General features: G+C 38.0%; 62 protein-coding genes, 5 tRNA genes, 1 other RNA gene and 1 pseudogene (2 of these 69 only partly in view). 33 read left to right on the top strand and 36 right to left on the bottom strand.

All coding sequences use genetic code 11. The features are described from left to right. Both KKW16_RS01415 and KKW16_RS01410 read right to left on the bottom strand, forming a co-directional pair. On the bottom strand, positions 1 to 267 hold the 5' portion of the coding sequence (locus tag KKW16_RS01415; RefSeq protein ID WP_048954017.1) for a YraN family protein. It extends 93 nt beyond the left edge of the window; 267 of the gene's 360 nt are visible here — the first part of the coding sequence; it begins with the start codon at positions 265 to 267; its stop codon lies off the left edge, out of view. Next, positions 267 to 1,994 carry a penicillin-binding protein activator gene (locus tag KKW16_RS01410; RefSeq protein ID WP_215767824.1) on the bottom strand — a complete coding sequence of 576 codons (1,728 nt, stop codon included), beginning with the start codon at positions 1,992 to 1,994 and terminating at the stop codon, positions 267 to 269. The genes KKW16_RS01415 and KKW16_RS01410 overlap by 1 nt, the downstream gene beginning before the upstream one ends. 71 nt (positions 1,995 to 2,065) lie before the next feature. On the opposite strand from KKW16_RS01410, the gene rsmI reads away from it, so the two are divergent. From rsmI to KKW16_RS01395, 3 genes are all read left to right on the top strand, one after another. Continuing rightward, on the top strand, positions 2,066 to 2,917 hold the full coding sequence (gene rsmI / locus KKW16_RS01405; protein WP_140527564.1) for a 16S rRNA (cytidine(1402)-2'-O)-methyltransferase: 852 nt from the start codon (positions 2,066 to 2,068) through the stop codon (positions 2,915 to 2,917). A 102-nt stretch (positions 2,918 to 3,019) separates the two neighbouring features. After that, positions 3,020 to 4,468, top strand: a complete 1,449-nt coding sequence (gene tldD, locus KKW16_RS01400; RefSeq protein WP_215767823.1) for a metalloprotease TldD — start codon at positions 3,020 to 3,022, stop codon at positions 4,466 to 4,468. Positions 4,469 to 4,589: 121 nt separating this feature from the next. After that, positions 4,590 to 5,141 (top strand): NlpC/P60 family protein, encoded by a 552-nt coding sequence (locus tag KKW16_RS01395; RefSeq protein ID WP_215767822.1) that lies wholly within the window; start codon positions 4,590 to 4,592, stop codon positions 5,139 to 5,141. Between the two features lie 105 nt (positions 5,142 to 5,246). Here KKW16_RS01395 and purA read toward each other — a convergent pair whose 3' ends face one another. Beyond that, positions 5,247 to 6,545 (bottom strand): adenylosuccinate synthase, encoded by a 1,299-nt coding sequence (gene purA / locus KKW16_RS01390; RefSeq protein ID WP_215767821.1) that lies wholly within the window; start codon positions 6,543 to 6,545, stop codon positions 5,247 to 5,249. 128 nt (positions 6,546 to 6,673) lie between these two features. Then, a complete protein-coding gene (lysC, locus tag KKW16_RS01385; protein WP_215767820.1) occupies positions 6,674 to 8,026 on the bottom strand; it encodes a lysine-sensitive aspartokinase 3 in 1,353 nt (450 codons plus the stop codon). Between the two features lie 346 nt (positions 8,027 to 8,372). On the opposite strand from lysC, the gene KKW16_RS01380 reads away from it, so the two are divergent. The 4 genes from KKW16_RS01380 to KKW16_RS01365 all read left to right on the top strand — a co-directional run bounded on the left by KKW16_RS01380 (position 8,373) and on the right by KKW16_RS01365 (position 8,763). Continuing rightward, a tRNA-Met gene (locus tag KKW16_RS01380) sits at positions 8,373 to 8,449 on the top strand. 5 nt (positions 8,450 to 8,454) lie between these two features. Continuing rightward, positions 8,455 to 8,539 (top strand) — tRNA-Leu (locus tag KKW16_RS01375). Positions 8,540 to 8,567: 28 nt separating this feature from the next. Then, positions 8,568 to 8,642 (top strand) — tRNA-Gln (locus tag KKW16_RS01370). A 46-nt stretch (positions 8,643 to 8,688) separates the two neighbouring features. Beyond that, positions 8,689 to 8,763, top strand: a tRNA-Gln gene (locus KKW16_RS01365). 215 nt (positions 8,764 to 8,978) lie between these two features. Here KKW16_RS01365 and fbp read toward each other — a convergent pair. Beyond that, positions 8,979 to 9,983 (bottom strand): class 1 fructose-bisphosphatase, encoded by a 1,005-nt coding sequence (gene fbp / locus KKW16_RS01360; protein ID WP_048954010.1) that lies wholly within the window; start codon positions 9,981 to 9,983, stop codon positions 8,979 to 8,981. Between the two features lie 310 nt (positions 9,984 to 10,293). Between fbp and KKW16_RS01355 the strand changes: the two genes are divergently transcribed. Then, positions 10,294 to 12,141, top strand: a complete 1,848-nt coding sequence (locus KKW16_RS01355; protein ID WP_048954009.1) for a UDP-glucose:protein N-beta-glucosyltransferase — start codon at positions 10,294 to 10,296, stop codon at positions 12,139 to 12,141. Between the two features lie 72 nt (positions 12,142 to 12,213). Here KKW16_RS01355 and pgi read toward each other — a convergent pair whose 3' ends face one another. The 4 genes from pgi to pyk form a co-directional block, all read right to left on the bottom strand. Further along, positions 12,214 to 13,863, bottom strand: a complete 1,650-nt coding sequence (pgi, locus tag KKW16_RS01350; RefSeq protein ID WP_048954008.1) for a glucose-6-phosphate isomerase — start codon at positions 13,861 to 13,863, stop codon at positions 12,214 to 12,216. 106 nt (positions 13,864 to 13,969) lie between these two features. Next, the gene (alr, locus tag KKW16_RS01345; protein WP_048954007.1) at positions 13,970 to 15,052 is read right to left on the bottom strand and encodes an alanine racemase; all 1,083 of its coding nucleotides are present in this window, start codon (positions 15,050 to 15,052) and stop codon (positions 13,970 to 13,972) included. A gap of 9 nt (positions 15,053 to 15,061) precedes the next feature. Then, positions 15,062 to 16,477 carry a replicative DNA helicase gene (locus KKW16_RS01340; protein ID WP_258182921.1) on the bottom strand — a complete coding sequence of 472 codons (1,416 nt, stop codon included), beginning with the start codon at positions 16,475 to 16,477 and terminating at the stop codon, positions 15,062 to 15,064. A gap of 132 nt (positions 16,478 to 16,609) precedes the next feature. Then, on the bottom strand, positions 16,610 to 18,046 hold the full coding sequence (gene pyk / locus KKW16_RS01335; protein WP_048954005.1) for a pyruvate kinase: 1,437 nt from the start codon (positions 18,044 to 18,046) through the stop codon (positions 16,610 to 16,612). A gap of 229 nt (positions 18,047 to 18,275) precedes the next feature. Between pyk and KKW16_RS01330 the strand changes: the two genes are divergently transcribed. Together KKW16_RS01330 and KKW16_RS01325 are read left to right on the top strand one after the other, a co-directional pair. Beyond that, positions 18,276 to 18,352, top strand: a tRNA-Val gene (locus KKW16_RS01330). A 190-nt stretch (positions 18,353 to 18,542) separates the two neighbouring features. Further along, entirely contained in the window at positions 18,543 to 19,763 is a 1,221-nt protein-coding gene (locus tag KKW16_RS01325; protein ID WP_005633820.1) for an integrase arm-type DNA-binding domain-containing protein, read from the top strand. A 171-nt stretch (positions 19,764 to 19,934) separates the two neighbouring features. On the opposite strand, the gene KKW16_RS01320 is transcribed toward KKW16_RS01325, so the two are convergent. The 24 genes from KKW16_RS01320 to KKW16_RS01205 form a co-directional block, all read right to left on the bottom strand. Beyond that, on the bottom strand, positions 19,935 to 21,704 hold the full coding sequence (locus tag KKW16_RS01320) for a DNA primase family protein (protein ID WP_048954004.1): 1,770 nt from the start codon (positions 21,702 to 21,704) through the stop codon (positions 19,935 to 19,937). Continuing rightward, positions 21,688 to 22,131: a hypothetical protein gene (locus KKW16_RS01315; RefSeq protein ID WP_048954003.1), complete on the bottom strand. Its 444-nt coding sequence runs from the start codon at positions 22,129 to 22,131 to the stop codon at positions 21,688 to 21,690. Before KKW16_RS01315 ends, KKW16_RS01320 begins: the two co-directional genes overlap by 17 nt. Position 22,132: 1 nt before the next feature. Beyond that, positions 22,133 to 22,636 carry a hypothetical protein gene (locus KKW16_RS01310; protein ID WP_048954002.1) on the bottom strand — a complete coding sequence of 168 codons (504 nt, stop codon included), beginning with the start codon at positions 22,634 to 22,636 and terminating at the stop codon, positions 22,133 to 22,135. Continuing rightward, positions 22,623 to 22,829 (bottom strand): hypothetical protein, encoded by a 207-nt coding sequence (locus KKW16_RS01305; protein WP_048954001.1) that lies wholly within the window; start codon positions 22,827 to 22,829, stop codon positions 22,623 to 22,625. The genes KKW16_RS01310 and KKW16_RS01305 overlap by 14 nt, the downstream gene beginning before the upstream one ends. Next, positions 22,819 to 23,073: a hypothetical protein gene (locus KKW16_RS01300; RefSeq protein ID WP_048954000.1), complete on the bottom strand. Its 255-nt coding sequence runs from the start codon at positions 23,071 to 23,073 to the stop codon at positions 22,819 to 22,821. The genes KKW16_RS01305 and KKW16_RS01300 overlap by 11 nt, the downstream gene beginning before the upstream one ends. Next, on the bottom strand, positions 23,066 to 23,749 hold the full coding sequence (locus KKW16_RS01295) for a host cell division inhibitor Icd-like protein (protein ID WP_226385853.1): 684 nt from the start codon (positions 23,747 to 23,749) through the stop codon (positions 23,066 to 23,068). The genes KKW16_RS01300 and KKW16_RS01295 overlap by 8 nt, the downstream gene beginning before the upstream one ends. Before the next feature lie 27 nt (positions 23,750 to 23,776). Continuing rightward, positions 23,777 to 24,088, bottom strand: coding sequence for a PM1773 family protein (locus KKW16_RS01290; RefSeq protein WP_048953998.1), 312 nt, complete (start codon positions 24,086 to 24,088; stop codon positions 23,777 to 23,779). 11 nt (positions 24,089 to 24,099) lie between these two features. Then, positions 24,100 to 24,303 carry a helix-turn-helix transcriptional regulator gene (locus tag KKW16_RS01285; protein WP_048953997.1) on the bottom strand — a complete coding sequence of 68 codons (204 nt, stop codon included), beginning with the start codon at positions 24,301 to 24,303 and terminating at the stop codon, positions 24,100 to 24,102. 173 nt (positions 24,304 to 24,476) lie between these two features. Beyond that, a complete protein-coding gene (locus tag KKW16_RS01280; RefSeq protein ID WP_048953996.1) occupies positions 24,477 to 25,439 on the bottom strand; it encodes a hypothetical protein in 963 nt (320 codons plus the stop codon). Between the two features lie 95 nt (positions 25,440 to 25,534). Continuing rightward, on the bottom strand, positions 25,535 to 25,720 hold the full coding sequence (locus tag KKW16_RS01275) for a hypothetical protein (protein WP_048953995.1): 186 nt from the start codon (positions 25,718 to 25,720) through the stop codon (positions 25,535 to 25,537). Between the two features lies 1 nt (position 25,721). Beyond that, complete coding sequence (locus KKW16_RS01270; RefSeq protein ID WP_048953994.1) at positions 25,722 to 26,111, bottom strand: hypothetical protein; 390 nt, start codon at positions 26,109 to 26,111, stop codon at positions 25,722 to 25,724. A 477-nt stretch (positions 26,112 to 26,588) separates the two neighbouring features. Beyond that, positions 26,589 to 28,256 (bottom strand): terminase large subunit, encoded by a 1,668-nt coding sequence (locus KKW16_RS01265; protein WP_048953993.1) that lies wholly within the window; start codon positions 28,254 to 28,256, stop codon positions 26,589 to 26,591. A gap of 7 nt (positions 28,257 to 28,263) precedes the next feature. Then, a complete protein-coding gene (locus tag KKW16_RS01260; RefSeq protein WP_048953992.1) occupies positions 28,264 to 28,641 on the bottom strand; it encodes a phage terminase small subunit P27 family in 378 nt (125 codons plus the stop codon). Positions 28,642 to 28,778: 137 nt separating this feature from the next. Next, the gene (locus tag KKW16_RS01255) at positions 28,779 to 29,135 is read right to left on the bottom strand and encodes an HNH endonuclease signature motif containing protein (protein WP_080351583.1); all 357 of its coding nucleotides are present in this window, start codon (positions 29,133 to 29,135) and stop codon (positions 28,779 to 28,781) included. A 14-nt stretch (positions 29,136 to 29,149) separates the two neighbouring features. Then, positions 29,150 to 29,464 (bottom strand): head-tail connector protein, encoded by a 315-nt coding sequence (locus tag KKW16_RS01250; RefSeq protein ID WP_048953991.1) that lies wholly within the window; start codon positions 29,462 to 29,464, stop codon positions 29,150 to 29,152. Further along, complete coding sequence (locus tag KKW16_RS01245) at positions 29,451 to 29,795, bottom strand: phage head closure protein (protein WP_041175043.1); 345 nt, start codon at positions 29,793 to 29,795, stop codon at positions 29,451 to 29,453. Before KKW16_RS01245 ends, KKW16_RS01250 begins: the two co-directional genes overlap by 14 nt. Then, a complete protein-coding gene (locus KKW16_RS01240) occupies positions 29,779 to 31,011 on the bottom strand; it encodes a phage portal protein (RefSeq protein ID WP_215767819.1) in 1,233 nt (410 codons plus the stop codon). Before KKW16_RS01240 ends, KKW16_RS01245 begins: the two co-directional genes overlap by 17 nt. 1 nt (position 31,012) lies before the next feature. After that, entirely contained in the window at positions 31,013 to 31,579 is a 567-nt protein-coding gene (locus tag KKW16_RS01235; protein WP_048953989.1) for an HK97 family phage prohead protease, read from the bottom strand. Positions 31,580 to 31,623: 44 nt separating this feature from the next. After that, positions 31,624 to 32,814, bottom strand: a complete 1,191-nt coding sequence (locus tag KKW16_RS01230; protein ID WP_048953988.1) for a phage major capsid protein — start codon at positions 32,812 to 32,814, stop codon at positions 31,624 to 31,626. An 828-nt stretch (positions 32,815 to 33,642) separates the two neighbouring features. Then, the gene (locus KKW16_RS01225; RefSeq protein WP_048953987.1) at positions 33,643 to 34,725 is read right to left on the bottom strand and encodes a HigA family addiction module antitoxin; all 1,083 of its coding nucleotides are present in this window, start codon (positions 34,723 to 34,725) and stop codon (positions 33,643 to 33,645) included. A gap of 12 nt (positions 34,726 to 34,737) precedes the next feature. Continuing rightward, complete coding sequence (locus KKW16_RS01220; protein WP_252347857.1) at positions 34,738 to 35,094, bottom strand: type II toxin-antitoxin system RelE/ParE family toxin; 357 nt, start codon at positions 35,092 to 35,094, stop codon at positions 34,738 to 34,740. Between the two features lie 166 nt (positions 35,095 to 35,260). Next, a complete protein-coding gene (locus tag KKW16_RS01215) occupies positions 35,261 to 35,701 on the bottom strand; it encodes a S24 family peptidase (protein ID WP_239660849.1) in 441 nt (146 codons plus the stop codon). 644 nt (positions 35,702 to 36,345) lie between these two features. Next, positions 36,346 to 36,750 carry a Z-ring associated ZapG family protein gene (locus tag KKW16_RS01210; protein WP_215767818.1) on the bottom strand — a complete coding sequence of 135 codons (405 nt, stop codon included), beginning with the start codon at positions 36,748 to 36,750 and terminating at the stop codon, positions 36,346 to 36,348. Positions 36,751 to 36,779: 29 nt separating this feature from the next. Continuing rightward, positions 36,780 to 37,130, bottom strand: coding sequence for a RidA family protein (locus tag KKW16_RS01205; RefSeq protein ID WP_012055475.1), 351 nt, complete (start codon positions 37,128 to 37,130; stop codon positions 36,780 to 36,782). Between the two features lie 111 nt (positions 37,131 to 37,241). Here KKW16_RS01205 and KKW16_RS01200 point away from each other — a divergent pair, with 111 nt between their 5' ends. Both KKW16_RS01200 and KKW16_RS01195 read left to right on the top strand, forming a co-directional pair. Continuing rightward, complete coding sequence (locus KKW16_RS01200; protein WP_215767817.1) at positions 37,242 to 37,958, top strand: YwiC-like family protein; 717 nt, start codon at positions 37,242 to 37,244, stop codon at positions 37,956 to 37,958. Next, complete coding sequence (locus KKW16_RS01195) at positions 37,959 to 38,501, top strand: tetratricopeptide repeat protein (protein ID WP_215767816.1); 543 nt, start codon at positions 37,959 to 37,961, stop codon at positions 38,499 to 38,501. A 13-nt stretch (positions 38,502 to 38,514) separates the two neighbouring features. Here KKW16_RS01195 and KKW16_RS01190 read toward each other — a convergent pair whose 3' ends face one another. Continuing rightward, complete coding sequence (locus KKW16_RS01190; RefSeq protein ID WP_005633867.1) at positions 38,515 to 38,922, bottom strand: Cd(II)/Pb(II)-responsive transcriptional regulator; 408 nt, start codon at positions 38,920 to 38,922, stop codon at positions 38,515 to 38,517. Between the two features lie 89 nt (positions 38,923 to 39,011). Between KKW16_RS01190 and KKW16_RS01185 the strand changes: the two genes are divergently transcribed. The 8 genes from KKW16_RS01185 (at position 39,012) to hypE (ending at position 45,152) form a co-directional block, all read left to right on the top strand. Beyond that, positions 39,012 to 39,695 carry a DUF4198 domain-containing protein gene (locus KKW16_RS01185; RefSeq protein ID WP_215767815.1) on the top strand — a complete coding sequence of 228 codons (684 nt, stop codon included), beginning with the start codon at positions 39,012 to 39,014 and terminating at the stop codon, positions 39,693 to 39,695. Positions 39,696 to 39,707: 12 nt separating this feature from the next. Continuing rightward, positions 39,708 to 40,193, top strand: a complete 486-nt coding sequence (locus KKW16_RS01180; RefSeq protein WP_005632431.1) for an HI_1622 family ECF transport-associated protein — start codon at positions 39,708 to 39,710, stop codon at positions 40,191 to 40,193. Further along, positions 40,193 to 40,813, top strand: coding sequence for a cobalt transporter CbiM (cbiM, locus tag KKW16_RS01175; protein ID WP_118808492.1), 621 nt, complete (start codon positions 40,193 to 40,195; stop codon positions 40,811 to 40,813). The genes KKW16_RS01180 and cbiM overlap by 1 nt, the downstream gene beginning before the upstream one ends. Beyond that, positions 40,813 to 41,445 (top strand): energy-coupling factor transporter transmembrane component T family protein, encoded by a 633-nt coding sequence (locus KKW16_RS01170; protein WP_215767814.1) that lies wholly within the window; start codon positions 40,813 to 40,815, stop codon positions 41,443 to 41,445. The genes cbiM and KKW16_RS01170 overlap by 1 nt, the downstream gene beginning before the upstream one ends. A 1-nt stretch (position 41,446) precedes the next feature. Continuing rightward, positions 41,447 to 42,064 carry an energy-coupling factor ABC transporter ATP-binding protein gene (locus KKW16_RS01165; RefSeq protein ID WP_215767813.1) on the top strand — a complete coding sequence of 206 codons (618 nt, stop codon included), beginning with the start codon at positions 41,447 to 41,449 and terminating at the stop codon, positions 42,062 to 42,064. 147 nt (positions 42,065 to 42,211) lie between these two features. Then, entirely contained in the window at positions 42,212 to 43,021 is an 810-nt protein-coding gene (gene hypB / locus KKW16_RS01160; protein WP_215767812.1) for a hydrogenase nickel incorporation protein HypB, read from the top strand. 3 nt (positions 43,022 to 43,024) lie between these two features. Next, positions 43,025 to 44,137 carry a hydrogenase formation protein HypD gene (hypD, locus tag KKW16_RS01155; RefSeq protein WP_215767811.1) on the top strand — a complete coding sequence of 371 codons (1,113 nt, stop codon included), beginning with the start codon at positions 43,025 to 43,027 and terminating at the stop codon, positions 44,135 to 44,137. A gap of 1 nt (position 44,138) precedes the next feature. Beyond that, positions 44,139 to 45,152: a hydrogenase expression/formation protein HypE gene (gene hypE, locus KKW16_RS01150; protein WP_215767810.1), complete on the top strand. Its 1,014-nt coding sequence runs from the start codon at positions 44,139 to 44,141 to the stop codon at positions 45,150 to 45,152. Between the two features lie 202 nt (positions 45,153 to 45,354). Here hypE and KKW16_RS01145 read toward each other — a convergent pair whose 3' ends face one another. Beyond that, positions 45,355 to 45,735: a pyrimidine dimer DNA glycosylase/endonuclease V gene (locus tag KKW16_RS01145; RefSeq protein WP_215767809.1), complete on the bottom strand. Its 381-nt coding sequence runs from the start codon at positions 45,733 to 45,735 to the stop codon at positions 45,355 to 45,357. Positions 45,736 to 45,899: 164 nt separating this feature from the next. Beyond that, positions 45,900 to 46,265: a transfer-messenger RNA gene (ssrA, locus tag KKW16_RS01140) on the bottom strand. Between the two features lie 105 nt (positions 46,266 to 46,370). On the opposite strand from ssrA, the gene KKW16_RS01135 reads away from it, so the two are divergent. The 13 genes and pseudogenes from KKW16_RS01135 to KKW16_RS01075 form a co-directional block, all read left to right on the top strand. Beyond that, on the top strand, positions 46,371 to 46,874 hold the full coding sequence (locus tag KKW16_RS01135) for a hypothetical protein (protein WP_215767808.1): 504 nt from the start codon (positions 46,371 to 46,373) through the stop codon (positions 46,872 to 46,874). A 65-nt stretch (positions 46,875 to 46,939) separates the two neighbouring features. Beyond that, complete coding sequence (dinB, locus tag KKW16_RS01130) at positions 46,940 to 48,007, top strand: DNA polymerase IV (RefSeq protein WP_215767807.1); 1,068 nt, start codon at positions 46,940 to 46,942, stop codon at positions 48,005 to 48,007. A 32-nt stretch (positions 48,008 to 48,039) separates the two neighbouring features. After that, positions 48,040 to 48,576: an elongation factor P hydroxylase gene (locus tag KKW16_RS01125; protein WP_215767806.1), complete on the top strand. Its 537-nt coding sequence runs from the start codon at positions 48,040 to 48,042 to the stop codon at positions 48,574 to 48,576. A gap of 93 nt (positions 48,577 to 48,669) precedes the next feature. Next, entirely contained in the window at positions 48,670 to 49,752 is a 1,083-nt protein-coding gene (prfA, locus tag KKW16_RS01120; protein WP_032803489.1) for a peptide chain release factor 1, read from the top strand. A gap of 52 nt (positions 49,753 to 49,804) precedes the next feature. Then, positions 49,805 to 50,245, top strand: a complete 441-nt coding sequence (locus KKW16_RS01115) for an RDD family protein (protein WP_215767805.1) — start codon at positions 49,805 to 49,807, stop codon at positions 50,243 to 50,245. Then, complete coding sequence (prmC, locus tag KKW16_RS01110) at positions 50,245 to 51,123, top strand: peptide chain release factor N(5)-glutamine methyltransferase (RefSeq protein ID WP_215767804.1); 879 nt, start codon at positions 50,245 to 50,247, stop codon at positions 51,121 to 51,123. The genes KKW16_RS01115 and prmC overlap by 1 nt, the downstream gene beginning before the upstream one ends. Next, positions 51,123 to 51,926, top strand: a complete 804-nt coding sequence (locus KKW16_RS01105; RefSeq protein WP_215767803.1) for a SirB1 family protein — start codon at positions 51,123 to 51,125, stop codon at positions 51,924 to 51,926. Before prmC ends, KKW16_RS01105 begins: the two co-directional genes overlap by 1 nt. A 14-nt stretch (positions 51,927 to 51,940) precedes the next feature. Beyond that, positions 51,941 to 52,795: a 3-deoxy-8-phosphooctulonate synthase gene (gene kdsA, locus KKW16_RS01100; RefSeq protein ID WP_005629022.1), complete on the top strand. Its 855-nt coding sequence runs from the start codon at positions 51,941 to 51,943 to the stop codon at positions 52,793 to 52,795. Between the two features lie 87 nt (positions 52,796 to 52,882). Next, positions 52,883 to 53,245: a transposase gene (locus KKW16_RS01095; RefSeq protein WP_215767802.1), complete on the top strand. Its 363-nt coding sequence runs from the start codon at positions 52,883 to 52,885 to the stop codon at positions 53,243 to 53,245. Further along, positions 53,197 to 53,997: an IS3 family transposase gene (locus tag KKW16_RS01090; protein ID WP_215767905.1), complete on the top strand. Its 801-nt coding sequence runs from the start codon at positions 53,197 to 53,199 to the stop codon at positions 53,995 to 53,997. Before KKW16_RS01095 ends, KKW16_RS01090 begins: the two co-directional genes overlap by 49 nt. 119 nt (positions 53,998 to 54,116) lie before the next feature. After that, entirely contained in the window at positions 54,117 to 56,072 is a 1,956-nt protein-coding gene (locus tag KKW16_RS01085; RefSeq protein WP_215767801.1) for a site-specific recombinase, read from the top strand. A 37-nt stretch (positions 56,073 to 56,109) separates the two neighbouring features. Further along, positions 56,110 to 56,232 (top strand): annotated as a pseudogene (locus KKW16_RS01080) (IS3 family transposase); the annotation flags it as partial. Between the two features lie 53 nt (positions 56,233 to 56,285). Beyond that, positions 56,286 to 56,363: the 5' end (the start) of a 2-hydroxyacid dehydrogenase gene (locus KKW16_RS01075; protein WP_215767800.1), read on the top strand. Its footprint extends 870 nt past the window's final position; the window shows 78 of its 948 coding nt (coding positions 1-78); its start codon is at positions 56,286 to 56,288; its stop codon lies beyond the right edge, outside the window.

The following is a 56,363-nucleotide window of genomic DNA, read 5'->3' as shown; positions in this document are numbered from 1 at the left end:
GTTTTGTTTCATTAGCCATAAATTTGCCGCATCTAACCATTTTTGTTGTTTTTGCCAATCTACGCTTTCTATTGCCGAGCCAAAGGCATGATTAGAACGCTGGCGAACTTCAACAAAAACGATGGTTCCTTTGTCATTCATAATAAGATCAAGTTCACCACATTTGAAATTTTGATTAGCCGCAATAAATTTTAAGCCTTTTGATTCTAAAAAAAGGCGAGCTTGATGCTCAAAGCTCGCCCCTTGTTGACGTTTTAAAGAAAACATTAGTTTGCGACCGGTACAATTGCACCATTTTGATATTGATACCAAGTCATATCGCGTTCAACATTACAATTTGTACCCGCACTTAAAATGCCGGTTAAACCACTTAAGCGATATCCTGGTACTTGGCGCAATTCATTAAATTGATTGATGAGTAACCAAGCATCCGCCCCCATTGCATATAAACGCATTAATTGATATTCACCGCCAGTTGTTTTAGCGAGTTTTTGATATTGTGGTGAATTGGTTTCTTTAAAAAATGGAATATCACTAAATTGAACACCATTCATTTGAGCGACAAACTCAGGATTGCTGCTTGTGGTATTGGAGCTTGAGCGTGAGCTCGCATAAATACGTAAATTGGGTGCACTATTCGTTAAATAGCCTTTCATTTCGACCAGTTCATCTGGATTGGCGACCACATAAAGTGCGGTTGTATTTTCACCATTTTGTTGTAAAAAGTAGGTGACATCAGCAGGTAGATTATAATAACGAACATTCGCATCGACACCAGCAAGTTGTTGCCAACGTACGTTAAAGGCATTGCCTACGCGTTGCCCTAAATCATTTTGAGGCATGGCGACGAGTGGACTACGAATTCCATCATTCCACATTTTATTTGCCGCTGATTCTGCTTCATCTTCTGGTGAAAGTCCATAATAGCAAAGTTGAGCAATTGCACGAGAATTTGGTGTAGCGTTTAATGCAAGCACATCCATACCTTGAATTTGTGCTGGGTCCGCCAAAATTACATCAAGATTTTGTTTTAGTAAGGGGCCAACTAACGTTTTAATTCCCGCTTGTTTCGCTTGCGCAATGATATCTTGTACAGAATTCATTGAGGTATCAAATACTTGCACGGGAATGGTTGAGTTACCTTTCGCATCGTTGAAACCCGATTGAATGGTGGTACCAAGAATTTGTCCGTCACCACTTAATGGCAATAATAAACCAATTTGTGACACATTCGTTTGTTGGAAATTAAGCAATGTAAGCAATTCTTTTGGGAACAACGTTGCGGCTGCATGATTTGGATAAGCATTTTTCCAACTTTGTAATGCTTGGCTTAATTGAACGGGTTGACGAATATAATCATTGTAGGTTTTGATTAAGGTTAACCAACCACCTAAAGCTGCGTTGCCTTCATCTGAAGCATTATTGATTACGCCAGTATTTGATGAACGTAACAATGCCCAAGTTTTATCAACATTATCTTGGCGACGTTGTACATCTGTTAAATTTTCATCAATTTTTATTCGCGCTTTGACGGCCTCAATGATATCTTTTTGGTTCTCTGCAACAACCGCTAAGGTCTCGTAATAACGAGATTTTTGTGACGGGCTTAATTTATTTAAATCCAATGCACGTAATTGATTTTGAGCGACTTCATTGGCGTTTTTTGCAGCAGAAATTCTCGCTTCAATTAATGCACGATCTAATTTTTGCGCGTCATTTAATTCACCTAACTCACTTAATAAAGCTTCAGATTGTTCAACTTTATTTTCACTGATTAATACGCGAGCCGCGAGCAATTTATAGGTTTGTTGATCTTCAAGTTCTTGTGCTTGTCCTAATTTATTCATATAAAATTCAGAACTTGCATTCGCATCTTGTTGTAAAGTTTGCGTAAAACTGCTGCCAAGTAGATTTGAACAGCCAGCTAAGGCCATTGACAATAAAATTGGCATTAAACGTTTTTTAAAACGTCCGCCTTGTAATAGAATAGACATTCTTGCTCCATCATGAACAGACAATAGTTGTGGCAGATCTTACTTATCTCATAACTTAAAAGCAAACAAAAATGACTGATTTAACCGGAATTTTATACATTGTTGCCACTCCGATTGGCAATTTACAGGATATTACCCAGCGTGCTTTAGATACTTTTGCTCAAGTGGATTTAATTGCAGCAGAAGATACTCGTCATAGTGGCCTTTTATTAAGCCATTATGGTATCAAAAAGCCCTTTTTTGCTTTGCATGATCACAATGAACAAGAAAAAGCACATATTTTGGTAGAAAAACTCAAGCAAGGTAGCAATATCGCTTTAATTTCTGATGCTGGGACGCCATTAATTAGCGATCCTGGTTTTCATTTAGTACGCCAATGCCGTGAAGCAGGCATTCGTGTTGTTCCTTTACCAGGGGCATGTGCGGCAATTACCGCACTTTGCGCATCAGGGATTGCTTCTGATAGATTTTGTTTTGAAGGTTTTTTACCTGCGAAAAGTAAAGCCCGCAAAGATAAATTAGAAAATATCGCCGAAGAAGACCGCACTTTGATTTTTTATGAATCCACTCACCGTATTTTAGATACATTAGAAGATATGCAATCGGTGTTAGGGGAAGAAAGATATATTGTGTTAGCCCGCGAAATTACTAAAACTTGGGAAACGATTACGGGTAATACGATTAAAAATTTACGAGAATGGCTTTTAGGAGATCCCAATCGTACAAAAGGCGAGATGGTTTTGATTGTGGAAGGTAAACCAAAGTCTGACAATAACGATGAAATCTCCCCACAAGCGATGAAGGCACTTGAATTAATTGCAGAAGAATTACCGCTAAAAAAAGCGGCCGCTATTGTTGCTGAGTTGTATGGTTATAAGAAGAATGCTTTGTATCAATTTGGATTAGCGCATTTGGAAAAATAACCTCAAAATTAACCGCACTTTATTCATCCAATTTTAATCTGTGCTGTTGCACCAAACGGACACAAGTTCTTACAAGATATTTACTTTTAGACTGGAAAAAATATGTTAAACCAAGTTTCAAATACATTACTAACACCAAGTAATCTTTCAACTAAAGCATTGCTCAATATTTTCGACATGATGTCGCATCGTAATATTGACTATGCTGATTTGTATTTTCAACTTAGCCAAGATGAAAGTTGGGTATTGGAAGATGGCATTATAAAAGAAGGCGGTTTTCATATTGATCGTGGTGTTGGCGTGCGAGCAGTTTCTGGTGAGAAAACAGGCTTTGCTTATGCCGATCAAATTAATCTTGCTTCTTTGCAGCAATGTGCGGAGGCGGTAAAGGGAATTGCACAAGTCAAACAGGGGAATTTGATTTCGCCATCCGCTTTTAATGTTGTAAATCCTATTGCTCGTTATGCAGCGATTAATCCTTTGGAAAGTTTGACTAAAGAGAAAAAAATTGAGCTATTACATTTGGTTGATCGTACAGCACGCGCAGAAGATCATCGCGTAACCCGCGTATCAGCAAGCCTTAGTTCCGTTTATGAAGAAGTATTAGTTATGGCGACGGATGGTACGCTAGCTGCAGATATTCGTCCTTTAGTTCGCTTATCTATTTCTGTGTTAGTAGAAGAAAATGGCAAACGAGAACGAGGCAGTTGTGGTTCTGGTGGGCGTTTTGGTTTAGAGTGGTTCTTTGAAGTGATTGATGGCGATATTAGAGCAGTACAATTTGCTAAAGAAGCGGTTCGTCAAGCTTTAGTAAACCTTAGTGCTGTTGCAGCACCAGCAGGATTAATGCCAGTTGTATTAGGTGCTGGTTGGCCCGGTGTGTTGTTACACGAGGCGGTAGGGCACGGTTTAGAAGGTGATTTTAACCGTAAAGAAAGTTCACTTTTCACAGGCAAGATTGGTGAACAAGTGACTTCACCATTATGTACGATCGTGGATGATGGCACGATTGAGAATCGTCGAGGTTCATTAACTATTGATGATGAAGGTGTGCCAAGCCAATGCAATGTACTCATCAAAGATGGGATCTTGCAAGGTTACATGCAAGATAAAATGAATGCCCGTTTGATGGGCGTGGCGCCAACGGGGAATGGCCGTCGTGAGTCTTATGCCCATTTACCAATGCCTAGAATGACTAACACCTATATGCTTGCTGGACAAAGTCAGTTTGATGATTTGATTGCTTCTGTAGAACAGGGGATTTATGCACCGCACTTTGGTGGTGGGCAAGTGGATATTACGTCTGGTAAATTTGTATTTTCTACTTCAGAAGCTTATTTAATTGAAAAAGGAAAAATCACGAAACCTGTGAAGGGCGCAACTTTAATCGGTAGCGGTATTGAAGTGATGCAAAAAATTTCTATGGTTGCAGATAAATCAGAACTCGATTTAGGTATCGGGGTTTGTGGTAAAGAGGGGCAAAGTGTGCCAGTCGGTGTTGGACAGCCCTCACTAAAAATTGATGAAATTACTGTTGGTGGTACAAATTAAACCAAAATTGTGCAAAAGATCACAAAAATCCTATTAAAATTGGATTTTTACTGGCAATCTTATTCAAATTTTGATAGTCTCGGGCAGAGTTTTGTTCTATATCTTTTAATTATTTTAAATTATGTTAAAAAGAATTTTAGTTATTATTGGTTTAGCGACACTCGCAACCGCTTGTTCTAATGGTCCACGAACGGTAAATCATCAGGTTATTTCAGAGAGTGATGATGCTCAATTAACGGGTTTGATTAGTAATTTAGAAAAAGGTAATCGTTCAGGGATTTTCCATAAAGTGAGAACAAACCGTTCATCTGCATTGATGGGTGATAAGGCTTTAGCTGGTGTGTATAATGAATGGGTGGGAACCGCTTATCGTATGGGTGGCACAACTAAACGTGGTATTGATTGTTCTGCATTTATGCAAACGACTTTTTCTGAAGCATTTGGCATTGAGTTACCTCGTTCTACAGCTGAACAACGTTATTTAGGTAAACAAATTAGTAAATCAGAGTTGAAAAAAGGCGATTTAGTATTCTTCCGTAAAAATAACCATGTCGGTGTTTATATTGGTAACAATCAATTTATGCACGCAAGTACAAGTCAGGGAGTGACTATTAGTTCTCTTGATGAAGATTATTGGGCGAGAGTTTATACACAATCTCGTCGTATTATGTAGTATAGAAAGAAATGAATATTTAGTTCATTTTTTACATAATAGTATTTATATTTAATAAAATAATAAAGGCGAATGTAAATAAAGTATTTACATTCGCCATTTTCATTATTCTGCAAATGGATCACGTAAAATCATGGTTTCTACACGATCAGGACCTGTTGAAAGAATATCAATTGGTACGCCAGTTACTTCTTCAATACGTTTAATATAGTTAATGCAGTTTTGTGGCAATTTATTTACATCTGTGATGCGGAAAGTATTTTCTTTCCAACCTGGTAATGTTTCATAAATAGGTTCTACACCTTCCCAATCTTTCGCTGCTAATGGCGCATATTCAACGATTTCACCATTTGGCATTTTGTATGCAACACAGATTTTTATTTCATCAAAACCATCTAATACGTCCAGTTTGGTCATACAGAAGCCAGAAATAGAGTTAAGTTGAATTGCACGGCGAATGGCGACGGCATCGAACCAACCGCAACGACGTGGACGGCCTGTTACCGCGCCAAATTCATTACCTTTACGCGCAATTTCAGCACCCACATCATCAAATAATTCAGTTGTGAATGGGCCACCCCCTACACGAGTACAGTAAGCTTTGATGATACCAAGTACATAGTCTAAGTTACGCGGGCCAAAACCAGAACCTGTTGCAACACCACCAGCTGTTGTATTTGAACTGGTTACATACGGATAAGTACCGTGGTCGATATCCAACATAGTACCTTGTGCACCTTCAAATAAAATGTGCTCACTATTTTTGCGTGCAGTATCAAGAATTGTAGTGATGTCTGCCACCATACCAGTGATTACATCGGCAATTGCCATTACATCATCTAAGGTTTTTTGATAATCGACAGGCTCAACTTTGTAATAGTTCACCAATTGGAAATTATAGTATTCAAGGATATTTTTGAGTTTTTCGGCAAAGGCTTCTTTATCAAATAAATCGCCTACGCGTAAACCACGACGAGCCACTTTATCTTCATAAGCTGGCCCAATACCACGACCAGTTGTACCGATAGCTTTTTTGCCAAGTGCAGCTTCACGGGCGTGATCCATAGCCACATGATAAGGCAAGATTAAAGGACAAGCTTCAGAAATTAATAAACGTTCACGAACTTTAATACCACGGCTTTCAAGTTCGCCCATTTCTGTCATTAATGCTTCAGGTGAAACCACAACGCCATTACCAATTAAGCAAGTTACGTTTGGATGTAACATACCAGATGGAATTAAACGCAACACAGTTTTTTCTCCATTAATGATAAGTGTGTGCCCTGCGTTGTGACCGCCTTGGTAACGAACTACGTATTTTACGCGATCCGTCAGAAGATCGACGATTTTCCCTTTACCTTCATCGCCCCATTGAGCGCCTAAGATAACAACACTTTTTCCCATAATTTCCGCCTTTTATTCGGTTAAATTAGTCAAATGAACAGCTGTTTACTTTACTCTTTTTCTGCTTTAATCTCAATGATATAAAAGAAAAAGTGCGGTGATTTTTAACCGCACTTTGGGGGTAGACTTTATTCAAATAAGGATTTGTGTAATGAACGAACGACTTCGTCAGCATGTTCACTTTGCACGAGCATACAAATATTGTTGGTGCTTGCACCATAGCTAATCATTCTTACGTTATAAGGCTCAAGAGTATCAAAAATTCCTTTTGCTACACCTGTTGCAGTATGTAAATCATTGCCGATTAATGCAACTAATGATAATCCAGTATCGACTTTCACTGAACAATATTGACGAAGTTCATCTAACAATTCGGTTGAAAGTAATTCTGCTCCTGAAGATGCGGAGCCTGTTTTATCTAATGTCAATGCAACGCTCACTTCTGATGTAGTGATAGTATCCACTGAAATTTTGTGTTTAGCCAAAATGTTAAATACATTCGCTAAGAAACCTTGCGCATGCAGCATACTTAAGCTGGAAAGCGTAAGTAAAGTTTGATCTCGGCGTAGAGCAATTGCACGGAAAGTTGGACGAGGTTGAGGATCACGAGTGACCCAAGTTCCGCCCGCTTCTGGGGCTTTACTTGACCCCACATAAACGGGGATATTGCTGCGAACTGCAGGGAGTAATGTGGCTGGATGTAGCACTTTTGCGCCAAAGGTTGCCATTTCAGCTGCTTCAGCAAAGCTCATTGTGTCGATGCGTTGTGCAGCTGGAACAATGCGTGGATCGGTTGTGTAAATGCCTGCAACATCAGTCCAAATTAAAACGTCTTTTGCATTTAATACTTCGGCTAACAAGGCAGCAGAGTAGTCGCTACCGCCACGGCCTAATGTGGTTGTTTTACCGCTTGGTTCACGCCCGATAAAACCTTGGGTGATGACTAATTCACCTCGGTCGATTAATGGTTTCAAAATGCTATCGCTGTTTGATTGAGTTTGTTCATCATTCGGCGCAGCTTTACCAAAATGGTTATTGGTTGCAACAATTGTACGTACGTCAATCCAAGTGGCCGATGCGTTTTGTTCACGTAAAATCTCAATAAAGATTTGAGTTGACATCATTTCACCGTGGCTGATGAGTTCATCGGTTAATGCGGGAGAGGTTGCAAGGCTTGCAGCTTCAGAAAGTGCGGTAATATTTTCAAGATATTTTTCAATAATCGGACGAACTAGACTGTCGTCTTTTAATTCATTCAAAATATTCTCTTGAATTTGACGGATTTCACCAATTAATTTTTCACGTTCTGTCGCTTCTACACCATTTGCTAAAGCGACTAATAAATTCGTCACGCCAGCTGATGCAGAAAGCACGACTACGCGTGTATTTGGATCTGCGATGACAATTTTGGCGCAAGCTGTCATTGCGGCGTGGTTGGCTACAGATGTTCCGCCAAATTTGGCGACTGAGAGATGGGACATAAGGTACTCCTAAGATGTTGTGATTTTTTTAGAATAGTGGGTATAGAAATAACGATTTAGGCATTTTTTGTCAAATAGATTTTATTGACAAATGAAAAAGTGCCCTTTTTTTAATCATAATATAAATAAAATTTATATATGAATATGAAAAAATAAAAAATTGGATACCCAGAATAGGAATGCTTACAATACAAACTGCAAACGTGTAAAAAACAAGTAAAGTGTTTTTTTAATAATCAAATAAACATAGAAACACAAATTTTTTCAAAAAAGTATTTGACGAGGTCTCTTAAAATCAGCATAATACGCCCCGCAAAGCCGATATGGTTAGGCAAATTAAGGTAATGGCTACATAGCTCAGTTGGTTAGAGCACAACACTCATAATGTTGGGGTCGCAAGTTCGAATCTCGCTGTAGCCACCAGATTTGCGGGACTGGCGAAATTGGTAGACGCACCAGATTTAGGTTCTGGCGCCGAGAGGTGTGTGGGTTCAAGTCCCTCGTCCCGCACCATTTATCGCTTTGTAAGTCAAATAGTAGTTGGGGTATCGCCAAGCGGTAAGGCACCGGGTTTTGATCTCGGCATCCCTAGGTTCGAATCCTAGTACCCCAGCCATACTATCAAATAAATCTTCTTTATATCTAATCAAAGATTTCTCTGTTGGGGTATCGCCAAGCGGTAAGGCACCGGGTTTTGATCTCGGCATCCCTAGGTTCGAATCCTAGTACCCCAGCCATATTTCCTGTACTATTACTATTTGATATTGTTCACTAAGCTAAACAAATAATTTATTTTTATAGATTTAGTAAGTAAGATAGTCATAAAATAGATTATATTGTTATCTAGATCAGTTGTATTCAAGCTCATCTGATGTTGAAAATAATATGGGAGGATGTCCTCCTCCCATTTATATTAAGATTAAGAAATAAAAAGGATTTGATGAAAGATCTCTTAATTTTCTTTAAATTCTTCCATCATTTCTTGCGCTTTTTTCACCATTTTCTCTGAACCCACAAATAATGGGATTCGTTCATGAAGTGCAGTTGGTTTTATATCTAAAATTCTACGATAACCATCACTCGCAATTCCTCCTGCTTGTTCAGCTAAGAAGGCTATAGGATTACCTTCATAAAGTAGGCGTAATTTACCATTCGGGTAATTAGTTGCACTTGGGTAAATATAAATTCCACCTTTAAGTAAGTTGCGATGGAAATCAGCAACAAGCGATCCAATGTAGCGAGATGCATAAGGACGGTTAGTGGTTCTGTCTTCTTCTTGACAATATTTGATATATTTTTTTACACCTTGAGGAAATTTCAAATATTGTCCCTCATTAATAGAATAAATACGTCCATCTTTTGGCATTTGCATATTTTCGTGAGAAAGGCAAAATGTGCCGATTGATGGATCATAGGTAAATCCGTTAACTCCGTTACCAGTGGTATATACTAACATTGTTGATGAACCATAAACAATATAACCAGCAGCAACTTGTTTATTCCCAGGTTGTAAGAAATCTTCTAATGTTACTGGTGTACCAATTGGTGAAACTCTACGATAAATAGAGAAAATTGTTCCGACAGATACATTTACATCAATATTAGATGAACCATCAAGAGGATCTGTCAATATAATATATTTTGCATTGCGACCACGTTCTGTATCGAAAGCGATAAAGCTTTCTTCTTCCTCTGATGCAAATCCTGCGACTTCTTCTCGTGCCATTAAGGCTGCTCTCATTGTATTGTGTGCAAATAAATCTAGCTTCATTTGGCTTTCACCTTGCACATTTTCTATACCTGATTGTCCAAGGATATTAGTTAGGCCCGCTTTATTGATATCACGATGGATAATTTTAGCAAGTAATCGTATTGACGATAAAATTCCACTTAACTCCCCTTTTGCATTAGGGTATTCAGCTTGCCGTTCTACAATAAATTCACTTAATGTTTTCATAATTTTCCTTTAGTCTTTAATTATGACTTAATTATAGAAAACTAGTGAAAATAATGCTAATGAAAGAGTGTAAAAATGTGATCAAGATCACATATTAGTAACATTTAATCAAACAGGCTATAATGGTCAATCAATCATTATAGATATATTTAATCTACAATTAGTCAATTTTTCAATAATAAAATTTATTACTATAATGGGTACTGTATTTTTATAGTCTATGAATTTTTATTTATTTCATCTTAAGATTTCAATAGAATGGTAAAAATATAACGAGAACATAATATTGATTAATGTAAGAAGGATATATATGTCAGAAGAAATTCTACCTAGTGTTAATCGTTTAGAACAAGAAATCTCAGCTAAAAATTATGAACTAGCTTGTTTAGAACTTATAAAAATTTTAACTAAACTTGATTGTAATTTTGGTGGAATTGAAGGAATACAATTCGATTATCCAAAACAGCTTTCTGATTTATCGGAAAAACATTTGACGTATTTTTGTACACGCGTTGCAAATGCAGTAACTAATTTATTTATAGATCCTGATTTACATATTTCAGAAAGTGGAGCACTGCGTTTTATTACTTTACAACGTTGGTTGACAATGATTTTTTCAACCTCCCCTTATGTTAATGCAGATCATATTTTAAGAACTTATAATATTAATCCTGATCCTAAAGGTGATATGTGTTTAAAGACTGATTTTTCGTCATTCGCAAAATTCTGTATTTTATATTTGCCAGAATCAAATATTAATGTAGATTTAAATGCACTCTGGGGAATTAACAAAGCTCTTTGTGCTTCACTTTGTTTTGCATTGCAATCACCTCGTTTTATTGGAACAAGTACGGCATTTAATAAGAGAGCTGCTATTTTACAGTGGTTTCCTGAAAAATTAGCAGAGTTTGAGAATTTAGATGAATTACCTTCAGGTATTTCTCATGATGTTTATATGCATTGTAGTTATGATTTTGCAAGTAATAAACACTATGTAAAGCGAGCTTTAAATAAAGTAATTCGGGGGCATTTATTAGCTCAGGGGTGGGAAGATCGTAAGATAATTTCTTTGGGGCGTTATAATGATAAGCCAGTAATGATTGTATTACTAGAGCATTTTAATTCAGCTCATTCAATTTACCGTACTCATTCAACTTCCATGATTGCCGCTCGTGAACGATTTTATTTAATTGGCATCGGGAGAAAAGAGGTTGATAAAGCTGGGCGTGATGTATTTGATGAGTTTTTTCAACTTGAAGGGAATAGTATTCTAAAGAATCTTGAGTTTATTCGTCGGACATGTGAAGAATATGGTGCGGCAGTGTTTTATATGCCAAGTATTGGGATGGATTTAATCACCATTTTTGCAAGTAATACACGTCTTGCTCCAATTCAAGCGATTGCGCTAGGGCACCCTGCAACTACATATTCTGATTTTATTGAATATGTAATTGTAGAGGATGATTATGTGGGATCGGAAAATTGTTTTAGTGAAACCTTAATACGTTTACCAAAAGATTCATTACCTTATGTACCATCAGCATTAGCGCCAGAAAAAGTAGACTATTTACTTAGAGAAGATCCAGAGATTGTCAATATTGGTATTGCTGCAACGACAATGAAAATGAACCCTAAATTTCTTGAGACTCTACGAGAGATTCGGGATAGAGCTAAAGTAAAAATACATTTTCACTTTGCTTTAGGTCAATCTTTAGGTATCACCCATCCCTATGTTAAGTGGTTTATTGAGAGCTATTTAGGGGATAGTGCAACAGCTTATGCTCATGCGCCTTATCATCAATATCTCAATATTTTAGGTCAATGCGATATGATGTTAAATCCATTTCCATTTGGCAATACCAATGGCATCATTGATATGGTTACTTTGGGCTTAGTAGGCGTTTGTAAAACTGGTATAGAAGTACATGAGCATATTGATGAAGGTTTATTTAAACGTTTAGGTTTACCTGAATGGCTTATAGCTAAAACTATAGATGAATACATTGATTGTGCTGTTAGTCTTGCAGAAAATCATAGAGAACGACTTAAATTACGTCAACACATTATCGAAAATAATAGATTGAATACACTTTTTATAGGCGATCCAAGTCCTCTGGGGAGAGTACTATTAGAGAGAGTAAATGAATTAAAATTATAATTATTAATCTGCACTTTAAAAATCTGATTATCTATCAGTAATTAGAGTGCAGATTATTTATATATTAAAAAACTAACGCCATGATTTAAATTGATTAATTAACCCATTGGTTGAACTGTCATGACTTGCTACTTTTTCAGAATCTGTTAATTCAGGAAGAATTCTGTTTGCAAGTTGTTTGCCTAGTTCTACACCCCATTGATCGAAGCTAAAGATATTGAAAATCACACCTTGTACGAAGATTTTATGTTCATACATAGCAATTAATGCCCCTAAAGTAAATGGCGTGATTTTTTGAACGAGAATCGAATTAGTCGGTTTATTACCAGTGAACACTTTAAATGGAACAATATTTTTTACATTATCTAAAGATTTACCTGCTTTTACAAATTCAGTCTCGACTTCCTCTTTTGTTTTTCCGAATGCTAATGCTTCTGTTTGTGCGAAGAAGTTAGAAAGCAATTTATTGTGATGATCTGCCAATGGGTTATGGCTTTGAGCCGGTGCGATAAAATCACAAGGAATTAAAGTAGTGCCTTGGTGAATTAATTGATAGAACGCATGTTGTCCGTTTGTACCTGGTTCTCCCCAAATGATAGGGCCAGTTTGGTAATTGTTAATGACATTTCCATCACGATCCACATATTTACCATTTGATTCCATATTACCTTGTTGGAAATAAGCCGCAAAGCGATGTAAATATTGATCATAAGGTAAGATCGCTTCTGTTTGTGCACCAAGGAAATTGGTATTCCATAAACCAACTAATGCTAAAGTGGTTGGAATATTTTTTTCAATTGGAGTAGAGCGGAAATGTTTATCCATTTCATGCGCGCCATTCAATAACTCTTCAAAGTTTTCAAAGCCAATTGACAGTGCAATTGAAAGACCAATGGCTGACCATAAAGAGTAACGACCGCCAACCCAATCCCAAAATTCAAACATGTTATTGGTATCAATACCAAATTTTTCTACATCTTTAGCATTGGTTGATAATGCTGCAAAATGTTTTGCAACCGCAGTTTCATCTTTTGCTGCTTTCAGTAACCAATCACGTGCACTTTGTGCATTTGTCATGGTTTCTTGAGTGGTAAACGTTTTAGATGCCACTAAGAAAAGAGTCGTTTCTGGATTGACTTTTTTTAAGGTTTCCGCAATATGTGTACCATCGACATTTGAAACAAAGTGCATATTTAGGTGATTTTTATATGGGCGAAGCGCTTCGGTTACCATATAAGGACCTAAATCAGAGCCACCAATACCAATATTCACTACATCAGTAATCGCTTTGCCTGTATAGCCTTTCCATTCGCCAGAAATAATACGCTGACAGAAATCTTTCATTTTAGCTAGCACAGCATTGACTTCAGGCATGACATCTTTACCATCAACAAGCACTGGAGTATTAGCGCGATTTCGAAGTGCGGTATGTAGTACAGCCCGATTTTCAGTACGATTGATTTTTTCACCAGTAAACATGGCTTCTTTTGCGCTATCAAGAGCGCATTCTTGAGCAAGTTGGCGAAGAAGTGAAAGGGTTATTTGGTTGATGTTATTTTTGGAAAAATCTACAAGAATTTGGTTATTGAATGTTAAAGAATAATCATCAAAACGATTTTTTTCTTGTTTAAATAAATCTTGGATTGTGGTGTTTGACAATTCAGCTTTATGTGCTTCGAGAGATTTCCACGCATGGGTGTTAATCGGGTTAATGTTTTTCATGGTATTTCCTTTCATTAAAAATAATCAAAATTTTAACCGCACTTTCTAGGATTTTTATTAGAGAGGGAGTGAATCCCTCTTTTCAGAAAATGCAGTGATTAACAGATTAATCAACATATTCAGTTATAACACGCGGCGTTAATTTTGTAATTAGCTCATAGCTTAAAATTCCTGTGAATTTAGCTACGGTTTCAATAGGCAATTCCTTACCCCATAGAATGACTTCATCACCTACTTGATCTTGGCTATCAGGTCCTAAATCAACGGTTAACATATCCATTGAAACCCTTCCAACGATTGGCACAATACGACCATTCAAATAAACAGGCGTGCCTTCAGGAACATCGCGAGGATATCCATCGCCATAGCCAATAGCCACAACGCCGATTTTTGTATCATGTGAACTAGTCCAAATGCCACCGTATCCAACTGGTTCACCTTGTTTATGGTTGCGAACAGCAATCAATGATGAAGTTAAATTCATCACTGGCGTTAAACCAAATTCAGCACCGACGGTATCAGTTGGTGAAATACCATACATAATAATACCTGGGCGGATACATTCCAGATGAGATTCAGGCCAGAAAAGAATGCCGCCTGACGCTGCAATAGTACGTTCACCTTGTTTATCTTTTGTGGCGGATAAAAAACGGTTGATTTGAAGTTGGGTATAATTGGATTCTAATTCATCAGCGCGGCTAAAATGGCTGACAAAGCCTAAGTGCGGTTGAATATATGGAAGTTTTTTAAGTTCATTATAGAAAAAATCCACTTCATCTAATGCCACACCTAAACGATGCATGCCTGTGTCTATTTTTAACCAAACTTTAATTGGGCTTGGTAAATTTGCACGTTTTAGTGCTTCCAATTGTTCACGATTATGTACGGTAGTTTCGATATTATTGACCGCTAAGACGGGCAAATCCTGTTCATTGAAAAAGCCTTCAAGCAATAAAATCGGTTTAGTAATTCCGTTGGAACGTAATGCCAAAGCCTCTTCTAAACGAGCCACGCCAAAGCAATCAACATTTTGTTCTAAAGTTGAAGCAACGAATACAACGCCGTGACCATAGGCGTTTGCTTTAACCACAGCGATGATTTTACTATTTGGGGCTTTTTGTTTAATTATTTCTAAATTTTGTTTTAAGGCGTGCGAACTAATTTTCGCTGTCGCCGGTTTTACATTCATTGTTATTCCTTAATAATCATCATGATATTCACGTTGTTCGGCGAGATTGTCGAAGCGTGAGAATTGTCCATTAAATTTTAACCGCACTCGACCAATTGGGCCGTTACGCTGCTTACCAATAATAATTTCTGCAACACCTTTATCTTCCGAGTTATCGTTATACACTTCATCACGATAAATAAACATAATCAAGTCTGCATCTTGTTCAATGGAGCCTGATTCACGTAAATCCGAGTTTACAGGGCGTTTGTCTGCACGTTGTTCTAAAGTACGATTTAACTGAGAAAGGGCGATGACTGGCACTTGTAATTCTTTGGCTAGCGACTTGAGGGAGCGAGAAATTTCTGCGATTTCTAGTGTTCGGTTATCTGAAAATGCTGGTGCTCGCATTAATTGCAAATAATCCACCATAATCATACTTAATCCACCATTTTCACGATAAACTCGGCGTGCGCGGGAACGAACATCAGTAGGCGTTAGGCCTGAAGAGTCATCAATATAAAGATTATTTTTTTGCTTGAACATCCCAACTACGCTGGCAATTTTATTCCACTCGATTTCATCTAAATTTTGACCTGTTCGAATTTTAGTTTGATCAACGCGAGCAAGCGATGCGATCATACGCATCATAATTTGTTCTGCTGGCATTTCCAAACTAAATACTAAAACAGGTTTTTCACTTGCCATTGCGGCATTTTCGCAAAGGTTCATAGCGAAAGTAGTTTTACCCATTGACGGACGTGCCGCAACGATAATTAAGTCAGAAGGCTGTAAACCTGCCGTTTTTTTATCAAGATCAGTGAAACCAGTCGTAATGCCTGTTACGCCTGAATGATTTTCAAGTTTGCTCAAAATATCGATTTTTTCAATAGTACTTTCCAGCACATTGATCACATTTTGTGGGCCCTCGCTAGAAGTTGTCCGTTTTTCTGCAATCGCAAAGACTTCACGCTCAGCCTCATCAAGAATTAACTTGATGTCTTGCCCTTTGGGAGAATAGCTATTTTCAGCAATGCGATTTCCTACCGAAATAAGTTCTCGTAATATGGCTTTTTCTCTCACAATATCCGCATAAGCCAAAATATTAATGGCATTCGGCGTATTATTGGAAAGCTCTGCTAGATAGGCAAATCCCCCCACTTCATCGCTTACACCACGGCTTCTTAAGGCTTGATCTAGCGTAATTAAATCAATAGGCGATTGATTACGCATGAGATGTTCCATTTCTGTAAAAATTAGGCGATGCTGAAAAGTATAAAAATCGTCAGCAATCACACGTTCAGCAATGCCATCCCAATGTTGATTGCTCAGCATAATGCCACCCAATACGGCTTGTTCAGCCTCAAGTGAGTGCGGTGGAATGCTTATTTGTGCCGTTTTTTTGTCAGAAGATTTGATTTGAGGTTGTGATGCCATAGGACTTATTTCGATACTAGAATGTCGCCTATGATACCGCAAATATCTACTTGGTTTAAGTGAAAAGTGCGGTAGAAAAAGGAAATAAAAAACGGTGGGAAAATCCACCGCTCTTTTATTTTAATGTATCTAGATTGTTGATTATTCAACAATTAATGTACGACATACGTTGGTTTCTGTCGCACCTTGTCCACCTTGAGTTAAAAGCACTAAATCGCCTGCAGATAAATAACCTTTTTCTTTTAATGATTGTAGTGCAGCTTTTGCACCAGCTTCAGTACGGCTATCTTCACCATAGGAAACAGGAGTTACACCGCGGTATAACGCACAAAGATTTAAGGTTTCTTGATGACGAGATAATGCAAAGATTGGTAAACCAGAACTAATACGAGACATTAATAAAGGTGTACGGCCTGAGCTTGTTAATGTAACGATAGCAGCAACACCTTTCATGTGATTAGCAGCATACATTGCAGACATGGCAACAGATTCTTCAATATTTTCGAATTGTTTGTCCATACGGTGACGAGAAACGTTAATGCTTGGCATTTTTTCCGCCCCTAAACATACGCCAGCCATTGCGGTTACTGTTTCAGAAGGATATTGACCAGCTGCTGTTTCTGCAGAAAGCATAACAGCATCAGTACCATCTAATACTGCGTTTGCAACGTCCATTACTTCAGCACGAGTTGGCATTGGGTTGCTAATCATTGACTCCATCATTTGAGTCGCTGTAATTACCGCACGGTTTAATTGACGTGAACGACGGATTAATTTTTTCTGTACGCCGACTAATTCAGGATCGCCGATTTCTACACCTAAGTCACCACGAGCAACCATGATTACATCAGATGCTAAAATGATATCGTCCATCGCTTCATCAGTAGATACTGTCTCTGCACGTTCAACTTTAGCAACGATTTTTGCATTTAAACCAGCTTGTTGTGCAAGTTCACGCGCATAATTTAGGTCAGCACTTGAACGAGGGAAAGAAACAGCTAAGAAATCAACGCCAATGCGTGCAGCGGTAATAATGTCTGCTTTATCTTTTTCTGTTAATGCATCAGCAGATAAGCCACCGCCTAATTTGTTGATACCTTTATTATTTGATAATGGACCACCAACAGTGACTTCAGTGAAAACTTTCGCCCCATCAGTTGATAATACTTTTAATTGAACACGGCCATCATCTAATAAAAGAATGTCGCCAGGAACAACATCTTGTGGAAGGGTTTTATAGTCTAGACCAACAGATTCTTGTGTGCCTTCACCTTTTGGTAACTCTGCATCAAGAATGAATTTGTCACCAATGTTTAAGAAAATCTTACCATCTTTAAAGGTAGAAACACGAATTTTAGGACCTTGTAAATCACCTAAGATTGCCACAGTTTTACCTAATTTTTTCGCAATAGAACGTACACGTTCAGCACGTTCAATGTGGTCATCAGGTGTACCGTGAGAGAAGTTCATACGAACTACGTTTGCGCCCGCTGCGATAATTTTTTCAAGATTGTTATCACGGTCAGTTGATGGGCCCATAGTACATACAATCTTCGTTCTTCTTAGTCTTCTAGACATTATTTACTCCGTCAATAATTACAAAATTTTAAAGATACTATTTTTACTTGGCTATATATTAGCCAGATGAAAAATCGGTGCGCATTATACGCTTAAAAATTGGGGAAATCAAAAACGGCCCAGTTATTTAAGGCAATACTGTTTACTTTTTTGCCAGTTATCTCGGGTTTTAAGAAAAATACTTGTTTTCAGATTAAAAATATTTATAATTCTTAGCACTTTATGCAGTGCGACTATAGCTCAGTTGGTTAGAGCACCACCTTGACATGGTGGGGGTCACTGGTTCGAGTCCAGCTAGTCGCACCATCTAACCCTTTCATAACCCCGCGAAACTAATCGCGGGGTTTTGTTTTATCTAGGTTTTACAAGGGTTTGTAGCACTTTAACCCCTCATATCTAATCGTCTCTAATTGTCTTTAATCGCTGTTTTTAGTAACAAGTTTAGTAACAAGATGCTAAACTTTAAAAAGCTTGTTACTAAAACTAAGGAAAAGTGATGCCTCGTGTTACTAAACCTCTCACAAATACTGAAGTTGATAAGGCTAAACCAAAGGCTAAGGAATACAATTTAACTGATGGTAAAGGTCTTTTTTTACGCATAAAACCAACAGGAGCTAAGGCGTGGATTTTTAACTATTACCACCCAATCACAAATAAGAGAACATCTTTTACTATTGGTACTTATCCCTCTATAACTCTTTCATTGGCTCGCCAAAAGCGTGAAGAATGGCTTTCTCTGATAGCTCAAAAAATCGATCCTCAAGAACATGAAAAAGAACAAGAGAGAATCGCTAGAGGAGAGAATGAAAATACCTTCTTTAAAGTCGCGTTGCTTTGGAAGGAAAAGAGAAGTAGGGAAGTTGAGCCTTTAACTATGGAAAAGAATTGGGCCAGGCTAGAAAAATATATCTTTAATCAGATTGGTAACTATTCTATTGATGATATCACCTCTCCTTTACTGATTAAAACGGTTAAACCTCTATATGAAAAAGGGTTTAATGATACGTTGCATCGACTGTTGAATTTATCTAATCAAATTTTGAATTATGCAGTAACGCTAGGATTAATGCCTTTTAATTCTTGTATAAAAGCTGCAGATGCTTATCACAAAGAGCCACAAAAGAATCATCCCGCAATTAAGCCAGAGGCATTGCCGAAACTATTACACGATTTTAGAAACTCAAATAGGGATTATTTAACTAAGATGCTGTTCCTTTGGCAATTGCTTTCAATGGTTCGTCCAGCCGAGGCTGTTTCTGTTGAATGGTCTGAAATTGATTTTGATAAGAAGTTATGGACTATTCCTGCAATCAAAATGAAAAAAACAAGACAGGGGCAATTTCCTCATACTGTTCCGCTTTCTTCTTTAATGTTAAAAATTTTGGAAGAGTTAAAGCCTCTTACTGGAGATAATAAATTTGTTTTTTCTCATTATAGCAAGCCCAATCATTCCGCTAGTAAAGAACTAATAGCTAATGCATTGAGAAAGATAGGTTATAAAGGGATTCAAGATTCACACGGATTGAGATCGATAGCTAGAACATTTTTGGAGAATCAGGCTGTTGATTTTCGTCTTGCCGAAAGTTGTCTCGCTCATCGTGTCGGAGATAAAACAAGCCAAGCATATAACCGTTATGATTATGTGGAACTTCGCCGACCAGTGATGCAGTTATGGAGTGATTATTGTGAATCTTGCGGAATGAACTTAAATTTATAATTAGTATATTAAAAAAGTTTTTTATAGGTTTTAGTCTTCACCTCTTCACCTTTAGTGTTTTTTATTTATAAATCAATGCGTTAAGTGGTGAAGGCTGCCCATTTAACTCTTCACCAAGTCTTCACCAAAAGGTGAACACTCAATAAAAAAGCGGGATTTAACCCGCTATTTTTAACTAAGCATTTCATTTCGAAAACTATCAAAATCCTTAAAATGGATATTTGTCCTGCGTCCAGTTTTGGTATGTCTCTTCATGAAATCATGTTTATTACCATTCTGTTTTAAGGCTTGCTCAACCCCAATTACAAAATTGTTCAGCCCTAATTCAGCGATATTCATCGCCTTTGTATAGGCTAAATATGCTGGGTAAAGGTGCGTTCTTATTTTGTCTAATCCCATGTTTGTAACACCAATAAAAAGCCCATCTGTTTGTTCTGTCGTGTAGAAATAACCAAAGAAGTCTGTAAGTGGATCAGATAGTTTTTTTACTTCTAACGCCTCCTGGCTTTCCATTTGTGCTTTTAAAGCCTTTTTTGCATCATTTGGATCAGGGAATGAATCAAACACCTTGCGAATAATTCCGCCTACTTCTAGAGTGATTTTATCCATAAAATGCGGATCGCGTTCATCTTCTGGCACTATCTTTTTGAAGTCAAAAATAACGCGTCTTCGATCAACTCCACCAGAACGCTCTGTAAATGAACAAGGCCTATTATTTATCAGCATAACTAGGGCCGTGATTTTTACATCAAATGGATCTTGATAATTATATCTCACCCTTACAGTATCCCCGCCAGTGATAGATTTTAAACCGCTGCCGTCTCCAGCATATTTTGATTGTTCAGGGCATAAAATCAGCGTTTTATTTTCAAGTCCAGATAGTCCGCGTTCATCATCAAACTTTTCTAAGTTACTTGATGCAGTGTTTTTTACACCAGCCAATAAAGTGGCGATACTGGCAAACACAGATTTCCCACTTCCCCCTTTTCCTGTAATTTCAAAGAACATTTGCCAGTTGTAACGATTGGTTAAGATCGCATATAAAACGGCTAGAATATTTCTTGCTTTCTCTTTGTTTCCATCAGATACAAAGCTCAACCATTTATCAAAGTGCGGTGTATCTGTGGCCTGTTTATCATACTTATGAGGAATACAAGAGGTTAGCCAGTTTTGCCGATTATGCGATTCAAATTCCATTGTATTGCGATTTAACACACCATTCTCAAAAGCTATCAAATCGTTAGACATTTCTCCCATTCTTGGTAGTTGTGCTTTTAATGTCTTGATTAACCGATCAATTGTAGAATCGCTGTAGTTAAATTCATTTTCATCAAGAAATTTAACTGCTTTCTCTTCCAAATCATCATTTTCTTGTTTATTCCACGTTTTACCATCATAAGCATAGATTTCTCTGCAGCCACGCTGTAGTGCCATATCTAAATTTAACCACTTTTGAAAGGCTCGTGATTTTTTGTTCGTTCCGTCTTTTTCTTTTAATTTCTCTGGCGGTACTATTTTCTCTGCGAAGTCTGCAGTATCTTTATCATTGCGTAAGAGTTGAATATAAGCACTTAAATCTTCTTTAGTCTGCGCTGCAGCATCAAGAAGTTTGACATCTATTGCATCAGAGGTTTTAGCTAAGTTTTGACAAATAGCCGTTATTTCAGCTTGTGCTAGTTCACCATATTGAACAAGTTTTACTGATCGTTGATCCTCTTTTACTATGCGGATAGAAGAGATATTCTCTAATTGTTTTTCAGCAAGAATAACTGGTTTTATAGTGCTGTCTAATCCGTGAATTAAAGAACATAACAAGAGCCATTCTTCACCCTTTCCATTATCCCATGCTTGCCAGGCTTTACGCCCAGCAAGAATAAAAATATCAGAGTAAGGTTCATGAATTTGATCCGCAAGGTGCGGTGCATTAATTAATCGTGCCATTATTCACCCCTTTAATCACTCCGTTTTCAATAACATTGATACGGTCAGCAATCACCTCTTGAAAGTATTTAAAGGTTTTAACTAAAGAGAGCGCTATGCTATTTTTCAGCAATCCATCAATAATCTCATCATTAGTTAAAGTTGCTACTATTTCTTCTGGATTAGATGAAGGTGGTTTCGGTGCCATTTGTAATAAATGCTTATTGACCATTAAGAGTTCATCATGAAGAATCTTTAATTCATCAATATTCATTGCTGGGCAATCAGCTAATTCCTCAGCTAATACTTCTATTGCTCCACTTAAATAAGGTAAAGACGAATGAAAGGTTTCACCTTTATTTTCAAGCATATTTCGATAACTCATTGCGATCGCTTTCAATTCGACTGCATTTAAATTTGAGTAGTCTAATTTTTCATTCATATTCATCTTACTTACTCCCCCTTTGTTGTTCAGCTCGTTCAGAGTTTAAAGCGCCTATTTGTTCCACCACCTCGCTAAACTTATAGAGCAGATATTTATTAGCTTGATTGAAATATTTCAATTTGGCCGTATCTTCTCGGGATAGATTGCCGTCTTTGGCCAATGCGTTAAGCAAATTTCCACCACCAGCCAATTTATTCATTAAATCCACTATTTCATCACGAAACTTGATCTTGTGATGAAAATCACCTGGATAAACTTCAAGACATCGTTTGTTGCTATCCTGTATTAGTTGGAATTGACGTGAAATTTGGGAATACTTCAAAGCCAATGGATTAAAAAACAGCTTACCTTTTCTTTTTTCAGTTTTCTGCTCTTCATTACCAGTGGCACCTTTCGCCACAGGTGGCGCTTTTTGTAACTGGTGGCGTTTTTCGCCACTGCTTACTAAATTTTTATCACTCGCCGCTTTCCATTGTTTTAGCTGTTCCATAGGGTTATTTGGTTTCATTTCTTGCCGCCTTTCTAATTGTTGCTGCTTTCTTAATTTGCTCGATTGATGCTGCTAGTCCTTTATAGTGTCCTGTATGTAAATAATCTTCAGCGAAGGCTAAGAATTGTTTAATACGTTTACAGGCTTTCTCTAACTGGTCTGGTGTCGGTACGTATGGCTCTTTGAATGATTTGATTTTTTTAGTTCTCATTTTCTTCCCCTTTCGTGAAATAAAAATCTACTGTTGAGGATTGCTCCGCTTGCTCTAAATAATCATTAATCGCAGACAAGGCGGTTTGGATAATTTCTTCGCTTGTAAAAAAACCGTCTAAATCCATGTCCCCGCCATCGTTCCGAATTAATGCCAAAATTGCTTTCGCTTTACTGATAGAACTATGAAGTTTGCCAACCTGGGGCATTGGAATAGCGCAATGTGTAGGAATTTGATTAGCCATGTGCCACCTCCATTTCAGCAGATACAGAAAGGGTAGGAAGTACCGCTAAAGCGCGGTTGTTTTTGAGTGGGTTTTGGTTAATTTTGCCAACGAATAACAAGGTGTCGCCATCGGTAAAACGTGAGCGTGCTTGTTGTTCATTATCGGCAAGAAGTCTGATTTTGATTTGAGGTGCGCGAATAAGCGCGAAAATGAATTGATGCATTTGCGTAAGTTCCATATGTTTGTTTTCAGGAACTACCGCTAGACTTTCCACGGTCGGGCGGTAGAACGTAACAAGGTGGAAAACTGCCACATATGGAAGACAGCCAGTCAAAGACTGCTCATTACGCTCTACCATTGAGAGAATGCTCGGATTTAGATTGAAAACAAAATCCGCATATTCTTTAGGTGTGCGAATGTCACGAACAAAAAAAGCACGGTTAAAAGGCGTGCTATTGTTCGCCATATGTAAATAGTTCAGCTTTCCACGGCTGGCAATCACTTTTTCTGATTGCGTGTTCATGATGCCAAAATTAACTGTGGTTTGTAAAGCGACTTCAATCAAAAACAACTTGAAAAATATTTCATATTGATTAAAATATTTATGATTTAGATTCATGGTGATTATTTCCATATTTTTAAATGACCTTAACGTATTGATAAAAATTACCTTTGGAAGGTTTAAACGCCGCATTGGATGACCTTGCGGCGTTTTTCTTTCCTATTCAAAACGTGAATAGGCTCGTTTTTCTTCAACCGACAAAAGCACGCCCCCTTTAACTTTGTAAATTGCAATCACCTCTTTTAATTGTTTAGCATTTGCAACTTCATAACGGTAATATTGACCAGCTCCATCCGAGGTCTTTTCTGGTGTACGCTTTAATTTTTCGCTTAAATATTCTCGCTCTAGCTCACTTATATAATTACGTGCTGAAGTCATCCCCATTGCGTAACCATCAATTCCGCTAATACTGGAGAGAATTAAGCGGTGTAACACTTTTAAGAATTGTGTTGGTTTTCTTGCTTCGTTCATTTTCCACCACCTTAAGCGCGTGAGGCTTTTTGTTCTTCAATCCATGTATTCACTTCTTCTAAATCCCAACGGACAAAGTTTTGTGAAAAGCGGATCGGCTGTGGGAATTGTTTCGCATTGACTAGCAGATTTAATTTAGTGCGACCAAAGCCAACAATATCGGTAACTTCTTTGCCAGAAATGAGTTTTTTTGGTTTAGCTTGTGCTGTACTCATAATGATTAGCCTCTTAAATTTGTTAATATGCAGAATAATGTTTTATTCCGTTGAGTTGTTCGAACGAGAGGCATTAAAGCACTAGCAGGATATAGGGGAGATATAGAAGGGTTATAAAAAAATATCCCCCCTATATAGGGAGGATATAATAAAATCAATGGGTTATGGAAAATCTAATTTTTCTTTCTGTTGATAGGGCAAGCGATTTTTTCTATTTCTTCTGCGGTGGTTTTTGCCACGCAATAATCTCGTATAATGTAATCTCTTATTTGTAAGTTAGATTTTACATTTTCGGGATAATCCGCCCAGTATTTATTGCGAACTTCAATGGCAATCTTTAATAAATCATCATTGCGGTGTACGCCTAATAGAATAGGGCTGTTTTGCTCGCTTATCTGCTGCTTTAACTGCTTATTTTCTGCTTCTTTATCTAGTATCTCTGTTTTTAATTTGGCTATTTCTTGTTTTAAATTCGCTTGTTCTCTCCACGCATTTTCAGAAGGAAATAGTTTTATTAAATCATCATAACTGATTTTTATATCACTAAAATTAACTCTGAAAGTATGTTTTATATATAACCTTTCATCTTCATTATATTTTGGATATTCCATTCTAAAATTAAAAGAAGTGAAAATATCAGCTTCAAAAGGTGTTTGGACATTAAATTCATCTAATAATAAATAATTTGTATTTTTCACTCCGTCCTGTGGTAAAGACTTATTACAAAATAGATCTAATAACTCAGGATGTAAAATAATATATCCTTTATATTCTGTTATTGTTGCTTTATTGAAAGATAAGTATAAATCATCTCCATCAAGAGTTATTTCATTATTATGAACAATACTAAGAGAGGATGAGCAATCTTTTAAATGTAAACCGATTTTATCTTCGCACTCTATGGATCGTTCTTTAAAATAAATTTCAGAATCATCAGAAATAAAAAATCCTTCAGTATCATTCCGCCCTATCTTAATCAACTGATTATCTTTTATTTCAATATTCAATAAAAATCTAATCTTTCCTTCCATAGCATAGGAATACAATAGATTTTCTTTTATTGTTGAATTTGTTTTTTGATTAATAAAATCAACAGCTTGAGTTAAAGAGTAAAAATCTAGTGGTAACAATCCCATAAACGCCCCTTTCGCATTCGTCCTTATTGGTAGGAGCGCATCAACAAGATAAGGTTTCTTGCTTTCGGGGATCAGCCTAGATGCGCTTTATTTGGTTATTCAGCTAATGTAATAGATTCTATTTCCCATCGATTTCCTTTATATCTTTTTTGTAGAAATATCATAGATTTAGTTCTAGCGTCTCTTTCATCTAATGCTTCTATGGATATAATGTTGCTATCAATTTCATTCCCATTATTGTCTATTACAAAAAAACTTAGTAGATATTCCTTATTTTCCATATTATTCCCTGTTTTTTATATTTATAGTGATATTGCCTAATCGAGTTTCTTTTCCGTCATTTCCAATATGCGTTATTGTTCCGCTAATGAACGGTTTATTTTCCTCTTGTTTTTGTAAAATCCGTTGAATGATAGGGCGTTGTAATTCCTGTTCTGCCCAGCTGGATAATATTTCGTCTTGTTCTAGCGGTTTGGGTTTCTCTTTTATCTTGTATATTAGATAACAAAAGAAGGCGATAGCACCTATTAGAAAAGCCAGTAAAGGCCATTTTAATATTGGCCAAAAGATGAAAACTAACAAGCCAACAAAAAGCAATATGGCTAAAAATAACAAAAAATCTAAAGCAGAAAATACAAATGAACCAAATGCGGATAAAACGGATTTAATCATTCTTTCCCCCTTGTCGTTCTGTTTGTTTCTTGCTCTATTTTATCAAAGTTTAGATGCGTTAAGCTACGGATATTTCGGCACTAATTGCTTTGCAGTATAATTAAATGGCTATATTGGCGTGAGCCAATTTAGTAAAATGGTAGTGATGGATATATTGATATAAAAACCCCCACGTTGTGAGATGCGGGGGTTCATTTTTATGCTTTTTGCTCTATTCGACTTTTGGCCTTCTTCATATCTTCAAGATTTTTGTGTGCGATATGGTAAATTATTTCTAATACTTCCATATTAGGGCTGTTTGGTCGGCTGTCTATTTCTCGTTTTGCTTCATCACATTTACACCTTAAAGCATAAATAACTTCTTCTATTGGATAAGGTTCATCGTCATCATATAGACTAACAAATGTGAAAAGTTCGGTTGATTTTTATAGTGTTTTACCGCGGTTAATAGTAAGTTCTGTTTTGCTTCTTTACATCTCATATATCTAATCCATTAAATTGCTCTAGTGCCTGTTTGTGTTCATCTGAAAGCTCAAAAATTAAATCGCCATATTCAAGTTGATAAGTGCCGAAAGACATAAGAAACGCTATTGCTGGGTCTATTTTGTTTGCGGCTTTCTTCTTGTTCGGTTTAATATTGGCGTTCGCATCTGTTTCCATAACTACATTTGATAAAGCCCACGCAAGCACTGGATCGCCGTTGTGTTCTATCATCAGTCTGTTTATTAAAACTTCCGCACTTTTCGCCACCGGGCTAAATCGTTGGTATGTTTGCGGGAATGGCTCTACTTCAAGCCCAGCCGCTTGTAATTGTGTGCGTAGGTGAGTGGCGTTCCATACATCAAAGCCTGTCATTTTGATATTGAAACGTTCAGCATCTTTCAGAATATCATCTCTGATTTTGTCGTAGTCGATACAATCCCCTTCCGTTGCTATTAGCCACCCACTGCGCACCCAGTTTCGATACATTGCGCGGTTTTTATTTGCTACGTTATTAAGTTGAAATTCGGGGATATAATGCCGAGTAACTAACCGCACTTTCTTCCCTTGTGGAAAGGTATAGCAAAGGCTGGTTAAGTCATTGGTGCTAGATAAATCCAGCCCTAAATAGCAATCTTGGTGAAGTAAATCGCTTTCGGTGTACTGCCGTTCGCATTGCGTCCAGTTTCCTTCGCCTAGCCACGGGGTTGTGCCTTGGCACCATACATTAAATCGCTTGGTAAGCATTTCCACCCATTCGGAAGGAATTCCTCTCGCTTTTTTAATCGTGTTCTCAAAATCAAGGTAAGGAATGGATTTACCAATATTGGGATTGGCTTTTATCCAGTTCTCTTGTTTGTCGATTTCGTTTTCTTCGTCTAGTTCAAAAATCAATACGAACAAGCTGTCGTTTTGTTCGTTACCTTCAAGGATTTGAGCGCAATAATCATAATGCTGTTTACAGGCCGAAATCACGTTACTGCCAGCCGTTGTAATGGCAAAGAGCAAACCTTCTGGGCGTGCGCCTTGTCCTAGCTCTAACGCGCTATATACGCTGTTATCTGTGTGTAGGTGATATTCATCAACAATCGCTAAACTAGGGTTTGTGCCTTCAATGGTTGAAGATTTGGCGGCAAGCGGTCGCATGATACTGTTGTTCTTAGGGTTGATGAGTTTGTGCTGTTGAATATTGAGCCGTTTTTTCAGTAAAGGCGAAAGTAAGCACATTTGACGCGCATCATCAAAAACGATTCGGGCTTGGTCTCGGCTCACGGCTGCCGTGTATATATCTTGTTGGCCGCCTTCCATCACCAAAAACCAATTGGCTAAAACGGCTGCTACCGTTGATTTAGCGTTTTTTCTTGCCACTTGAACGTAAGCAGAGCGATATTTTCTTAATCCTGTATCTTTTCGTTTAAAGCCCAGAATGTTGGCAAAGAGGAAAACTTGCCAATCTGAAAGAATAATTGGCTCACCGCGTAAGTGTCCTTTAACGTGTGGGCATAGTTTCGAGAAAGCGATAAATTTTTCTACCGCACTTTGATCAAAGAAATAATCGGGGTTGTTTAAATCGTTAAAATAACGCGCTACGGCTTGTTTTATCTTCTTACAAGCCACTATTTCACCTGATTGAATTCTCTCTGCGTATGCGTGCCAGATTGCCATATTTAGCCTACATTGTGAGGATTTCATCAATCATATCGGTTGAATCAACTTCAACAGGATTTTTTCTACGGCTAACTGGATCAAAGCCTAACAATGAGGACATTTTCACCATCACTTTTTCTGCATCAGCTTTAGCTGACAGTGCGGGGTTTCTTGATTGCGTGCCTTGGCTATTTACTATTGAAAAGCCGTTTTTATGAATATCCTCAACTGCAGCACGGAAAAGAGAGTAATTAACACAATATAATTCAAGGTGAATTAAGTCCGCATCTTGAATATCACCACGTTCAAGAAGTTGTGGAATTCGTTCTTTCCATATTGCTTTAGCGATTGGATCTAAAAAACTAGGTGGATTATGCGTTTTTTTCTTGTTTTTTGTTGTCATTGTATTTCCTTATTTTCAAAAAAATTACCTTGCGTAAAAATTTGTATAGGGGGGCGGTTCCGAAGGGTTGCCACTTTCTTTTTGAAATTGCCCCCACCCGGTCAATCATTGTTCAGTTATGGTCATATCACCACTGTTCACTTTTTCGCACCAAATCCGCGTTGGTCTATCACTCGTGTTTTATAGCTGTGACAATCACGACATAAAGGCTGATGATTGCTTGCTACCCAAAACAACGGGTCGGATTGTCTGTTCTCTACCGGTTTAATATGGTCTATCACTGTTGCCGGAGTATATTTGCCTTGCTCTAAGCACATTACACAAAGGGGATGATGCTTTAAGTATTGCTCGCGGTATTTGCTCCACTTGTGGTCGTAACCGCGTGCGCTACTGCTTGGGCGGGTGTCCTTGGGTTTGTGCTCCTCGCATCTACCGGACTTTACTTTGTTTCTACATCCGGGATAGCTACAACGTCTTAATGGTTGGTATGGCATCGGTTACTAAATCCTTAGTAAGCGCATGGTTCTCTATACACTTCCCACAATGCGGAAATCGTCATAGGTGCCGGTTTAAGGTTGGCTAAGTCTGTGACGGCTTCTCGGTTCGTGTAGAGATAGGCGATATACATTAAGCAACCAATCTTAATCGCCGGGGTAAAAGGTATGGTCTTTTCCGTTTCTTCTTCCCCAAAGGTTTTGCCAATATGTTTTTGGCATACTTCCAATGCAGCCACCTTATAGGCTTCCAGTAACTCATCATCTAAATCATGATCAAGATTTAAGTGCGCTTTGATTTCATCAATCGTTAAATTAATTTCCGCCATTGCCGGTCAACTCCTTACAGATAAGCTGCAGTTCTTTGTGCGCTTCTTTACTATCAATAATGTTCATTATCTCTAGCGAACGGTTCCCATATTTCACGCGCATAGTGTTATCAACATTAGTTCCGTAACGTATGCGAATGCGCACCGTATTTTCATTTAATGGCACCGCACCGGAGAAGAACTCTCTACCTTGTAATGGTTCAACCGCCGCCCGGATATTGGCAACGGTTTTCCATTTACTCACAATACCGCCGTAGTCGTTCTGTTCGTTCACTTGCTTTTGTAGGCTAATCACCTTGTTATACTTTCCGGCCTTAATCATGATTGCCATCGCTTGCCCCCGGTTCTTGTTCATCACCGCGTTTTACTTCTACGGTTTGTTTCCATGCTTGGCTAAATTCTTCTCCACCAGCATAAGGCGGTAAGCCTTCACGTCGGCGCACTTCATTCGGACACATTACACTGGCTTTAATCGCCACATCGTAACTCTTGAAACGCTCGCTTTGACTTGTGCGCAATAAGTCGCTTGTATCAAATTCGATTAAGTAACGTTTCTTGCTGTTGCTACCTAAATCAATCATCAAGGCATCTTTTAGCTGCTGTTCAAAATTGGTTAGCCATGGGCGCAAGGTCTGCGATAAAAAGGCTCGACTGGCTTCACTAAAGTTTGAATAACTGCTATTGGAATAGTCTTGAAGGAAAATCGGGCTAATGTTGTAGATTCTGGCAATATCGGAAATTGTAAACGTACGGCTTGCTAACCATTCCGCATCTTGGTTTGTCATGCCTAACTGCTTATATTCCATTGAGCCTTCAAGGATTGGGGTTTTCCCTGCGTTCTTTGCGCCCTTGTAACGTTCAAGGGCTTTTACGGCTTTTTGTGCTTTTGCATCATCTAACCATTCTGCTGTTGAAATAAGCCCGCTTGCCATCAATCCGTTTTTCATAATGGCTGCACCATGGCGTTGCTGAGCTAAACCTAATCCCACCGTTTCACGACAAACTGTTATCGGAGAACGCCCCATAAATCCATCAACAGAACTATGGCGTAAATGTAAAATCTCATCTTGAAGATAGTTTTTTGTTACCCCGTTTAAGTCTGTGATTTGATAAATATATTCACCCGTTACTTTACGGAAGATATTTACCGCACTAGGTTGGTAAGGAGTGAGGCTTATTGGTTCGCCTTTGTTATTCCACTCAATCACGGCATAAGCATTACCATTTAGCAAACAATGGCGCATCATCGTATTTTTGAATTGATACGGTGTTTGGCTGCGGTTTGGCATTTCATTGAGAAGATATTCAACAGGATGACGATAGATTCTTTCTCGGCCATCTTCTTTTAGTGCGTATAGATAACAAGGCATTGATGCGACCGCCTCCGAAATGACGGTAACGGCATTCATCACGGCAGGTAACGATTCTGCAGTTTGTGGACTAACAAATTCGCCTGCGCCTGTATTGTTTACACCCATGTAAGATAAAAGCTCTTCGATTGTGGTTAGCTCGCTACGTTGCTCTTTTCGTCTAAAAGGATTCCACATATTAAGCCTCCATCACATCAAGCCACTGTTTCAAAAGTGCGGTAGAGTGTTTCTGTGTTTTTTCTTTGGCAGCGACCATCGAACGCTTAGCAATTTCTACGCTACTTTCAGGATAGGCGGGAATGCTTGTTACGGTAACTTCAAAGAGTTCGGCTTTTTGTACGGTTCGTTGGCAAGGCTCTACATCAAAATTCCATGTTTCTTCTTTAGCCCAAAAGCCGAAAGACATTCCGCTAATATCGCCGCGTTCAACACTTACCAACAAATCACGCCCTAAGGTGGTATCAGGTGGTGTTAATTCAAAACGCAAGCCGATTGAATCTTCTTCTAGTTTTAATGTTCCCGCACTAGTGCGACCGAGTAACTTGGTGTAGTCGTGTTCAAAGAGTGCGCGAACATCTTCGCCACTGGCTAAACTTTCACTGAATGCTTTAGGCGCAAAGGATTCTACAAAATCACAGTAAAGCACTTGTGAAGGGCTGTTCCATTTGACCGCATAACCAACGAGCTTTTGATTCTCTTCATCCGTTGAAATTGTTACAGAGCGGATTTCAAATTCTTTCTTCATTTTTCACCTATTAAGCAAAAAAGGGGCTTTCGCCCCTCTATGATTTATGCCGTTGTCTCAATCACTTTAATTGCGTTGGAATCTACCACGCCACCACCCAAATATTTATCGGTGTGGACTTTATAGAATCCTGGCTCGGTTAAGTTGTCTGGTCGAGTTCGTACGCCTGTTTCATGATCGACAATGAAGTAACCTCGTTTGAAATCACCAAAGGCAATAACTACTTGATTTGCACCACCTGTCGGCATTGTCTCTAAGAAGTAAACTGGACGGCCTAATAATGTAGCGGGCGCATCGGTTGTTAAACCATCGCGCCAAATGTAATCGCCATTTTTGTTTTTGAGTTTTTGTAATGCTGCTGCAATGGTTGATGACATCACCCATACGGCATTTTTGCGGTATTTACTGTGAAGGGTATAGAACGCATCGATTAAAGTGTCTGCCTCAATTTTTGCCGCACCCGCTACTTCAATTTTTTGAAGTTTGCCGAATGGGCGCACTTTATCGTTTTCAGTTGTGCGTTCGTAGGTCAATAAACCTTTTGATTTTTTGTTACCATCACCAGAGGTTAAATCTACTTCTTCTGTTTCAGTGAAGGTCTCTGTGATTTCATCAGTAAGCCAACCTAAAACATCAATGCTTGAGAAGTCCAAAATCTCTTGAGTGGTTTTCGGATAAGCATAGATTGAATTTAATGCAATGGTTACTTCATGCAGTTTCGGGCTTGCAGTGCCGTTGCGCGCTGTGCCTTCTGTGCCATGTTCAACGGTTGCACCGCCAGCAGATACTAATTTTTTGTATTCTTTCGCACCGATAGGTAAGCGAACGACATTACAAAGCTGGCGCATGACGCTATCGTCTGTTAAGCGTTTCATGACCTCTTTGTCTAATTGAGGAATGACTGAATAGCCGCCATCTTCACCGTTAGCCGTAGTTAAATTGCGAAGTTCACCGGTTTTAATGTAATGGCGCAATTCATCATTTGAAAATTGTTTCGTGCTGCGAGTTTCTAATGGGTTAGATTGCGCACCAAGATTACGTTCTTCATCTGCTACGGTCTCGTATTTATTGATTTCTTCACTCAATTGTTTCACTAAATCTTTCAATTTATCAAAATCTACTGATTCAGTTTCATCCAATGAACGATTTTCTTTTTCTGCTTTATCAAGCATTGCTCGCATTTCTGCGACTTTTTCTGCCTTTTGTTGGCGTAACTCAATTAATTTTTTAAGCATAACTTGTCCTTTATTTAGCCTTAATTAAGACGGCTTATAAAAAGCCCATAGAACAATATATATATACAAAAAATATAAAGTAAACACCTTAAAATTCAATAGTTTAGATGCGATTAGATACGTTGAGTAAAATATTTTATTTAGTGATTTTTTTAGGTGATTTTGGGTTTGAAAAGATAATTTAAGATAGGAATTTATCTATTTTTTATAGGTGAAGACTGGTGAAGACTTGGTGAAGACTTAAATAGATAGTCTTCACCCATATAACTATTTAATAAATAAGATTTTTTTCTTATTTTTTTAACAAAGGTGAAGAGGTGAAGACTATTTTATAAAAAAAATATTATTTTAAGTTAAGCAATGTTATTGTATTGTAAAATGAATAGAAAATTTGCAATGGTAAAGTGTTTTAGTAACAAGGTTAGTAACAAGATTTTTTATTGTTTTAAATAATCATTATAAATCAATGTGTTATAGTTGAGTTGGAGTCCAGCCAGTGCACCATCTATCAAAGCCAGTAGAAATTTACTGGCTTTTTCCTTTTCTAAAATTTACTTCAAAAAACAAACACTTACACGCAATTAACTCAATCCACCATCAAAATTTCAAGCCTCGAATATTGCCAACTTTTGGCTATTTTTGTATATTTCTCGCAGTTAATTACGTCAAAATTACGCCAAATTTATGTCTAATTCTGCCAATAAAATGCAAGATAGTTCTTCATAAGAAAAACTTAAAATTAATGGATATAGCAAGGTAAATTGTGTGATTTCGGCAGTTTGTATTTTATAGTTTAAAAAAAACCGCCCCAAGGGGCGGTAGTTGTGCTTATTGCCAGGTGTACCTGACTTTTAAATGATTGAGAGTACTAAAGGCTAAATGCTTATGATGTTGTAATTGCCCAACAATAATTCCTTCTGCAATTCCTATTTCTTCAGCAATAGATTTAATAATATTCTCTGTAAATTGATCTTGCGTTATTAGTCTTCCCCAGACGGATCTTGGAATTAATTGCTTTTGGGCAAACTCGTTAGCTTCATTTTCTTCTTCAACATTATTATTTGGACCATCAAATTCTAGGTAAATCCTTTTTTTTCCATGTAATAAAATGTGAGCAGCCTCATGGAAAAAGGTAAACCAAAGGTGATCATTCGTTTTATACCGTAAGCTAAGTTGTATTACTGCCTTATCGGAGGATAACCAACGTGTTGCACCACTAATTCCAGTGTTAGGAAAACATGGAACGAAAACAATAGCAACACCAACAGATGAACAAATTTCTTTGAGTTTTGGAATAAATATCTTCGGATCAGTTGTTCTTGTTAACGTTCTGATTTCACTGAGAGCTTGTTTAAATTCTTTTTCTGAATAGGGTTGACAGTGAATTTTATTAGCTTCAATTTCTCCAGCTCTTAACCACGCAGCACTGCTATAAGGGCAGTTTTTTGTTCTGTTATCTTGACGATATTGGACTTGTAGATTTCCCCACACAGTTTGGTAATCATCAGGTGAGCCGATAGCAAAAAAGCGAAGTAAACTATCAACTTTCTTAGTAATCTCATTATGTTTTTCAATAAAACCTAATTTTTGCAACATTGAATTAGGGAATTGCTTCGCCCATTCTGCATACCGCTCTAGTTTTTCTTTATCTGCGATGCGCGCTACAGCCTCTTGATATAGTGCCTCAAGATTTAACCAATAACGAGCAGGTTTGCCTAAAACTCGTTCAAGCAAAATTGCAGTTTCTGGAGTTATAGGAGCTTTACCGGCAATAATATGATTAATATGTTTTTTTGATATACCTGTTTTATCGCTCAAATCTTTTTGACTCATTTCTAAGCTGTCTAATTCAAATTCAAGTATTTCTCCAGGCAAAATTGCATAGTCAGGATAGAATTGATTTTCGCTCATCTTCATTGTTCTCTAATGTGTATCAGTAATAGATAATATCCGAATCGATGTTACTTTTGACCAATCTAACCCTCCAGCACCAAGAGTTGGTAATGGATTATGATTTACTTCAAATAATAATCTATAGGGTTGTTCAACATCCATACTCAACTCACCACTACGATTTCCTTTTAACTCATGGCAACGATATGGCTTACTATATGGTGGGTGGAAAGTCTGTAATGTGGGAGCTGCTCTTAATGAGTAGAGTAACATTTTTAATTTCTTTTCGCATATTTTTCCATATTCTTTTAGAATCTCAGTCTCTGAGTTTAGTTTTTTTTCTAACTTCCTAGAACCAAATATTACATTCATAAATAGTTTACCCATTAGGTTATCATCTTTTTTCAAAAAAATAAATTATTTTACAAAGTACAAAAATAATTTTACTACAATAACTCATTTCTCATACTTTAATCTGACCGAAAAATTCAGCTCTTAGCTTTAAAGAAAACCTCCATAAATGGAAAGTGTTGAGTATAGTTGAGTTAATTAGTTATAGATTTACTAGCTCAATATGTATAGTACGGATAAAACGACCGATAAACTTCGCGCTTTGGCAAATATCTTCTGATATATCTTGCGGATCGTAACACTCTTTGTTGTCAGAGTGTAGTCTATACCCTCCACCAACTAACTTTTGAATACGTTTGATAAACAACGCACCATCAATAGCAAAGGCATAGATACCATCACCACTATAAGCATTAACCTTTGTGTCTAAAAACACAATATCGCCTTTTCTTATGGTAGGCTCCATACTGTCAGTTGGTACATTCACAAGACAAATTCCGCCTGATGACTTTTTACCGACTAGTTGTGCCATTCCCTCGTCTGTTAAATATAGGCTTGAAATGATTTCAGGATAATCTGAATTCTCAAAGCCTGTTAATCCTGCTGCTCTCACATCGTAATAATCTATTCTGTGCTTATGCAATAAATCAGGCTCATTACTTATAAAACTCTTTTCTTTAGTGCTGACTTCGAAAAGATCATCACGGTCGCCAATACCTGAACTTAACCAAGCGCACTAATGCCAAGAGAGGTAGCAAGTTTTGCTATATGGATTGTATTACCGACACTCTCAATCTTCGCGATCGAGTTTTGACTAACTCTAATCAGGTTTTCTAGTTCCTTTTAGGTAAAATCAAGCTCAACTCGTCTCGCTTTTACGCACTAGCCTAGTGTTTTCATTCCAACTCCATAAGTTGTTGAAGACCTTACAGATTCTAAAATTAAAGTTTTAAACAATCAAACAACTTTTAATGTCTTTCAGCGACTAAACTTGAGAGATATAACTATATAATGTTACTTAAACTAATAATTAGATATTAACTATAAATACGAAAAACTGTAAAAAACAAATTTCACACTACGCCAAAATTACGCCAAAATCACATTACCAAAATGATTTATAAGAAAATATTAGTGCGAGCTAGTTGCACCATCTAACCCTTTCATAACCCCGCGAAACTAATCGCGGGGTTTTGTTTTATCTAGGTTTTATGACTGGTATAAGAGAATGATAAATAGTTCTTATATCAAAACGGCTAAAAACATTTCTATTTTTAGCCGCACTTTTTAATTTTCTTCTTTATTTTCTTTAAATAAGCCTGATGTGCCCTCAGAATAATCTCTAGGTTGTTCATTTTGAGATTTATCTGTTGCAGTAATTAGCTGTTGGGTGAATAAACCTTTGTGATCTTTTTCGCCAAGTAAATTATTGGAGGAGGTTGCGTAGTGGCGATAAAGTTTTTGATAATCGTTAATTAAGGTTTTGAATAATTCAGCACTTTCAGCAAAATATTTTTCGATTTGCGCTTTTTGTGTATCAAGTTGGGTTTTAACTGTTTTTAATTCGGCTTCTGTTTTAGCTTGATGTTTTACGGAGCCTTTGGTTAAACGCACAATAATGTAACCAATAAATAATCCAACAATAAAAGCGATACCAATTGTTAACCAAATTTCATTTGTCCAATTTTCCATAATATTCCCCTGTTTATTCGGCTTAAAAACTAGCAGGTTGCAATAATAACAATCTCAACTTTCCAACGAGGATCCGCTAATTTAGCTTCGACTGTCGCTCGACTTGGTGGGCTAACATGATCGACCCATTCATCCCAAGCTTGATTTAATTGAGCATAATCTTTCATGTCTGCCAAAAAAATTTGCGCGGTTAAAATATTGCTTTTATTGGATCCAATTTCTGCTAACAATTTATCAATTAAACCTAATACTTCTTTGGTTTGTTCGTAGGCATTTTGCTCGATGGTTAATTCTGGAACTTGACCTGCAAAATAGGCGAGGTTGTTATGAATTGAAACTTCACTTAAACGTGCACTGGGTAAAATGCGTTGAATTGTCATAGGGTTCTCCTTTAGGGTATTTTCTTCCATTCTAAATAGCGTTTAGCACTTTGTAAAATCCTCTTTACTAGGCTAGAATATCCGATAATTATTCTCAATTATTTAATCATTATGAAACTGCTTATCTCTAATCAACATGGCGCTATTGTTATGGCATTGGTGCCTTTTATTTACGGCATGTTACTTGCTAATCCAGTATGGGCGCACGTATTTTTATTATTAGGATGGTTTTCACTCTATTTGATGACTTATCCTTTTTTGAATTTATTTAAAGGTAAAAATCTTGAGTTATACAAAAAATGGTCTGTGATTTATTTTGCTGCCGCTGTGATTTTTGCGATTCCCGCGTTAATTTATAATTGGCAAGTGCTGTATTTTATGTTTGCCATGCTGCCATTTGTCGCGGTAAACATTTATTTCACCAAGAAAAAAGATGAGCGTAACCTATGGAATGACTTGGCGGGGATCTTAATTTTTGCTCTAGCTGGAATGGGAGCGTATTATTTTTCTGACCGCACTTTTGATGAAAAAATACTTTGGGTGGCGATTTATCCAACATTATTTTTTATTGGAACAACGCTTTATGTGAAATCAATGATGCGTGAGCGAAAAAATCCACGTTATTTTTGGGCGTCAGTGATTTTTCACTTATTATGTGTGCTGATTTTTGTGGTTTCGCAACAATTTATTTTAGCATTAGCTTTTGTTCCTGGATTAGTGCGAGCGGTTTATCTACCAACTAAAAAGCTTTCTGTTATGCAAGTTGGACTAACGGAATTTGCGATTACTGCTGTGTTTTTTATTTTACTTTTAATAGCAACCTTATAAATGAAACTGAAGTTATTTTTTCATATAGTATTACTTTCTTTTAGTTTGCCTGTTTGGGCAATGAAAACCGTTGATATTACAGCGAGTTCGAAAATGGATGATCAAGCAAGAATGAATTTGGCACAAGACTTTGCCAATAAACAGCAATGGATCTCGGTTTTCGATATTATGTATCCGATGGCGTTAGAAGGAAATATAACCGCTCAAAGCAATCTAGGTATGTTATATAACCTTGGGCGTGGCACGGTGAGAGACTACGAAAAGGCTTATTGGTGGTTTAGCGAAGCAGCAGAGAAGGGCAGCGTGAAAGGGCTAAATAACCTTGGCGTTATGTATCTACGAGGTGATTACGTCAAACAAAATACAGAGCAAGCCATTAAGCTTTTTGAGCGTACAGCTCGAGCTAAAGATACGGATGCGATGATGATGTTAAGTAATATTTATCGCTCACAAAACCAACCTGAAAAATCATTGGAATGGCTGAAGAAAGCCGCTGAATTAGGCAATAAGGAAGCAAAACAGCGTTTATCTAGTCAGCCATAATCTAAAAGTGCGGTTATTTTAATCGCACAAATTTCACGCCACTATGTTGTAATAGCAATTTCATTGGATCTTCATCATTTGAGACTGTTTTTTCACGTAATTCAATTAATTTCATCCGCAAATGGGCGAGTTCATGAATTCTTGTGGCCACCTCTTTAATATGTTTGTCTAACACACGATTTATTTCTTCTGCTTGTTGTTTTGAGGCATTTTCTAAATTCAGTAGGCTTTTTATTTCACTTAATGAAATATCTAAATTTCGGCAGTTACAAATAAATGATAAACGTTGCAAATGTTCTTCATTATATTGCCGAAAATTGCCTGAAGTGCGTTTTGGGGGCGGGATTAAACCTTGTTGTTCATAATAACGAATGGTTTCTACGGTACAGCCTAAGGCTTTAGCAAGTGCTCCAATTTTCATTAATCACCTTAAAAAATAACTTGACTCTAAAGTTACTTCATATTTTATCATGCGTTCAGATTTTCTTAAACAAACAAGGAGCATCCAAAATGGAATTAAAAAAAATCGCAGTGGGATTAACCGCACTTTTAGGTATGTCTGTTGCTAACGCACACAATGTTTGGCTTGAACCTGCTTCAGCTAAAGGTGAATACGTAGTGAAATTTGGACATGAACAAACTGAAACCTATCCAGAATCTAAACTTAAATCTATCCAAGCCTTAAATGCGCAAGGAAAATTAATTGCAGTTGACTATCAATTTAGAAATGGTGAAGCCTATCTTATGCCTAAATCAGATTTAGTATTCGTTCATTTCGATAATGGCGTGTGGTCAAAATTACCAAGTGGTAAATACGTTGAAAAAACAAAACGTGAAGAACCAACAGCAGAATTTAGTACCAATCCTGTTAAATTTGGTAAAGCGATTTTAAAATGGGACGCTGAATCTTTCAAATCTCATCAACAAGCTTACGAATTGATTCCTCAAGAAAAAGCACAAGCGAACAAACCACTTTCTATCCTTGTGTTACATAACGGTAAACCCGTTCAAGGCATTAAAGTGGGTGTAAGTGAAGATGCACCATTCAATTTAACGAATGAAAAAGGTATCGCTCAATTTACGCCAACTAAAGGCTTCAATAAAGTATGGGCAGAGTTTGAGGAAAAAGTAACTAATAATGCAGATTACGATCGTCGCTCTGTAGAATATATGTTAACTTTTGATGCGCAATAATATGGATTTGGGATGAAGAAAATTGTTTTTTTAACCGCACTTTTTGCGGCTTGCTATCTCCCGAATGCTTATGCCCACGCGCTTTATGTGTTTGCCCAATATGATGGGCAAACACTCTCTGGCAAATCCTATTATTCTGATATGACCCCAGCGGCTGAAACTTATTTAGAAGTTTTCCGCTCAGGTGTTTCTGATCCCGTTTTAACTGGAAAAACAGACCGCCAAGGCGCATTTAAGCTTTCTATTGCTGATGTGCCACATACAACTTTAAAAGTTGTAGTCGAAGGCGATGAAGGACACCGTGCGTCAGTTGTTGCTGCTCATACATCTGCCGAAAATCAAAGCGGTGCAGATTTAATGCTGCTTCGTGAAGATATTGCGCATTTAAAAGATAAAATTTATTTGCATGATATTTTAGGCGGAATCGGTTATATCGTTGGTATTGCTGGACTTATTGCTTTACGTAATGCGCGTAAAATTAAACAAGGACGTATTTAATGCATTTATCTGAAGGCGTGTTACATACGCCTATTTTATTAGCTGGTGCAGTGCTTGCTGTTGCGGGCATTGCTGTGGGGTTACGTCGTTTAGAATCAGAACGTTTACCGCTCACCGCACTTTTTGCTGCGGCATTTTTTGTGGCAGGAACTATTCATGTGCCCGTAGGAATTGGTAGCGTGCATTTAATTTTAAATGGCATGGCTGGTTTATTCCTAGGGTGGGCTGTATTTCCTGCATTCCTCATCGCACTTCTATTGCAAGTCATCTTCTTTTCTTTTGGCGGATTTGCAGTGTTAGGCGTCAATCTCTGCGTGATGGCAACGCCAGCAGTGATCGCTCATTATCTTTTCCGTTCTCGTTTACAACCGCACATGGATTTAAAAGATCGCTTATTAGTCGGTATTGGATCTGGCGTAATTGGCGTTGGCGGGGCAGGCGCGCTTGCTTCTTTTGTGCTGATGTTAGATGGTGGAAAAAGTTATCTGAATCTTGTTTGGCTCTTGCTAGTCTCTCATATTCCGGTATTTATTTTGGATAGTATTATCAGCGTGGGGGTGATTACCTTGCTTGGTAAAATGTATCCTGAAGTCATGAATCGTACCGAGAATGTTTCTTAATGAAAATTCACCGTTTATTTCAACCGCACTTTAGGTTGATTTATCTGTTTATCTGGGGGCTAATCATCAGTGGATTGAGCGATCTCACTTGGCTTATCCCCCTTAATTTGCTTGCAGTTTCTCTCTTTTTTATTTCACTGCGGTTCAGTCAAAAATCTTTTTTGCCTTACCTTAAACGTTGGTTTGCTTTAGTCATTTTTATTGCTTTAATGTGGGCGACATTAAGTTGGAAAATTGGCGGAAATGGCATTGAGCTCAATTCCCAAGGGATAGAATTAGCAGAAAAATTGAGTTTACGGACTCATTTATTACTGATTTCTCTTTGGCTTTTTTTGTGGAATATTAATGATGCGGTGCTTGTTCAAGCCATTGGGAAATTGCCTTTGCCAGAAAAATTAATTCAACTTTTTGTGCTGACCGTACGTTACATTGCACTACTTGGCGAATTGCGTCAAAAGATGGATATTGCCATGCGCGCTCGTGGATTTCGTCCTAGACTTAATCGCCGAACCCTTTATGTGACGGCTCAAAGTGTCGCTTTATTATTGATTCATGCCCTGTTGAAAGCCGAAACTGCGCAAATGGCTTTAAAATGTCGTGGTTTTCAGTTCGGCAAAAAGAGAGAAAAATAATATGTTAGCTGTAAATAATCTTTATATAGAACGCAATGGTAGAGCGATTATTCAAGATTTGAGTTTTACCTTGGAAGGTCAAAAACGTCTTTTCGTACAAGGGGAAATTGGATCAGGAAAAACGACGTTACTTCTTGCTTTGTTGGGATTTGTTCCTGTAACCAAAGGTGAAATTAAACTATTTGGTCAAGTTTGTCGTGAAGAAAAAGATTTCGCACCGTTTCGAGGCACTATTGGTATTTGTTTTCAAAATGCCGATGATCAACTTTTTGGTCCAACAGTGTTGGATGATATTGCCTTTGGACCATTAAATCAAAATGTGCCCAGAGAGCAGGCGTATCATATCGCAGAGCAGCAATTAGAATGTCTTGGTATCACACGTTTAAAAGATCGTATGGTACATACTTTATCTGGTGGTGAGAAAAATTTCACCGCACTTGCGGGTGTCTTAGCGATGCAACCAAAAATCTTATTATTAGATGAACCCACCAATGGATTAGATCGAAAAAATACTGAAAAATTGACCGCACTTTTGCGTGAACTTTCCTTACCCATTTTGATTTCATCCCATCATCATGGATTTATTAATGAATTAGCCACAGAAATTATCAGTTTATGATCTTCATCAAAAAGCCGAATTTTGATTGTGCTATGCTTGTTGCAAATTTGTTGACAAAGCTAAGGGCTTCGAGTGTTTTAAACATTATTTCTGTTGAAAGTCAGTTTGAAACCTCAGCCCAAATAAGCACATTAAAACGGAGGATTTATGTGTACAACCTGTGGCTGCGGACATCCAGAGCAAGTCCGCATTGGCGAATTGCCTCATTCTCATGATGATCAAGGAAGTCATCAATCAGGTACGCCAAACTTTTCACATTCAACATTTCATTTCAATAAACCAGTCGATGCAGACGATACTCAAAAACGTTTGTTAAAAATTGAGCAAGATGTTCTCGGAAAAAATAATCAATTAGCTGATCACAACCGAGCATTCTTTGCTAAACAACATATTTTAGCCTTGAATCTTGTATCGAGTCCGGGTTCAGGCAAAACCACACTTTTAACGACGACGCTAAATGCCCTCAAAAATGACTGCACTTGTTATGTAATTGAAGGCGATCAACAAACTGAAAATGATGCAGATCGTATTCGTGCTACTGGCGTGCCGGCTATTCAAGTAAATACAGGCAAAGGCTGCCACTTAGATGCGCAAATGATTAGCGAAGCTATGGTGAAATTAAGACCGCAATCTGACAGCATTATGTTTATCGAAAATGTGGGAAATTTAGTTTGTCCATCTGAATTTGATCTGGGTGAAAAAGCGAAAGTAGTTATTTTATCAGTGACAGAAGGCGAAGATAAACCGCTTAAATACCCGCATATGTTTGCCGCATCAAGTTTAATGATTTTAAATAAAGTGGATTTATTACCTTATTTGAAATTTGATGTAGAACAATGCATTGCCAACGCAAAACGTGTGAATCCAAATATTGAAGTGATTCAACTTTCTGCTACCACTGAACAAGGTCTTAGCGAGTGGTTAAATTGGTTAGAACAACAACGTAAACAAGGATAATCGATGCGATTTGTTGATGAATTTCGCGATCCTGAACTTGCCCGTAGTTTAGTGGCGCAACTTGAAAAATTGATGGAAAAAATGCCGCACTTTACGGCGCAAAATCCATTGTATTTAATGGAAGTATGTGGCGGGCATACCCATACGATTTTTAAATTTGGGTTGGATCGGCTATTGCCAAAAAGTATCGAATTTATTCATGGCCCGGGTTGTCCTGTCTGTGTGCTTCCTATGGGGCGTATTGATGTTTGTATTGAAATTGCGCTGAAACCTGATGTCATTTTTTGTACCTTTGGTGATGCAATGCGAGTGAAAGGTCGCAAAGGTTCGCTTTTAGAAGCAAAAGCGAAAGGCGCAGATGTTCGCATTGTGTATTCGCCTTTGGATGCATTGAATATTGCACAAAATAATCCGAATAAAAAAGTCGTCTTTTTTTCCTTAGGATTTGAAACGACAATGCCGAGCACGGCAGTAACGCTTCAACAAGCCAAAAAACTAGGAACAAAAAATTTCTGGATTGTTTGCCAAAACATCACGATTATCCCAACCTTACATAGCTTGCTGGCACAAGATCAAGTCAAAATTGATGGTTTTCTTGCGCCAGGGCATGTGAGTATGGTGATTGGTTCATCGCCTTATCAAGGGATTGTCGATAAATATCACAAACCTTTTGTGATTACAGGTTTTGAACCTTTAGATATTTTGCAAGCGATTGTAATGTTAGTGCAGCAATTTGTTGATGGCCGTTGTGAAATCGAAAATCAATATAAACGAATTGTTGATGATCACGGAAATGCTTTAGCCCAACGTTCAATGCAAGAAGTATTCCAGCTTAAAGCAAGTAGTGAATGGCGTGGCTTAGGGGAAATTGAACAATCTGGCGTGGAATTGACGGAGGCTTATCGTGAATTTGATGCCGAAATTTATTTCCAAAGCCAACCACAACAGGTGGCGGATGATCCTAATTCTCGTTGTGGCGATGTCTTGACTGGGCGTTGTAAACCATCTGATTGCCCATTATTTGGCACAGGTTGTAATCCTGATAACGCTTATGGCGCATTAATGGTTTCTTCCGAAGGCGCATGTGCAGCCTATTATCAATATCGGAGAGAATAAAATGAGCGAATTTATCACTATGGCGCACGGCAATGGCGGTGCAGCCATGCAAAAATTGATCCAAGATTATTTTGTTGAAGCCTTTGCTAATCCTATTTTGGCGCAAGGGGAAGATCAGGCTAGAATTCCATTAACCGAATTAGCAAAGCAAGGCGAAACACTATCATTTAGTACAGATAGTTTTGTCATTGATCCCATTTTTTTCCCTGGTGGTAATATAGGAAAATTAGCAGTGTGCGGCACGGCAAATGATGTAGCGGTGTGCGGTGCGATACCAAAATATTTATCCTGTGGCTTTATTTTGGAAGAAGGATTGCCACTTGCGGATCTTAAAGCAATTATTCAATCAATGGCTGAAACCGCAAAAGCGGCAGGTATTCAGGTTGTTACCGGCGATACAAAAGTGGTACAAAAAGGTGCAGTGGATAAGATTTTTATCAATACCAGTGGAATTGGTGTTATTCCTCAAAATTTGGATTGGGGTGTTCATAACATTCAGGCTGGCGATAAAATCATTGTTAGCGGTACCATTGGGGATCATGGCGCAACCATCTTAAATTTACGTGAAAAACTGGGTATCCAAACGGATCTTCATAGTGATTGCGCCGTGCTGTATCCATTGATTGAAAATTTACGCGAAGTAGATGGCGTAAAAGCGGTTCGAGATGCGACTCGTGGCGGAGTCAATGCTGTTTTGCATGAATTTGCACAGGCGCAACAGCTAGGTATGAATATTGATGAACAAGCCTTACCAATTCGCCAAGAAGTGCGGGGAATTTGTGAATTACTTGGTCTTGATGCATTAAACTTCGCTAATGAAGGGAAATTGGTTATTGTTGCCTCCGCTGAAAAAACACCAGAAATTTTGACCGCACTTCGTCGTCATCCATTAGGTGAAAATGCGGCTGTGATTGGTGAAGTGACAACCGATAAAAAAGTGCGTTTAGTAGGCATTTTTGGACAAAGTCGATTATTAGATTTACCAACAAATGAACCATTGCCAAGAATTTGTTAATGATTAGATAAAATCAATACGTTAGAAAAATTAAATAGGCGAAGTGATTTCTCAACTTAGCAAAAATACCCTAGAACAGCTAGAGTAGTTTATCCATGACTGACGATTTTTCCCAAATGGTACAGAAGGCTACCGCACTATAGAGACTACAATGGTTGGTGTAGGTGCTGATTATAATGGGGGATACAGCCCTTTCTGGGCTTTATTTTCTTGCGGTAAATCGTGCTTTTACAGGCATACGCAATGCAATTCGCTCACGGTTTAATGCTAAAGCATTTTCTGTGGGCAAATAATTTTGCCAAAGATTAGGATCATCAGGTAGCTCCTCTGTCCAAAAATATTGTACATTGAAACCACGAGCAAGACACTCTTCATGCAATAAGTCGTAACGTTGCTTTAAAAACGCAAGTTTATTAAAGAAAAATCGTACATGTCCTTCGCCTAATTTATAATCTTCAGGCTGCCCTTTTAAGCTAAATTTACCTTTCGCAATAGCATTTGGAATCCGTGTTAGCTCGCGATGTTCCGCTAATAGATGCTGATCGCAAAGTTCCGCTGGGGGAACAAGGTTAATTCTGGTCATAAAATCTCTCTTTATTATTTCATATCCCATCGAGTAACGAATATGACTAATTCCGCCAATAATGTGCTAGGTAATAAGTAAGGTAACGATTACTAAAACTAAGGTGAGTAGAAAAACTAAATTATTGCTTTTATTGAAAACTTAGAAGAGGAAAAATAAAGGGGTGGTGGAGCTGGGGGGAGTTGAACCCCCGTCCGAAATTACTCTACCTTCAGTACTACACGTTTAGTCTCGTCTTTAATTTCACTTAAGCATGCGGACAGACACGCTAAACTTAAGCTAGTTTGATTCAATTTAGTGCTTCGATCCTCAAACGGTGGCTTCCACACGATCTCGTTTTGGTTTGACTCCGCGTTATCCCCGTCTTACGAGCGGAAGCTAGGGCGCGAAGGCTAAATGCAGGTTATTAAGCTGCTAAAGCGTATTGTTCGTCGTTTGCGACTATTTTTTTGCGGTTTATTTACGAGGCCTACCGCACCTCGACGTGCACCTTGGGCTTCGCTAATCCCGTCGAATCCAGAATCAGCCCCAAAATTGTAGACTAGTCTAACAAAAAACAAGCAGAAGAAAAAGAGCGGTATTTATTAAATGCGTGAGTTAGGGTAAAATTTCGGCATTTTTTATAGGAGAAAATAATGTCATTTTTTAAATATTTAGTACTCGCTTTGTTTGCAGCTAGTTATTCAATTTCTTCTGCAATTGCAAAAGAAAATGTTTCAAAGGAAAAACCTAAAAGTGTAGAAAAAACTGCAAGTGCAGAAAAAAGCTACCCTAAGTATGTTAACTATGCTATGTCTATTGATGTTGGCGATAGAGATATTGTTGTAGGTGAGGATGGTCAGGCACTTTCTCGCTTTAAATATACCATTACGAATAAAAGTGAATTCCCGATTCAAAATATTCAATGGATGAGTGTGTATGTGCATAATCGTCAAGTTGTGCATAGCCAAGATATGCAAATAGAATTAGAAAATACCTTATTGCCAGGCAAGTCTCTGACAATCAATTTACAAATTCCATTTGCTCAAATTGATGAAAAATACCGTTCAATTTTTATGAATACACAAGAACCTATTCATGTTTATAAAATTGAACGTTCAGTCATGTTTAAAGATAAGAAAGTCGTTTCTGATAATTAAGCATGTATACTTGAACAGTAATTAAAGTGCGGTTATACTAAATAAAATTTAACCGCACTTTTTTTATGCTACAAGATAAAAAAATTATTCACATTGATATGGATTGTTTTTACGCATCAATTGAGATTCGTGAAAATCCTAATTTACAGGGGAAACCTGTTGCAGTAGGTGGTTCTTCTCGTCAACGTGGTGTATTGACAACTTGTAATTATGAGGCGAGAAAATTTGGTTTGCATAGTGCAATGCCAACGGCTCAAGCCATAAAAAAATGTCCTAATCTCATTCTTGTGCCCGTGAATATGGCTTTGTATAAACAAGTCTCGGCACAAATTCATCAAATCTTCCAGCGTTACACTGATATTATTGAACCACTTTCTTTAGATGAAGCTTATTTAGATGTCACGCACGGCCAAAAATGTTCTGGCTCAGCTACTTGGATTGCGCAAGAAATTCGCCAAGCAATTTTTGATGAGTTGCATTTAACTGCCTCGGCAGGTGTGGCGCCTTTAAAATTCCTTGCCAAAATCGCTTCAGATATGAATAAACCTAATGGGCAATTTGTGATTAAGCCGAATGAAGTCAGTGAATTTATTAAAACCTTATCTTTAAATAAAATTCCTGGTGTGGGTAAAGTAACATCACAACGATTACTTGATATGGGATTAGAAACTTGTGCTGACATTCAAAACTTTGATCAAATCGTCTTATTAAATCAATTTGGTAAAGCGGGTAAACGTATTTGGGATTTTAGCCACGGCATTGATGATCGTGAAGTACAAGCTCATCGTGAACGTAAATCAGTCGGCGTAGAACAGACGTTGATTGAGAACATTCATACAGTTGAGCAAGCTTTAGCCTTATTAAATAATCTTTATCAAGAGCTAATTCGTCGCCTTGAGCGTGTTAGCCGTAATATACCGTTATCTGCATTTCGTAAAATCGGTATAAAGCTTAAATTTGAAGATTTTCAAGTAACTACTTTGGAGAAAACAGGTTTGCCACTTTTTTTGGAGAGTTTTCAACAATTACTTCCTCAAATTTTTATGCGAGCAAAAGGGCGATCGATTCGTTTAATTGGGCTATATGTCAATTTACCCGAAGAAAATAAACAAGAACAAATGAGTCTCTGGTGATATAATATCGCGGTTTTTTAGGAGTCGATACAATGGAACATAAATTAGAAGATATTATTGCAATTTTTAATCAATGTTTTGAAGAGGAATACAACACTCGCTTAGTCAAAGGCGGTGAAGAACCCATTTATTTACCCGCAAATAATGAAGTGCCTTATAACGCGATTTATTTTGCTAGAGGCTTTTACAGCAGTGCCTTGCACGAAATTGCCCATTGGTTAGTAGCAGGCAAAGAACGTCGTAAACTAGAAGATTTTGGTTATTGGTATGAGCCAGATGGACGTTCAGAAGAACGTCAGCGTGATTTTGAAAAAGTTGAAGTTAAACCGCAAGCATTAGAGTGGATTTTGGCGACGGCGGCAGGTTTTCGTTATTTTGCTAGTGCGGATAATTTGAATGGCAATCCAGGCGATACACAGCCTTTTAAACAAGCCGTGTATGAACAAGTGAAAATCTATGCGGAAAAAGGTTTACCAAAACGAGCTGAAACGTTACGCCATGCCCTTGCTATTTTTTATGGCACAGAAGATAGTATTGATTTAAGTAAATTTGATGTGACGCGTATTTAAAGAGCGGCGATTTTTAACCGCACTTTTGACACTGTCAATTTTCCCTAAAATCGGCTAGAATACGCCGATTTTATTTTCAGTGACTTACAAATGATGAAAGATTCCATTATTGCAAAATTAGAAAGTTTAAAAGAACGTTATGAAGAGCTAGAAGCCTTATTGGGCGATGTTTCTGTAATTAGTGATCAGGATAAATTCCGTGCTTATTCTAAAGAATATTCGCAACTTGAAGAAGTGGTGAAATGTTTTAATCGTTGGACGCAATTAAATCAAAATATTGAAGAAGCTGAAATATTGCTCGACGATCCTGAAATGAAAGAAATGGCGCAAATGGAAATCGAAGAATCCAAAGCGGAAATTGAAGAAGTGGAACAACAACTTCAAATTCTTCTACTGCCGAAAGATCCTAATGATGAATATAACTGCTATTTAGAAATTCGTGCGGGAACTGGTGGTGATGAAGCGGGTATTTTTGCGGGTGATTTATTCCGTATGTACAGTCGTTATGCTGAAAGTAAACGCTGGCGTGTAGAAATGCTAAGTGCTAATGAAAGTGAGCAAGGCGGTTATAAAGAGGTGATTGTTAAAGTTACTGGCGAAGGTGTGTATGGTCAGTTAAAGTTTGAGTCTGGTGGTCATCGTGTGCAACGTGTACCAAAAACTGAATCGCAAGGGCGTATCCACACTTCTGCTTGTACTGTTGCGGTAATGCCAGAATTGCCAGAATCTGAAATGCCAGAAATTAATCCAGCAGATTTGCGTATTGATACTTATCGCTCATCAGGCGCTGGTGGTCAGCACGTAAACACAACGGATTCTGCAGTGCGTATTACACACATTCCAACAGGCATTGTTGTGGAATGTCAGGATGAGCGTTCACAGCATAAAAATAAAGCGAAAGCAATGTCGGTATTAGCGTCACGTATTGTTCAAGCAGAGCAAGAGCGCCAAGCTGCAGAACAAACAGATATGCGCCGTAATTTATTAGGTTCGGGCGATCGCTCCGATAAAATCCGTACATATAATTATCCGCAAGGCCGTGTAACCGATCACCGCATCAATTTAACGATTTATCGTTTAGATGAAGTGATGAATGGTAAAATTGATGAACTGATTCAGCCGATTATTACCGAATATCAAGCGGATCAGTTGGCGGCATTGTCTGAACAGAATTAATGATAGGGGCATCTGATTTCAGATGTCCTTTTTAACGTTACAGGGAAATAAAATGATCATTGAAAATCAAAAAGATGCTGAATTTTCTTCTGCTTTCAAACCTTCTCAACCCGCTCAAGCAAGTCGTTTTAAACGCTGGCTTGCGAGCATGATTAATGGGCTTGTGCTTTGGGTGATGGTTGGTCTCGGTTTTGCATTGGGGGATTTTGCCGGTGTAGTGGGGTCGATTGTATATATTGGTTTTCAGTTATATTTCATGAAAACTTATGGTCAAACAATGGCAAAACGCTGGTTAGGCTTGCGCGTATTTAATTATCATACCCATCAACCTGTTGAATTTGGTAAATACATCGGTCGCGAAATTATTGATATTTTATTAGCGTGGACGAGTTTCTTATTGATTATTAGCGGTATTGTTGCACTTGTACGCGATGATCGCCGTTCTTTAACTGATTTAGTGGCTGGCACGATTGTGTTAAAAGACGAAAAATAATGAATTATAAAGAATGGCTGGCACAAGCGATTGCGGATTTGGCACAAAAAAATCCCACTGAAAATAGTAAAATTGATGCGCTTGTGCTTCTTCAACATGCTACTGGCAAATCGCGTACGCAAATCCTTGCTTTTGATGATACCGAGATTGATGAAAAAGTGCGGTTAAAATTAACCGCACTTTTAGATCGTCGTCTAAAAGGCGAACCTATCGCTTATATTCTTGGTGAAAAAGAATTTTGGTCATTGCCATTAAATGTATCTGAAGGAACATTAATTCCTCGTCCAGATACTGAAATTCTCGTAGAGAAAGCATTACAAGTTGCGTTAGAAAAACTAGAAAAAACTCCACCGCACTTTCGTATTCTTGATCTTGGCACAGGCACAGGCGCTATCGCGTTAGCATTAGCATCGGAGCTTTCCTCTATTTGTCAAAAACAGCATATTTCATTAGAAATCATTGGTGCTGATCTTATGCCTGATGTTGTGGCGTTAGCTCAATCTAATGCAGAAAGAAATAAGTTAAATGTGCAATTTTTGCAGAGCCGTTGGTTTGAAAATATAACAGGGCAGTTTGATCTTATTGTCAGCAATCCGCCTTATATTGATGCTCAAGATGAACATTTACGTCAAGGCGATGTGCGTTTTGAACCCCTTTCTGCATTAGTTGCCAATGATGCCGGTTATGCTGATTTACGTCATATTATTGAATTAGCGCCGAGTTATTTGAATTCTAATGGCGTATTATTACTTGAGCATGGATGGCAACAAGGCGAAAAAGTGCGGTCAATTTTCCAAGAAAATCATTGGGAAATGGTTGAAACCGTGCGTGATTATGGCGACAATGAGCGCGTCACTTTAGGTTTTTGGAAGAAGTAATGAAATATTATCGACGTGCGTTATACGATCAATTTGTGCATTTTTATAATACCATCTCAGATGATGGATCATCAGAAGCACAAATTCGGGGAAAAATTGGCGGGTTTGTACGTCGAGCGCGTAAAGAAATTTCGCCAGATTGGCCGAAAGAAGAGCAGATTCATCAGTTATTACAGTTATTTTATGGTGATTGGGGCTTTCATTGTGATTCGGAAGAGTATTTCTACGCGCGTAATTTGTATTTGCCTTATGTGTTGGAGCACCGCCAAGGAATGCCAGTGACGCTTGGAGCAATTGTGCTTTATTTAGCCGAGGTATTGGATTTGCCGATTTACCCAGTAAATTTCCCAACACAGCTCATTTTACGTGCCGAAGTAAGAGATGAAGTGGCTTTTATTGATCCTTGGGATGGTACTTATATATCGCAAGAAAAATTACAGCAACTTTATGAAGGGGCATTTGGTTTTGGCGTGCAAATTCAACCAGAAGAACTTGATAGAGCCGATCTTTCTTTGCTTTATTCTCGTTTTGAGCAATTGGCGAAGAATGCACTCATCCGAGAAGAACATAACGACATGGCATACCGCTATATTGAAAATTTATTGATTGGTAATGATGAAGATCCTTATCACATCCGTGATCGCGGTTTAGTTTTAGCTCAGATGGGCGCTTACCCTGCAGCATTGAAAGATTTAGAATTTTTTGTGGAACGTTGTCCGGAAGACCCAACTGCGGCTTTAATCCGAACTCAACTTTTAGAACTTAAGGGCGAGATTGATAAAGATCCTTTTCCCCTCCATTGATTTAAGGAAAATTTATGCAAAATAAAATTGTAAAAATTGGCAATATTGATGTTGCAAATGACAAACCTTTCGTGCTTTTTGGTGGAATGAACGTACTTGAAAGCCGTGATATGGCAATGCAAGTCTGCGAAGCTTACGTGAAAGTGACGGAGAAACTTGGCGTGCCTTACGTATTTAAAGCTTCTTTTGACAAAGCGAATCGTTCATCTATTCATTCTTACCGTGGCCCAGGTATGGAAGAAGGGTTAAAAATTTTCCAAGAATTAAAAGATACGTTCGGTGTAAAAATTATTACCGATGTACACGAAATCTATCAATGTCAGCCCGTTGCAGATGTTGTCGATATTATTCAACTTCCAGCCTTTTTGGCTCGTCAAACAGATCTCGTTGAAGCGATGGCGAAAACAGGTGCAGTGATTAATGTGAAAAAACCACAATTTTTAAGCCCAGGTCAAATGGGTAATATCGTGGAAAAAATCGAAGAATGTGGTAACGATAAAATCATTCTTTGTGATCGCGGTACAAACTTTGGGTATGATAATTTAATTGTGGATATGCTTGGCTTCAGCGTCATGAAAAAAGCATCTAAGGGCAGCCCAGTTATTTTTGATGTAACCCATTCACTTCAATGCCGTGATCCATTTGGGGCTGCATCAGGTGGCCGTCGCGCGCAAGTAACCGAACTCGCACGTTCTGGTTTAGCGGTAGGAATTGCAGGTTTATTCTTAGAAGCGCATCCAAATCCAAATCAAGCGAAATGTGATGGCCCTTCAGCATTGCCTCTTTCTGCTCTTGAAGGTTTTGTATCTCAAATGAAAGCAATTGATGATTTAGTAAAATCTTTCCCAGAATTGGATACTTCAATCTAAGAAAATATTTAAGCAAAAGTGCGGTTAATTTTGACCGCACTTTGATCTGCACCCCAAAACCTGGACACCTACTTTGAGGTGCAGATTATGTCCTACTCTTATCAATTTCGTTTGAAAATTATCAAACTCGTCATCGAACAGGATTATGGTATCCGTGAGGTGGCTAAACTTCATAAAATTTCTCACGCTCTCGTCATTTATTGGCTAAAAGCATTTCGGGAAAGAGGGCTTGATGGCGTAAAATCGCCTTATACAAGCCTTCAAACCCCGAAAATAGTGAAGCCAAAAATGAAAAAGAAAGACATTGAAATTCCAGAAACCACAGACTTTTCACCTAAAGCGTTTAAAAAGTTACAGAGAGAGCTCGCCTTAGCTCGAGCGGAGATTGCTTACCTAAAGGAATTGGAGGCGTTCGACTGTCAAAAACAACAACAGAAAAAAGAAAAATAATTGAAAGCTTGAAGCCAGACCATGCGTTAAATGATTTACTTCGTGTGGCAAAAATGCCTCGCTCAAGCTTTTACTATAAAGAGATTAAGCGAGATGATCACGAGGTAAAAGAGGCTATCTTATCGCTGTATAAAAAGAACAGAAAACGAGATGGTTATCGCCCCATGACGTTTAAATTACGTCAAATAGGTTTTAATTTGAATCATAAAACGGTGTTAAAGCTAATGAACGAGTTAGGAATTCATTCCATTTTACGCAAGAAAAGACATGGAAAACGTGGAAAAACATCGCATATTGCCCCGAATTTACTGAATCGTGATTTTACCGCAACGGCACTCAATCAAAAATGGGTAACGGATGTAACGGATGTAACGGATGTAACGGAGTTTCATGTTGGGCAAGAAAAGCTTTATTTTTCACCGTTGATGGACTTGGCTAACCGAGAAATTATAGCCTATAACTTTTCAACACGCCCCAAATTTTCATTGGTAAAAAAGATGTTAGCACAAGGGCTTAATCGGCTTAAAGCGACAGAATGCCCGATTATTCATAGCGACCAAGGCGTATTGTATGGCTCGGCGGAATGGGTAAAGATGTTGGAGGGTAAAGCGGTGCAAAGTATGAGCCGCCAAGGAAATTGCTACGATAATGCGGTGATTGAAAGCTTTTTTGCGATATTAAAATCAGAGTGTTTTACTCACGGACTTATCATTCAATTGCTGAATTACAGGCTGAAATTGAAGAATATTTAAGTAAACTAACCTATCCAACTTTTTGGGGGGCAGATCGCTTGTTCCGCTAATTTTTACTTTATCCAACAGCGCTGTATAATGTCACGCTTTTGAATATAAACGATATGAGGGGGAAGCTCATGATTAAAATCGATACCTTACCGCAATTTTTGCGTAACAAAGTGGCGGAAAACGATGCCTTTGGTCTCGTGGAGGGCTTGTGCCAATTATTACGTAGCAGCCCCACAGAAAAAATTGCTCCGACCTTGCATTTGTTTAAGTTTATCTTAAAGAACGATAAAGAATTAGGCTGTTCTGTTTCGAAATTATTATGTGGTTGGTTATGTGGTTTACGCCTTTACCCCTTGTTTATTAGTAGCGGTATCCTTACACGTGGCGGTTTTGGACAGGAGATGAAAACGCGTATTTATGAGCGTTTTAACCCCTCTTTTAAAGATATTAATGATTTACGTGATATTTTTTATTTATTATTTAGCGATAAAAATGATGCACGCTGGATTGATGCCGTTCCTTTAAAAACGTGGCGAGGCGTATTTGGCGTCTTAACCCGTTGTACAGAACAAAAAGATCGTGAGCGTTTAAAAAATCATATTGAAAGTGAAGGGCTATTTGCCATTGAGATGCTTTCAATTTGGATTGCTGCTGAAGATATGGATCCTGAGCTGATGCGAATGGATCCCTCTCTGTTGAACGCAGATTCCCCTTTTGTGGCATTACACCATGAAGTGGTGAATTGGTTACAGGCGCGCCGCCAATCAACCGTTTTTGATGATAGCCATTTACAGGTAATGTTTAGCCAATGTAAAAAATTGGTTGAGCGTTTGCAAAAACGTGGAGCAGTGGTGGGTTCTTCTTTAAATACGGCTTATTTATTGGAGCGTCTTTCTCAGACCTTAGAACGATTAGAAATCTTGATGGCGATTTTTGTTTCAAATCGCTATTTACCACGCCGAATATTGTTATTAACTGGTTGTTTTGCCCGCGCAGCAGCAGAAAAACATAGCATCATCCGATTATGGAAACAAAGCTCTAGATTAATTTCACGTAGTATTACCCAAAATGCGGGCGATCACGGAGAGCATTACATTACTCGAGATAAAAAAGAGTATTGGGCAATGTTTTATTCTGCGGCAGGTGGTGGTGTATTAATTGCACTGATGGCGCTATTTAAAATCTATCTAGGCAGCATTATTGATGACAAAGTCTGGAAAGGGATTGCCGAAGGCTTAAATTACGGCTTAGGTTTTATGGTGATCTTTATGTTGCATTTTACGGTTGCAACGAAACAGCCAGCCATGACTGCAGCTCGTTTTGCTGAGGCTGTTGAGAAAACACCTCAAGGTAAAAGCGTCAATATGAAATTAGCCCAATTATTAGTGGATGTATTTCGCTCTCAAAGTATTGCGGTGCTAGGTAATGTACTTATTGCGATGGGATTGGCTGCATTGATTGCGTTTGGTTACCAATATAAAACGGGTGAGCCATTGATGAACGCCGATCAAATCGCTTATCAGCTGCATAGCATTGATCCTTTTGCGGGAACCTTATGGTTTGCGGCCATTGCGGGTGTATGGTTATTTTGCTCAGGGATTATTTCGGGCTATTTTGATAACCGTAGCAATTATTTGAATATGCGTATGCGTTTAACCCAACATCCGTTATTGAAAAAACTAATGTCTGAAAAGACTCGCGTTAAATTTGCTAATTATATGCATGAAAATTATGGCTCGCTTATTGGTAATCTTTGCTTTGGTATGTTGCTTGGGATTACCGGTGTAGTGGGTTACTTAACGCATCTTCCGTTAGATATTCGTCATGTAGCATTTTCATCTGCGAATGTCGGTTATATTGCCGTGAGCGGACATTTCACCTATTCATTGCTTTTACAATGCATTGGTTTTGTATTGTTGATTGGTTTAGTGAATTTAATTGTCAGTTTTTCATTAACGCTTTGGGTTGCACTGCGTTCTTTGAATGCGGAAATTGATAGCTGGTGGCCAATTTGCTATGAAGTTTGTCAAATTGTGAAAAAACGCCCATTAAGCTTATTTCTTCCTGTTCAATTAGATAAATAATCGGCTTAAGTGATCTGCACCCCACTCTCGGACTTATCACTCAATCGCTGAATTACAGGCTGAAATTGAAGAATATTTAGTGTATTACAACCAAAAACGAATTAAACTTGCTTTCAAAGGATTGAGCCCAGTGCAATACCGAGCTCAATATTTAAGTTAACTAACCTGTCCAACTTTTGGGAGCAGATCACTTTGTATATAAAAGTAGAAATGATGAATATCGTCTTTTTAGATAGTACGGCTATCCCGAAGCATATCCCCATTCCTCGTCCAAGTTTTGTGCATACTTGG

It is taken from the genome of Haemophilus sp. SZY H8, assembly GCF_018829755.1.
In the GTDB taxonomy this organism is placed as follows: Bacteria; Pseudomonadota; Gammaproteobacteria; order Enterobacterales; family Pasteurellaceae; genus Haemophilus; species Haemophilus haemolyticus_K.
This window is presented reverse-complemented; position numbering and strand designations above follow the sequence as displayed.

Excerpts from the sequence above, each read along its gene's own strand:
- KKW16_RS01320 (WP_048954004.1), bottom strand. The coding sequence starts at position 21,704 with ATGGCACGATTAATTAATGCACCGCACCTTGCGGATCAAATTCATGAA.
- KKW16_RS01250 (WP_048953991.1), bottom strand. The coding sequence starts at position 29,464 with ATGGCGGAAATTAATTTAACGATTGATGAAATCAAAGCGCACTTAAAT.
- purA (WP_215767821.1), bottom strand. The coding sequence starts at position 6,545 with ATGGGAAAAAGTGTTGTTATCTTAGGCGCTCAATGGGGCGATGAAGGT.
- KKW16_RS01325 (WP_005633820.1), top strand. The coding sequence starts at position 18,543 with ATGCCTCGTGTTACTAAACCTCTCACAAATACTGAAGTTGATAAGGCT.
- tldD (WP_215767823.1), top strand. The coding sequence starts at position 3,020 with ATGTTAAACCAAGTTTCAAATACATTACTAACACCAAGTAATCTTTCA.
- KKW16_RS01220 (WP_252347857.1), bottom strand. The coding sequence starts at position 35,094 with ATGGGTAAACTATTTATGAATGTAATATTTGGTTCTAGGAAGTTAGAA.
- pgi (WP_048954008.1), bottom strand. The coding sequence starts at position 13,863 with ATGAAAAACATTAACCCGATTAACACCCATGCGTGGAAATCTCTCGAA.
- KKW16_RS01135 (WP_215767808.1), top strand. The coding sequence starts at position 46,371 with ATGTCATTTTTTAAATATTTAGTACTCGCTTTGTTTGCAGCTAGTTAT.
- KKW16_RS01295 (WP_226385853.1), bottom strand. The coding sequence starts at position 23,749 with ATGCGGCGTTTAAACCTTCCAAAGGTAATTTTTATCAATACGTTAAGG.
- KKW16_RS01260 (WP_048953992.1), bottom strand. The coding sequence starts at position 28,641 with ATGACAACAAAAAACAAGAAAAAAACGCATAATCCACCTAGTTTTTTA.
- KKW16_RS01265 (WP_048953993.1), bottom strand. The coding sequence starts at position 28,256 with ATGGCAATCTGGCACGCATACGCAGAGAGAATTCAATCAGGTGAAATA.
- hypD (WP_215767811.1), top strand. The coding sequence starts at position 43,025 with ATGCGATTTGTTGATGAATTTCGCGATCCTGAACTTGCCCGTAGTTTA.
- prmC (WP_215767804.1), top strand. The coding sequence starts at position 50,245 with ATGAATTATAAAGAATGGCTGGCACAAGCGATTGCGGATTTGGCACAA.
- KKW16_RS01305 (WP_048954001.1), bottom strand. The coding sequence starts at position 22,829 with ATGAGAACTAAAAAAATCAAATCATTCAAAGAGCCATACGTACCGACA.
- pyk (WP_048954005.1), bottom strand. The coding sequence starts at position 18,046 with ATGTCTAGAAGACTAAGAAGAACGAAGATTGTATGTACTATGGGCCCA.
- KKW16_RS01270 (WP_048953994.1), bottom strand. The coding sequence starts at position 26,111 with ATGATTAAATCCGTTTTATCCGCATTTGGTTCATTTGTATTTTCTGCT.
- KKW16_RS01115 (WP_215767805.1), top strand. The coding sequence starts at position 49,805 with ATGATCATTGAAAATCAAAAAGATGCTGAATTTTCTTCTGCTTTCAAA.
- KKW16_RS01310 (WP_048954002.1), bottom strand. The coding sequence starts at position 22,636 with ATGAAACCAAATAACCCTATGGAACAGCTAAAACAATGGAAAGCGGCG.
- KKW16_RS01280 (WP_048953996.1), bottom strand. The coding sequence starts at position 25,439 with ATGGGATTGTTACCACTAGATTTTTACTCTTTAACTCAAGCTGTTGAT.
- KKW16_RS01145 (WP_215767809.1), bottom strand. The coding sequence starts at position 45,735 with ATGACCAGAATTAACCTTGTTCCCCCAGCGGAACTTTGCGATCAGCAT.
- KKW16_RS01095 (WP_215767802.1), top strand. The coding sequence starts at position 52,883 with ATGTCCTACTCTTATCAATTTCGTTTGAAAATTATCAAACTCGTCATC.
- KKW16_RS01085 (WP_215767801.1), top strand. The coding sequence starts at position 54,117 with ATGATTAAAATCGATACCTTACCGCAATTTTTGCGTAACAAAGTGGCG.
- KKW16_RS01230 (WP_048953988.1), bottom strand. The coding sequence starts at position 32,814 with ATGCTTAAAAAATTAATTGAGTTACGCCAACAAAAGGCAGAAAAAGTC.
- KKW16_RS01185 (WP_215767815.1), top strand. The coding sequence starts at position 39,012 with ATGGAATTAAAAAAAATCGCAGTGGGATTAACCGCACTTTTAGGTATG.
- KKW16_RS01195 (WP_215767816.1), top strand. The coding sequence starts at position 37,959 with ATGAAACTGAAGTTATTTTTTCATATAGTATTACTTTCTTTTAGTTTG.
- KKW16_RS01300 (WP_048954000.1), bottom strand. The coding sequence starts at position 23,073 with ATGGCTAATCAAATTCCTACACATTGCGCTATTCCAATGCCCCAGGTT.
- KKW16_RS01315 (WP_048954003.1), bottom strand. The coding sequence starts at position 22,131 with ATGAATATGAATGAAAAATTAGACTACTCAAATTTAAATGCAGTCGAA.
- KKW16_RS01395 (WP_215767822.1), top strand. The coding sequence starts at position 4,590 with ATGTTAAAAAGAATTTTAGTTATTATTGGTTTAGCGACACTCGCAACC.
- dinB (WP_215767807.1), top strand. The coding sequence starts at position 46,940 with ATGCTACAAGATAAAAAAATTATTCACATTGATATGGATTGTTTTTAC.
- rsmI (WP_140527564.1), top strand. The coding sequence starts at position 2,066 with ATGACTGATTTAACCGGAATTTTATACATTGTTGCCACTCCGATTGGC.
- KKW16_RS01170 (WP_215767814.1), top strand. The coding sequence starts at position 40,813 with ATGAAAATTCACCGTTTATTTCAACCGCACTTTAGGTTGATTTATCTG.
- KKW16_RS01245 (WP_041175043.1), bottom strand. The coding sequence starts at position 29,795 with ATGGCAATCATGATTAAGGCCGGAAAGTATAACAAGGTGATTAGCCTA.
- KKW16_RS01275 (WP_048953995.1), bottom strand. The coding sequence starts at position 25,720 with ATGGAAAATAAGGAATATCTACTAAGTTTTTTTGTAATAGACAATAAT.
- KKW16_RS01180 (WP_005632431.1), top strand. The coding sequence starts at position 39,708 with ATGAAGAAAATTGTTTTTTTAACCGCACTTTTTGCGGCTTGCTATCTC.
- hypE (WP_215767810.1), top strand. The coding sequence starts at position 44,139 with ATGAGCGAATTTATCACTATGGCGCACGGCAATGGCGGTGCAGCCATG.
- fbp (WP_048954010.1), bottom strand. The coding sequence starts at position 9,983 with ATGAAAACATTAAGTGAATTTATTGTAGAACGGCAAGCTGAATACCCT.
- KKW16_RS01105 (WP_215767803.1), top strand. The coding sequence starts at position 51,123 with ATGAAATATTATCGACGTGCGTTATACGATCAATTTGTGCATTTTTAT.
- hypB (WP_215767812.1), top strand. The coding sequence starts at position 42,212 with ATGTGTACAACCTGTGGCTGCGGACATCCAGAGCAAGTCCGCATTGGC.
- KKW16_RS01255 (WP_080351583.1), bottom strand. The coding sequence starts at position 29,135 with ATGCCATACCAACCATTAAGACGTTGTAGCTATCCCGGATGTAGAAAC.
- KKW16_RS01165 (WP_215767813.1), top strand. The coding sequence starts at position 41,447 with ATGTTAGCTGTAAATAATCTTTATATAGAACGCAATGGTAGAGCGATT.
- KKW16_RS01235 (WP_048953989.1), bottom strand. The coding sequence starts at position 31,579 with ATGAAGAAAGAATTTGAAATCCGCTCTGTAACAATTTCAACGGATGAA.
- lysC (WP_215767820.1), bottom strand. The coding sequence starts at position 8,026 with ATGTCCCATCTCTCAGTCGCCAAATTTGGCGGAACATCTGTAGCCAAC.
- KKW16_RS01225 (WP_048953987.1), bottom strand. The coding sequence starts at position 34,725 with ATGAGCGAAAATCAATTCTATCCTGACTATGCAATTTTGCCTGGAGAA.
- KKW16_RS01285 (WP_048953997.1), bottom strand. The coding sequence starts at position 24,303 with ATGAGTACAGCACAAGCTAAACCAAAAAAACTCATTTCTGGCAAAGAA.
- KKW16_RS01190 (WP_005633867.1), bottom strand. The coding sequence starts at position 38,922 with ATGAAAATTGGAGCACTTGCTAAAGCCTTAGGCTGTACCGTAGAAACC.
- KKW16_RS01210 (WP_215767818.1), bottom strand. The coding sequence starts at position 36,750 with ATGGAAAATTGGACAAATGAAATTTGGTTAACAATTGGTATCGCTTTT.
- KKW16_RS01125 (WP_215767806.1), top strand. The coding sequence starts at position 48,040 with ATGGAACATAAATTAGAAGATATTATTGCAATTTTTAATCAATGTTTT.
- KKW16_RS01205 (WP_012055475.1), bottom strand. The coding sequence starts at position 37,130 with ATGACAATTCAACGCATTTTACCCAGTGCACGTTTAAGTGAAGTTTCA.
- kdsA (WP_005629022.1), top strand. The coding sequence starts at position 51,941 with ATGCAAAATAAAATTGTAAAAATTGGCAATATTGATGTTGCAAATGAC.
- cbiM (WP_118808492.1), top strand. The coding sequence starts at position 40,193 with ATGCATTTATCTGAAGGCGTGTTACATACGCCTATTTTATTAGCTGGT.
- KKW16_RS01410 (WP_215767824.1), bottom strand. The coding sequence starts at position 1,994 with ATGTCTATTCTATTACAAGGCGGACGTTTTAAAAAACGTTTAATGCCA.
- KKW16_RS01240 (WP_215767819.1), bottom strand. The coding sequence starts at position 31,011 with ATGTGGAATCCTTTTAGACGAAAAGAGCAACGTAGCGAGCTAACCACA.
- prfA (WP_032803489.1), top strand. The coding sequence starts at position 48,670 with ATGAAAGATTCCATTATTGCAAAATTAGAAAGTTTAAAAGAACGTTAT.
- KKW16_RS01290 (WP_048953998.1), bottom strand. The coding sequence starts at position 24,088 with ATGAACGAAGCAAGAAAACCAACACAATTCTTAAAAGTGTTACACCGC.
- KKW16_RS01355 (WP_048954009.1), top strand. The coding sequence starts at position 10,294 with ATGTCAGAAGAAATTCTACCTAGTGTTAATCGTTTAGAACAAGAAATC.
- alr (WP_048954007.1), bottom strand. The coding sequence starts at position 15,052 with ATGAATGTAAAACCGGCGACAGCGAAAATTAGTTCGCACGCCTTAAAA.
- KKW16_RS01200 (WP_215767817.1), top strand. The coding sequence starts at position 37,242 with ATGAAACTGCTTATCTCTAATCAACATGGCGCTATTGTTATGGCATTG.